This is a genomic window from Streptomyces sp. NPDC102490 (genome assembly GCF_044765285.1).
Lineage (GTDB): Bacteria > Actinomycetota > Actinomycetes > Streptomycetales > Streptomycetaceae > Streptomyces.
Genome location: NZ_JBIWJU010000004.1, coordinates 449,878 through 504,494 on the forward strand (window position 1 = coordinate 449,878; position 54,617 = coordinate 504,494).

Consider the following 54,617-nt stretch of genomic DNA (forward strand, 5'->3'; position numbering starts at 1 on the left):
AGGTCCGCCTGCGGGCCCGCGACCTCCTGACCGAGCTGGGCGTCAAGGAGCTGACCGACCGGCCCTACGGCGTCTGCTCGGGCGGGCAGCGGGCCCGGGTCCTGATCGCCAGGGCGCTGATGGCCGATCCGGCGCTGCTGCTCCTGGACGAGCCGTTCAACGCCCTGGACCTGCCTTCCCGCGAGGACCTCGTCGAGGCGATGCACCAACTGGCCGAGGGGCGGCCGCAGCTGGCCACCGTGACGGTCACCCACCATCTGGAGGAGCTGTTCCCGGCCGTCAGCCACGCCCTGCTGCTGCGCGAGGGGCGGGTCCTGTCCCGGGGCGCGGTGGACGAGGTCCTGACCGATTCCCTGCTGACCGCCTGCTTCGGCCGGGACATCACGGTGACCCGGCGCGACGGCCGCTGGTCGGCCTACTCGGGCCGCCGCGTTTCCGGAACATGACACCCCCACGAAGGTGTCGTTGCACTACCGGCGGAGCCGGCCGGTAGCCCTTGACCGGGTTTCACCCCCTGGTTAGCGTCCACGGCATGCGGACATCCCGGCAGTTCACGAAGCGGCGCGCCATCGATCTGATGCGCGTCGCCACCGCGGTGTGTAGCTGAACCCCACCGCCCGGCTGCCCCTTTCTCCCGTATCCCGTGAAGGCCGTCATGACCTCTCGCACACCCCTGCCCGGATTTGGGCGCCGTTCCGTCCTGGCCGCACTGGCCCTCCCGTTCGCCCTCGCCTCCTGCGTGGCCCAGGCCGGGTCCACGGCGGACGCCAGGGACGTCTCGAAGGAGCGGATCCCGGCCGCGGTCGCCCGCGACACCACGCTCACGGTCGGAGCGCCCGACCTCAAGGTCGCCCTCGAACTGTCGGGGCAGATCGACGCACTGCCCTTCAAGGTGAAGTGGGCCAACATCAGCGGCGGCCCCCAGTGCTCGGAGGCCTTCCGCGCCGACGCCCTCGACGTCTGCTCGGCCGCGGACATCCCGTCGATCAACGCGCACTGGACGGGCCTCGACACGAAGCTCGTGGCGGTGAAGTTCCGCACCGATCCGCTCGAGAACCCCATCTACGAACTGGGCACGGCCCCGGGTTCCGGTATCAAGACCCTCGCGGACCTGCGCGGGAAGAAGATCGCCTACAGCCCGGGGCAGGCCCAGGGCGCACTGGTGCTGCGCATCCTCCACAAGGCCGGACTTACCCAGCAGGACGTCGAACTGGTCGAACTCGCGAGCACCGGTGACGTCTATCCCACCGCGCTGGGGAACCGCCAGGTGGACGCCGCCCCCATCGCGGACGTCAACATCAAGCGCTATCTGGCGAACTACGGGAAGGAGGGCGGTGCGACGATCAAGCACGGGCTGCGGGACGACCCGGCACATCTGTGGGCGCTGACCGACTCCGTCGCCGACGCGCAGAAGTCGGCGGCCGTCCGTGAACTCGTGAAGTTCTGGGCACGGGCCCAGATATGGATCGACCGGCACCCGAAGGAGTGGGTCGCGGGCTATTACGTGAAGGACCAGGGCCTGGACCGCGAGGACGGCGAGTACCTGGTGCGGCGAGCCGGCCATCCGGACCTGCCCGCCGACTGGACCGAGGCCGTCCACCGGCAGCAGCAGACCATCGACCTGCTGGCCGAGGAGCAGGACCGCGAACCGTTCGACGCGGGCCTGCTCTTCGACCGCCGCTACGAGGCGGTGGCCGCGCGGGCCGTCGCCGGTGAGGGGGCGTCGTCATGAGCACCACGGTCCTGGACGAGCAGGCACTGCCGGCGACCCCGTCGGCACCGGCCGCGGTCCGCCCCCGCCGCTCCCGCCGCGGGCGTCCGGGCCCCGGCAGGCCCGTCCCGTACGGCTGGGCGATCGGCCCGGTGCTGCTGCTCGTCCTCTGGGCGGCGGGCTCGGCACTCGGTCTCTTCGACGCCCGCAGCCTGCCCGCGCCATGGACCATCGCCGGTACCGCCGGCGATCTCGTCGACAGCGGCAAGCTCCCGTCCCATCTCGCCACCTCCGCCCAACGCGCGCTTCTGGGCCTGCTGTTCGGGGTCGCGGCCGGGCTGGTGCTCGCGCTCGTCTCCGGTCTCAGCCGCGTCGGCGAGGCGGTGATCGACGGCCCCGTGCAGATCAAGCGGTCCATTCCCTCGCTCGCCCTGATCCCGCTGCTGATCCTCTGGTTCGGCATCGGCGAGACGATGAAGGTCGTCACGATCGCCCTCGGTGTTCTCGTACCGGTCTACATCCACACGCACAACGGACTGCGCACCATCGACAGCCGATACGCGGAACTCGCCGAGACGGTGCGCCTGGGCCGGTTCGCCTTCGTCCGGCACGTGGTCCTCCCCGGCGCCCTGCCCGGCTTCCTGCTCGGCATGCGGTTCGCGGTGACCTCGGCCTGGCTGGCCCTGGTGGTGGTGGAGCAGGTCAACGCCACCAGCGGCATCGGCTACATGATGGAGCTGGCGCGGACGTACGGGCAGACCGACGTCATCATCGTCGGCCTCGTCGTGTACGGCCTGCTCGGCCTGGCCTCGGACGCACTCGTACGGCTCGTGGAGAGGAGGGCCCTGTCATGGCGGCGCACGCTGGCGGGCTGAAGGCGACCGGGGGCCGCGCGGCGGTCCGCATCGAGAACCTGGTGCGTTCCTTCGGCGACCGCAGGGTACTGGACGGGCTCGACCTGTCCATCGCGCCCGGGGAGTTCGTGGCGCTCCTGGGCCGCAGCGGCTCCGGCAAGAGCACGCTGCTGCGGGCCCTGGCCGGGCTCGACCACGAGGTGGCGGGCAGCGGCGACCTCACCGCCCCCGAGCACGTGTCCGTCGTCTTCCAGGACGCGCGGCTGCTGCCCTGGAAGCGGCTGCTCGACAACGTCGTGCTGGGCCTGTCCGGCCCGTCCGCCGGGGCCCGGGGGCGCGACGCGCTCACCGAGGTCGGGCTCGCCGGGCGCGAACGGGCCTGGCCGGTGGAGCTGTCCGGCGGTGAACAGCAGCGCGTCTCGCTCGCCCGCTCCCTGGTGCGCGAGCCGCAACTGCTGCTCGCCGACGAGCCGTTCGGCGCGCTGGACGCGCTGACCCGCATCCGGATGCACACCCTGCTGCGGCGGCTGTGCGAGCGGCACCGGCCCGCCGTGCTGCTCGTCACCCACGACGTCGACGAGGCCATCGCGCTCGCGGACCGGGTCGTAGTGCTGGACCGGGGCCGGATCGCGGCCGACCTGCCCGTGGAACTCACCGCGCCGCGCCGCCCCGGCGGCACCGCGTACGCGGCCCTGCGCGGCCGGCTGCTCGCCCACCTGGGCGTGGACGTCACCGAGGGCATCGGCAACGCCGAGGAGGAGAACGCGGCATGAGCGCCCGGACCCTGCGTCTGAACCTGTTCGTCTACCCGGGCGGGCACCACGAGGCCGCCTGGCGGTACCACGGCACCGACCCGCAACGCGTCCTGGACATCGGCTTCTACCAGGACCTCGCCCGGCGGGCGGAAGCGGCCGCCTTCGACGCCGTGTTCTTCGCCGACGGGCCGTCCCTGGCGGACAACGTGCGCTACGCCAGCCGCTTCCGGCTCGAACCGTTCACCTGGCTGTCGGCCGTCGCCGCGGCCACCGAACGCATCGGCCTGATCGCCACCGCCTCGACCACGTACACGGAGCCGTACAACCTGGCCCGGCTCTTCTCCTCCCTGGACCACCTCAGCGGGGGCCGGGCCGGCTGGAACATCGTCACCACCGGCGCCCCGCAGGCCGCCGCGAACTTCGGCCTCGACGAGCACCCGGTGCACGCCGAACGGTACGCACGCGCGCGGGAGTTCGTGGAGGTGGTGACGAAGCTGTGGGACAGCTGGGAGGACGAGGCACTCGTCGTCGACCAGAAGTCCGGCGTGTTCGCCGACACCGACCGCATCCACGAGATCAACCACACGGGGCCCCGGCTGAAGGTGCGCGGACCCCTGAACCTCCCCCGCTCCCCGCAGGGCCGCCCGGTGTACGTCCAGGCGGGATCGTCCGAGGACGGCCGCTCCTTCGCCGCCGCGTACGCCGAGGCCGTGTTCACGGCACACCAGACGCTGCGCGGCGGCCAGGAGTTCTACGCCGACCTCAAGGCGCGGGCCGGGGCGCTCGGCCGTGACCCGGACCGGCTGCTCGTCCTGCCCGGCATCAGCCCCTTCATCGGCTCGACCGAGGCGGAGGCACGGGCGCTGCAGAAGGAGTTCGACGAACTCACCCAGCCCGAGTACTCGCTCCAGCTGCTGCGGCGCCTGCTGGGTCTGGAACTGAGCGCCGCCGAACTGGACGGTCCCGTGCCCCGGCAGCTCATCGAGACCCGGGGCGAGCGCGGCAACGGCAGCCGCTTCCGGCTGGTCCTGGACATCATCGACCGTGAACAGCCCACGGTGCGCGAGCTGCTGCACCGGCTCGCGGGCGCCCGCGGCCACCGCGTGGTGGCCGGGACACCCGAGCAGGTCACCGACCAGCTCCAGGAGTGGTTCGAGCACGGGGCGGCCGACGGCTTCAACGTCATGCCGCCCTGGCTGACCGGGGGTTTCGACCTCTTCGCCGACCAGGTGGTGCCGCTCCTGCGGGAACGGGGCCTGTTCCGGACCGCGTACGACGGCGCCACGCTGCGCGAGCACTACGGCCTGCCGCGGCCCGCCGCCGAACCCGTCCGCTGAAGCCGGGCGCGGCCCCCGGACCTGTCAGGCGCAGCCCCAGGCGGACATCCCCTGCATGCGGGCCAGGCGTTTCGCCACGGCGATCTGCTCGGCGCGGCTGGCGAGGTCCGCCCGCGGGGCGTACTTGAGGCCGCCGGCCGCGATCCAGCTGGACCGCGCGAACTGAAGCCCGCCGTAGTAGCCGTTGCCGGTGTTCGCCTGCCAGTTGCCGCTGGACTCGCAGGCGGCGATGGCGTCCCAGTCGGTGCGCGGGGGCACCGACGGCGCGGCCACCGCTTGGCCGGTCGCGCCGAGGGCGGTGGCGGCGACCAGGGTCACCGCGGCGGTGCGGATCCTGCGGCCACGCGAACCGCGCACGTCGCTCTGACGATCATTTCGTCTACAGATCATACGAAGACTGATACATCAGGTGACCGCCTGTCGCCGCACCGACGGCCGCGTCTTGGGCCAGTCGGAGCACACATCGTCCCCCGCCCGTCACCCGCTTCACGGCACCGACCGCACGCGCTCCGCGCCGTCCGGCACCGCCGCCTCGGCGGCGAGGTAGTCCGGGACCGCCTCCTTGTCGACGAGCCGGTTGAGGCGGCTCGGGACGTCGAAGCCGATCAGCAGGATCACCACCAGGGTGAGCGAGAAGGTGAGCACGGCGAGCGACTTGCCCAGGGACATGGTCGACGCGAGCTCGGCACCGAGCACCGGGGCGACCGCGCCGCCCAGCGCGCCGACGTTGTAGGTGAAGCCCAGGGACGCGGCCCGGGTCTCGGTCGGGAAGTGCCCGGCGATGTACTTGGGCAGCAGCCCGGAGATGCCCTGCATGCAGGCGAGCATCAGGAACAGCAGGATGCCCAGCTGGAGTTGGCTGTCCCGGATCGCGAAGACGGGGAAGACGAAGGCGATGCCCACCAGCAGGGTGCAGGCGTACGCCCTGCGGGTGCCGAACCGGTCCCCGACGAAGCCGGTGACGACGCAGCCCGCCATGGTGCCGAACCCGGCGTAGTACAGCGCGTCGCTGACCTGCCCCGGGGTGAAGCCCAGCTCGGTCTTGAGGTAGGTGGGCAGCAGGGCCTGGACCGGCCAGCTGTAGAGGAAGGCGCAGAAGACGGTGACGCACAGCGCGACGAACAGCACCCACCGCCTGCGGCCGCCCAGTTGCACCGCGAAGGCGACGAGACAGGCCGTCGCCAGGACGGACAGGACGGGCACGGCGCCCGCGCCGAGCGGGGTGAACACCGCGAAGAGCGAGCCCGTGGCGACGACCGTGAGCACCGTGTTGACCGTCGCCCGGCGGGGACCGGCGAACAGCGGCCGGAAGGGGTTGGGCCGTTCACCGGTGGCCCCCACCCGTGCCTCCCAGTCGTCGGCCTCGGGCAGCGCGCGACGTACCCACAGGGCGACGACGACGGGGAACAGGCCGATGTAGAACAGCCAGCGCCAGCCGTGCCCGGGCACCACGTGCTCGTAGACCTCGGCCGCCAGGACGCCGCCCAGCGAGAAGCCGGAGATGAGGAAGCCGGAGGCGCGGTTGCGCAGCCGGGCCGGCCAGCTCTCCAGGACATAGGTGGCGCTGGCGCTGTACTCGCCGGCCATGCCCATGCCGATGAGCAGGCGGGCCGTGAACAGGCTGGTGTAGTCCCAGGCGAAGCCGCAGGCGAAGGTGCCGACCGAGTAGAGCAGGATGCTGGCCACCATGGCGCTCTTGCGGCCGAACCGGTCGCCGAGCGCGCCGAGCACCGCGCCGCCGAGCCAGCGGGTGATGAAGGCTCCGGAGACGAGGCTGGCGGACTCGACGGCCGACAGTCCGAAGTCGTCGGCGATCTCGGTCAGGACGAGGGTGATGAGGACGAAGTCGAAACCGTCGAGGAGGTAGCCGATCCAGGCGGCGAAGAAGGACTTCCACTTCTCCCGGGTGATCTCGCGGTACCAGGGCGGGGAGGTCGGGGTGGTGCGCGCAGATGACATGGCGATCCTATGCGGGTGGGGAGACGCGCGTCGGGGACGGAGGCGGGGCGGGACCGGGTCCGGCGGTCACCGCCCGGTCCCGGGAGTCAGAGGAGTCCGGCCTCGGTGAGCCGGTCGCGGACCCGGGCCACGGCCGGCGCGTCGAGCGGCACCTGCGGTGCGGCGGTGGCCGGGCAGTCGATGAGGCCCAGCAGGTGGGCTGCGGCCTTGAAGGCGCCGAGCGCGCTGGAGCTGCCGCCCATCAGCGCGGGATCGCCCGCTTCGGTGAGGGCGAACAGGGCGGCGAGCCGGTCCTGTTCGGCCCTGGCGGCCGCCCAGTCCCCGGCCCGGGCGGCCTCGTAGAGGCGTACGTAGCCGTGGGCGTCGACGTTGCCGAGGCCGGGCACGACGCCGTCGGCGCCGGCGAGCAGCGCGCCGTCGACGGTCAGTTCGGAGCCGGTGAGCACGGTGAAGCCGGGGGTGCGGCGGCGGAGTTCGACCAGCAGGCGACGCAGGGAGCCCTCGTTGCCGCTGGAGTCCTTGAGCCCGGCGAGGGTGCCGTCACCGGCGAGGTCGAGGACGACGTCGCGGGGCAGCTCGGTGTGCACGGCGACCGGGATGTCGTAGGCGAACAGCGGTAGGCCGACGCCCTCGCGGACGCGCCGGAAGTGGTCGGCGATCTCCACGGGGTGGGTGCGGGTGTAGAAGGGCGCCGTGGCCACGAGGGCGTCGGCGCCCGCCCGGACCGCGTCGGCCGTCCGGTCGAGGACGCGGGCCGTGGTGGTGTCGATGATCCCGGCGAGGACGGGGACGCGGCCCGCTGCGGCGTCCACGGCGGCCTCCAGCGCGGTCAGCCGCTGGGCGTCGGTGAGGTAGGCGGCCTCGCCGCTGGACCCCAGCAGGAACAGGCCGTGCACCCCGGCCGCGATCAGGTGCTCGGTGAGCCGGCGCACGGAGGCGGTGTCCACCTCCCCCTGCGGGGTGAGGGGGGTGATGACCGGGGGGACGACGCCGCTCAGCGGCGTGGGGACGGGCATGCGCTCCTCCAGGTCGTGCTGTCCCCGCCGGGGGCCGCGGCGGGCAGCAGCGCGTCGTCGCCCCTGGTGGCGGGGGACGTAGGATGTCCTACGTCCTGTTAGAGTGACCCATGGCAGAGCAGGGGGTGTCAAGGGTCGAGAGGGGATGTCACATGGGCTCGGTCGCCGCCGACGCCGAGGAGAGGCTCAAGGAGCTGATCGTCGAACAAGGTCTGGGTCCCGGCGACCCGCTGCCCACCGAGACGGAGCTGATGGAGAGTTTCGGCGTCAGCCGCAACTCGCTGCGGGAGGCGCTCAAGTCCCTCCAGGCCATGCACATCGTCGAGATCCGCCGCGGCTTCGGGACCTATGTCGGGACCATGTCGCTGGAGCCGATGACCGAGGCCATGGCGTTCCGCACGGTGGTCGGGCACCGCCGGGGCCACGGCAGCCTGCTCGAACTGCTGCAACTGCGCGAGGCCCTGGAGGCGGGGCTCATGCACCAGCTCGCCGGGCGGCTGCCCGAGGAGGATCTGGCCGAGCTGGACGCGCTGGTGGAGACGATGCACACGGAGGTGCGCGAGGGCGGCGAGATCGCGTCCCGCACCGACCGCGCGTTCCACCGGGTGCTGCACCGCTCGCTCGACAACGACCTGCTCAGCGAGCTGCTCGACGCGTTCTGGAGCGCCTTCCACCGGGTGCGCACCCAGGCGCGGGGGATCGGCGCGGCGGCCGACGGCGAGGAACTGGCCCGGATGCACGCCAGGATCGTCGAGGCCGTGCGCGCCGGTGACGCGCAGGCCGCGGAGACGGCCGTGCACCGGCACTTCGACGACATCCGCGGGCGGCTCTCCCAGCACTGACCGGGCGGCGGACGCCCCTCGTTCGTGTGAAGAAGCGCGCGGGTGTCCCCCAGTCGGGTGACGGCCGGGCGGACGCGTCGCCGGGCGCGCTTACCGTTTCGCGGTGACCTCGATCTCCACTGACCCGCGCCCCCTGCGAACCGCCGACCTCGGCACGCTCGTCATCATGTCCTGGAGCCGTGAGACTCCCGACGGTGACGTCCCCTTCCTCCTGGCCTGTTCCCTCGGCGACGGGGAGGGCGGCCCGGAGGCGGTCCCGGCCGCCGTCGAGGGGCTGCTGAGCCGCGCCGGAATCGCGGTGGGCGGCGACACCGTCCTCGACGCCACCGTCCTGCCCGACCTGCCGATCGGACTGCTCGTCGTACCGGGCGCGGCGGCCCTCACCATGCCGGGGGTCAACGCCCAGTTCGTTCCCACCCCGCAGTGGCGGGCCGCGGTCGACCGGCAAGGGTACGCCTGCCTCATCTTCGCCACGCGCCCGTGGTCCGGGGGCGAGCCGGGCGACGGTGCGGCGGTCGCCGCGTTCGCCAACCACGAGGACACGCTCTCCTCGGCGGCGCAGCTCCTCCTGCCCGTGCGCAGCCTGCGGAGCTGACACCGGGCGCGTGCCCCGCACCGGGCGCGGCGGCGAGTCGCCTCACGTCCACAACTCGCCGCTGTCGCACACCCGGGCGCCCATGTTCCGTTCCATCATGCGCAGCGCCGCGTCCGCCAGGTCGGCGTGGATGTGGGCGACCGCGTCACGCGGAACGATGACCTCCAGATGGCGGATGTGGGCGTCCAGCGCCGAGTAGAGCACGCACTGCTCGGTCACCTGCCCGCACAGCACGAGCCGGTCGATCCCCTGCTGGTGCAGCAGATAGGTCAGCGGGGTCTCGTAGAACACCGAATGGCGTGCCTTGACCACGAAGAGGGAGGACTCGTCGGGCTTCAGCGGCTCGACGAGCCCGGAGTGCGGCCCGGAGAGGGCCTTGTCGAGGATCTCACCGTGGTGCGAGCGCCACTCCCCGAAGTTGTCGTTGACGTAGATCACGGGGACACCCTGCCGCCTGGCCCGGTCCAGCAGGCCGGTCACGTGCGGCAGTACGGATTCCACGGCGGGGATCAGGAACTCGGCGTCCTGGTGGTCGTAGGTGTTGATCATGTCGATGACGATCAGTGCGGTCTTGCTCATGCCGCACAGGTTGCCACCGGACGGCGGTGAAACCCCTCTCCACCCGCCGACCGCGGGGCGGTGGGCCGCCCGTCTCACCACAAGGCTCGCTCGGACGGCTCCGTCCCGTTCCCCTCGGGCGGAAGCTGCTCCCAGGGCGCCGGTCCCCCGCCCTCGCACCAGTCGCGTAGCCGCTCCTCGTTCACGCAGACTATGCCGCACCACTCGGCGTAGTCGGCGGCCGGTGCGGTGAAGTCGCTGCTGGTGACGAGGACCGCCACGTCGGCCCCGTGCACGGTGTAGCAGGTGCCGCCGAAGCGCTGGAGATCCTGGGAGCCGACTTTGTTGTCGTCGCCGTAGCGCTTGCACTGGATGACGACCCGCCGGCCGTCGGGGGCCACCGCCAGCACGTCGGCGCCGAGATCGCCCGCCCCGCCCACGACCTCGACCTCGGTGCAGCCGTCGCGCCTGCACAGGTCCGCTATCGCCTCCTCGAACTCGTCCGGGCTGAGCTCCTCGTGCGCGCCGCGGACCACCACGGTGGCCTCCTCGGCGCACGCGTGCTCCATCCCTTCCGCCGCGCGCGCCTGCTCCAGTTCGTCGAGCGCCGTCGCCGTGGCCGCGGCCAAGGCGTCCGTGGGGCGAAGGGCCGCCCGCGCGGCGGAGCCCCGGCTCCGCGCGCTCCGGTGCAGGAGGGCGGCCGTGACCACCCCGAGCACCAGGACGAACACCCAGGCCGGCCGCTGCCGCGCCACGTCGTACGCCATGCGCACGACCCAGCCCGCCAGGACCAGGGCGACGGCGGCGAGGCCGAACGTCACGGCCGTCGCCCGGAGGTCGAAGCGACGCCTCACGCGTCCGTCGCGGACATGGCGTTCAGGCACGGTCACGTTGGTCGTTCCTTCCCGGGTGGCCGACATGAAGATCACGTACGCCTTGTGCCCACGAACCACCCGTTCAGCGTTGGTTCATGACACGCCGTCGGATGGCTCATCCGAGCCGTCGGGGAATATTTCCGGCATACCTTTCGAATATGAAGAAATGCCATGTCGTGTACCTGGTGTGCACCGCAGCCATGATCGGGACGGGGCTCGGCGCGGCCCCGGCGTCCTCCGTCCCCAGGACCCACCTGGTCCACCCCGGGGAATCGATCCAGAAGGCGGTGGACGCCGCCGAGTCCGGTGACACCGTCCTCGTCACCCCCGGCACCTATCACGAGAGCGTGAAGGTGAGCACCCCCGGGCTCACCCTGCGGGGCATGGGCCGCTCCACGGTCATCGCGCCCAGCACCCGGAAGGCGGCCGACGACACCTGTGCCGAGGGCGGCAACGGCATCTGCGTGATCGGCACGAAGGACGAGAACGTCAAGGGCGTCACCGTCTCCGACCTGACGGTGACCGGGTTCACCCGTACCGGTGTGTTCTCGATGGCCACCGACGGGCTGACGGTCCGCAACGTGAACGCCGTGAAGAACGGCGTCTGGGGCATCGCCCAGGAGCGGTCCGTCCACGGCATCATCCGCGGCAACACCGCCCGCGACAACGGCGACGCGGGCATCTTCCTCGCCAACACGGTCAAGACCGAGGAGGGCGCCGCCGACACCGAGGGCACCGAGGTCGCGCACAACCGGCTGGAGGGCAACCGGATCGGTGTCACCGTCCGGCGCCTGCGCAACCTCGCCGTGGCGGGCAACCACATCACCGGCAACTGCGCCGGTGTGTTCGTCGTCGGCGACGAGAACGCGCCCAAGGCCGGTGACCTGGTCGTGCGCGACAACCACGTCGTGCGCAACAACAAGTCCTGCCCGAAGACCGACCGGCTGGAGGCGCTCCAGGGCTCCGGCATCGTCCTGACCGGCGTCGAGAAGGTCCTGGTCGCCGACAACACGGTCGAGGACAACTCCGGCAAGTCGTCGATGTCGGGCGGCATCGTCCTGGCCGCGAGCATGGTGGGCACCGCCAACGCGAAGAACGAGGTCAACGGCAACCGGCTGAGCCGGAACTCCCCCGCCGACCTGGTCAACGCCGGGACCGGCGCCACCGGCAAGAGCAACACCTTCACCGGCAACACCTGCGGCGCCTCCAAGCCCGCGGGCCTGTGCTGAGCCGGCCGCAACCACCCGTGGACCGGGGAAGGCCCATGGACCGAAGAAGGAAGGAAAGCGGCACATGACGACCGCACAGACTGCCCCACCCCCGCCCATGCGGCTGAGGGAGCTCGTGTTCGGGGCGGCATGTGCCGCCGCCCTGCGCGCGGCCGCACGGCTCGGTGTCGCCGACGCCCTCGGCGACGCCCCGATGGCCGTGGAGGACCTCGCGGCCGCGGTGAAGACCGAACCGAAGCCGCTGCGGCGACTGCTGCGCGCCCTGACCTGCTACGGCGTCTTCACCGAGCACAAGAACGGGACGTTCGCGCACACCGACATGTCCCGCCTGCTGCGCGAGGACGACCCGCACAGCCTGCGCAACATCACCCTGTGGTGCACCGAACCGTGGACCTGGGACGCCTGGCCCCTGCTCGACGAGGCGGTGCGCACCGGCTCCAACGTCGTCGAGGGCCTGTACGGCAAGGAGTTCTTCACCTACCTCAACGAGGACGCGCCCCAGTCGGCCGAGGTCTTCAACCGCGCCATGACGACGTCCAGCCGGCAGTCCGCCCAGGACGTCGCCGCGCTGCTCGACCTGTCGGCGAGCACCTCGGTCGCCGACATCGGCGGCGGCCAGGGCCACGTGGTGGCGAGCCTGCTGGAGAAGTACCCGGCCATGCGGGGCACCCTGCTGGACCTGCCGCGGGTGGTGGAGAACGCCGACCCCCGGCTGCGCGAGGGCGGTGCGCTCGCGGACCGCGTCCGCATCGTGCCGGGCGACTGCCGCGAGGCCGTCCCCGTGCGGGCCGACGTGTACATCATCAAGAACATCCTGGAGTGGGACGACGACAGCACCGCCCGCGCGCTGCGCAACGTCATGGCGGCGGGCGGCCCGGGCGCCCGGGTCGTCGTCATCGAGAACCTCGTCGACGACACGCCGTCGATGCGCTTCAGCACCGCCATGGACCTGCTGCTGCTCCTCAACGTCGGCGGTGCCAAGCACACCACCGACAGCATGGTCGGCCGGCTGACCGAGGCGGGGCTCGTCATCGACGACATCCGCCCGGTCAACCCGTACCTGCACGCCTTCGACTGCACCGTGCCTGAGTGAGCCGACCCCCGCACACGCACGCGTCGGCCGCCGCACCGCCCTTTAAGGGGGTGCGGCGGCCGACGCGTGGGTACGGGCCGTTCAGGCGTCCGGCGCGCGCCGGTCGGTGACCAGCTCCATCCGGGCGCCCTCCAGTGCCCGGACGAGTCCGCCGCCCGTCGGGGAACCGGCGTCCGTGAAGCCGTCGAGCAGGGTCGTCAGCTCGGACACCCGGCCGGCGTCCGGCAGACCGAGGGTCACCGCGGGTTCGCCGTCGTGGAGGTCGCCGCGTACGTCGACCAGCCGCACCACGACGTCGTCGCGCTGGAAGATGGTGCTGCACAGGACGGCGCTGCGCGGGTCCCCGGCCGCCGCCTCGTCGTGCTCGGCGAGCAGCTGGGCCAGCCGCATGCCGCAGCCCGGCCGGGCCGGGTACGACAGCGCGTGCCGCTGCGCCTCGCCCCGCTGTTCACCCGCGGTGACGTGGTGGACGGCGGGCAGCGCCGCCCGCGTGTAGAACACCCGGGCGGACTCCGGGTCGCCGAGGTCCCGGTCCTGTTCCAGGTACGGGTTGATGGCCTCCTCGACGGCCCGCACCTCGGGCTGTTCGGCCACGTGCCGCAGCGCGGCGAGCAGGTCGCCCCGCACCTCGATCGCCCGCACCACCCGGTTGCCGTGCAGGAACAGGGACGTACGGCACAGCCGCGTGGTGTCGTCGACCCGCGGCTCGGGCGAGGCGTAGTCGGCGAGGATCTTGCCGACCGCCTCCTCGCTGCCCGGCTTCACCGTGAAGGTGAGCGCGTGCCGGATGAGGCCGTCGCCGACGCGCGGCGCGGCCTGCAGTCCGCCCCGAGCGGGGTCGGCGCCGGTCGAGGGGCGGCCGGTCTCGCGCACCACGTGGAAGCGGAGCGACCGGGTGTCCCGCACACAGCTGTGCAGCGGCTTGACCATCCGCACGTGCTCTTCGCTGCTCACCCAGTTCAGGAACGGCGGTGCGCTCTCCCACTCGCTGGTGATGAGCCACTGGGAGGGGTTCTCGATGGACTGGCACAGCTGCTCGCCGATGTGTCCGGGGACGGACTCGACGTGGCTGCGCAGGTTCTCGTACGTCTCCAGGAACTGCTGCTGGGCGCCGTCGTAGACCTCCACCAGCAGGACGACCCGCAGGCGGGAGCCGTCGAACACGGACTGCGAGACCTGGTGCGACAGCTGTCGCGTCAGCGGTTCGGAAGCAGGGGTGGACGTGGTGGTCATCCTGCGCACATCTCCTTCGCGGGGGCGGAACTGAATGTCGGCCGCGGTGATGCGACGCCGGCTTGCCTCGATCCTGTGCCCGGCCCCGACGGCGCGCGACCGGGATGCACTGCGCGGGTGACCGGCACCGCGGACGGCCGGGGGCGCGGTCTCAGGCGAGGTGCGCGAAGACGACCAGGTTGTCCGTGTAGTCCTTGACCTTGTGGTCGTAGTCGCCCGCACAGGTGATCAGCCGTACCTCGGGCCGCTGGGTGTCGCCGTAGACGCGTTCGCTGGGGAACTCGTCCTTGGCGTAGGTCTCCAGGTCGTCGACGACGAAGGTCGCCTCGCGCCCGTCCGCGCGCTCGACCCGGAACTTGTCGCCCTTGTCGAGCTGGTCGAGGCGGGCGAAGACGGCGGGCGACGTCTTCGTGTCCACGTGCCCGGCGATGATCGAGGTGCCCCGCTCGCCCGGGGAGACGCCCTTGGCGTACCAGCCGACGAGGTTGGTGTCCGCGGCGGGCGGCGGCTGGAGCTGCCCCTTGTCGCCGATGGCGAGGTCGGTGAAGGGGGCGTCGACCGAGATCTCGGGGATCAGCAGGCGTACCGGTTTCGACCGGGGCAGGGCGGACTCCGCCGCGCCGGTCGCGGGCGGGGCGGACGAGGCGGTCGTGCCGGGGTGGGCGGGCAGCGGGGGGCGGGCGGAGTCGGCGGACGTGTCGTTGCCGCCGACCAGGCTCACCGCGAGGATCAGCAGGGCCACGGCGCACAGCACCATCAGGCCGGAGCGGGAACCCTGGCCGGTCGTCGTCGCGTCGTCGGCCGGGGCGGGGGCGGAAGGGGGGACTGACATCGGGGACGACCTCACTGGAGCACGGCGGCGGGGCGGACACGAGGGGGCGGAAGGCGAGCCGGGCCGCCCCGTGGTTCCTGGGTGGCGGCCCGGCTGCTATCGCGCCCGGCACGGCTTAAGCCACTCCGTGAGCCGACTTCTTGCGTCGGGCGGCGTAGAGGCCGGTCGCGGCGACGGCCAGGACGGCCAACCCGCCTGCGGTCGTGGTCGGCGTGGCCAGGCCGCCACCGCCGGTGTGCATGCCACCGCGCGGCTTCTCGTGCTCGCCACCGCCCCGGGAGCCGTCGCCCTCGTCCTGACGGTAGGTCTGCGAGCCGCCTTCCTTGGACTCACGGCCGCCGCCGTCCCAGTCGCCCTCGTTCACCGCGGCCAGCGCACCGCCGCCGGTGTGCATGCCGCCGCGCGGCTCGTCGTGCTTGCTTCCGTCCTCGTGCTTGCTCCCGTTGTCGTGCCCGGTGCCGGAGGACGCGTCCTCGTGGTCCCAGTCGCCCTCGGTCACCGCGGCGAGCGCGCCACCGCCGGTGTGCATTCCGCCGCGCGGCTCGTCGTGCTTGCTTCCGTTGTCGTGCTCCTTGCTGTAGGAAGAGTCGTCGTGGTCCCAGTCGCCACCGGCCGCCGCGTAGGCGCCGGGAGCGCCGAGGACGAAGACGGCCGAGGCCGCCGCCGTGGTCAGGAGCATGCGAGCAGAACGCATCTGAGATTCCTTCCGTCACGACCGGGCAGCTGGTTCTTCGTCAGCTGAGGGGACCCGGCCCCGACGTGAATCACCGTCAGCCCACCGCCCGTCTCGCACCACTCAAGGCGCTCAGCCGGGTGAACACCCCGCCCGTTCGGGTGCCGGGACCACTTCCCCGGAAGCTGTGAACTGCTCCGGGCGGCGGCGGAGTTGGCCCGTCCCAAACGGTTCGTCACCCGGCGACGGCCTGTCACCCGCCCGCGCCCCCGGGTCCGCTACTCCTCCGGCTCCGGGTGGGCCGGGTCGCGCGCCTCGGGCTCCTGGCGCAGGGAGCCGGGCGCGGCCCGGTCGGGGGCGGCCTCGCAGCAGGAGGAGGCTCTCCGGCGGGAGGTCCGCACGCGTGTCGGGCCAGTTCAGGCCGAGGCGCAGGGTGGCGGGCGGCATTCCGATGCCGTCCTCCTGCCAGGTACCTCCGGCAGGCGGGGGCGAACCGCTCCGTACGGCCGAAGGGGGGAGGCCCCAGGCGGGTAAACCGGTCGCTCCGCCGGGCCGGACGCCGTACCTTCGCGTGATGCCCGAACTTCGCACCGATCGTCTCGTGCTCCGCGACTGGCGGACGTCCGACCTTGCCCCGTGGGCGGCCATGAACGCCGATCCGGTGGTCCGCGCGTACTTCCCCAAGGTCCTGACCCGGGCGGAGAGCGAGGCGTCCGTGGCCGGTTTCCAGGCCGACCTGGACCGGCGGGGCTGGGGCTGGTGGGCGGTGGAGATCGCCGCCACCGGTGAGTTCATCGGGTTCGCCGGGCTCGATCCCGTGGACGACGGCATGCCGTTCACCGGGGTGGAGGCGGGCTGGCGCCTGGCCCGCCCGGCCTGGGGCCACGGCTATGCCACCGAGGCGGGGCGGGCCGCCGTGACCCACGCCTTCGAGCGCCTCGCGCTGCCGGAGGTCCTCGCGGTGACCGCGGCCGGCAATCTTCGCTCGCGGGCGGTGATGGACCGGCTCGGCATGACCTACGACCCGGCCGACGACTTCGACGACCCGGAGATCCCCGAGGGCAACCCACTGCGCCGCTCCGTGGTGTACCGGCTCCGCGCCGGTGACCGCCGTCCGGGCGAGCGGTAGACGCCGGCCGTCGGGCCGTCGGCCGGCGTGGCTTCGGCGGAGGGCGGCGGTTCGATGAGACGGCGGTGACGCGTTGCCGCTCCGGCCGGAGACGCGCCGCCGCAGGTCGGAGACGCGCCGTGCGGGCCGCGGGCGCGTGGCCGCGTGTGGTGGCGGGTCAGACCGACTGGCCGAGAGGGCGCGGCGTGCCGGTCAGGTCGTCGGTGAGGCCCACCGTGGCCCTCATGCGCTTGCCGACCGGTTCCCGGTGCACCTCGAAGCTCTCGCAGACGGCCATGACGATCTCCAGCCCGTGCCGGCCGATCCGGCCGGGGTCCGCGGTCGCGGGCACGGGCAGCACCGGCGCGCTGTCCCACACCGTGACCACCACCCGGTCCTCGACGAATTCGACTTCGATCAGCGACGGGCCGGGCGCGTACTTGCAGGCGTTCGTCAGCAGCTCGCTGACCACCAGTTGCACCACTTCCACCGCGCGGTCGGACACCGGAGCGCCCTGGGCCGTGCGCACGCCCGCCAGGAACGCCCGGGCCAGTTCACGGCCTCTGGCGATGTCGCCGGGCCTGCCCTGGTACTCCGCCGAAACCTTGGCCGGTACGTCGCGCAGCCGGTCCCCCGTGTGGGCAGCCCCGTCCATCCGATCCGCCCTCTTCCTGAGCCTTGACCGTTACGCCAGCCCGTCTACCCCCGAATCCGGCAAACATCACCCGCCCCACCGCGACCCGCTCCCGGGCCGTCGACAGCGGTTTCCGGGCGATCCGGCGCGGCGGGTCCGGGGCCGTCCGACTCGGCGGATTCCGGGGCTGGTCAGCGTCGGGCGGGTGGCCGATCCTGTGACCACGGCGTCGAGCCGCGGCGGTCGCCGGGGCCGCACGGCCGGACTGGGGGGTGGCCACGTGGTGCAGGACGGACGGGTCTCCGCGCGGAAGGCCGACCGGGGGCGGGCCGGGCCGACGTGCCCGGTCGACCGGGCACCGGACGGGACCTGGCGGGTGCACGATTTCGCCGTGGCACGGGCGCTGCTGCGCGGTCCGGGCACCGTGCAGGCGGGTCTCGGCGTGGAGACGGTGGAGAAGCTCCCGCCGCGCGTCCGCCGGCCCGTGCTCTACCGGGACGGCCCCGAGCACCGGGAGCACCGCAGGCAGACCGCCCGCTACTTCACTCCCCGCCGGGTGGACGAGCACTACCGCGAGCCGATGGTCCGGATCGCCGAGGAGCAGCTGGCCGTCCTGCGCTCGGCGGGCGAGGCCCAGCTCTCCGATCTCGCCTTCGGTCTGGCCGTCGGTGTGGTGAGCGAGGTCGTCGGGCTGCGGTACGGCAGGCCCGGCATCCGCCGCAGGCTGGAGCTGTTCTTCCCGGAGAAGTTCGGCGAGCCCGGACTGACCAGTGTCCGGGGCCTGTACTGGCTGGTGCGGCAGAACACCAACTGGCTCCGCGTCCACCTGGCCGACGTGCGCCCCGCCGTCCGCGCGCACCGGCGCCGTGCGCACGACGACCTGATCTCCCACCTGATCGCGGAGGGCTGCTCGGACGTCGAGATCCTCGGCGAGTGCCTGACGTTCGCCGCGGCCGGCATGGTCACCACGCGGGAGTTCGTGTGCCTGGCCGCCTGGCACCTGTTCTCGGACGCCGGGTTGCGCGACCACTACCGGTCGGCGGACGAGACCGGGCGTCTCGCCGTCCTCCAGGAGCTGCTGCGGCTGGAACCCGTCATCGGGCGGTTGCGCAGGCGGGCCACCGAGCCGGTGGAGCTGCCCTGCCCCGACGGTCCGGTGACGCTGCGCCCCGGCGAGTACGTCGAGGTCCACCTGGACGACGCGAACGCGGACCCGAAGGCCGTGGGTGAGGAGCCGCTGCTCGTCCGCCCGGACCGCGCCGAGGCGGTCGGGGCGGGGCTGTCCTTCGGGGACGGACCGCACCGGTGTCCCGGGGCGCACATCGCCCTGCTGGAGACGGACGTGTTCCTCAGCCGTCTGTTCGCCCTCGACGGGATCCGGACGACCGGGGAGCCGCGGGTCGCCTTCCAGGAGGCCATCGACGGCTACGAGATCCGCGACCTGACCGTGGCACTCCCCCGGGCCGGCCGCGGCTGACCGGCCCGGGGAGCGACGTACGGCGTCGGCGGTGCGGCGTCAGCCGCCCAGGGCGCCGAGGACGACGTCCTTGGCCTCGTCCTGCACCTGCCGCAGGTGGTCCGCGCCGAGGAACGACTCGCCGTAGATCTTGTAGACGTCCTCCGTGCCGGAGGGGCGGGCCGCGAACCAGGCGTTCTCGGTGGTCACCTTGATGCCGCCGATCGGGGCGCCGTTGCCGGGTGCCTCGGTGAGCACGCCGGTGACCGCCTCCCCGGCGAGGGTGTCGGCCGTGACCTGGGCCGGGGACAGCTTGGCCAGCCGGGCCTTCTCCTCGCGGGTGGCGGGGGCGTCGATACGGGCGTAGGCGGGTTCGCCGAACCGGGCGGTGAGCGCGGCGTAGTGCTCGGAGGGGGTCTTGCCGGTGACGGCGGTGATCTCGGAGGCGAGCAGGGCGAGGATGATGCCGTCCTTGTCGGTGGTCCACACGGAGCCGTCCCGGCGCAGGAACGACGCCCCGGCGGACTCCTCGCCGCCGAAGCCGAGGGAGCCGTCGACCAGCCCGTCCACGAACCACTTGAAGCCCACGGGCACTTCGACCAGGCGGCGGCCGAGGTCGGCGGCGACCCGGTCGATCATGCCGGAGGACACCAGCGTCTTGCCCACGCCCGCGTCGGCCGGCCAGTCGGCGCGGTGGGCGTAGAGGTAGGCGATGGCGGTGGCCAGGTAGTGGTTGGGGTTCATCAGGCCGCCGTCGGGGGTGACGATGCCGTGCCGGTCGGCGTCGGCGTCGTTGCCCGTGGCGATGGTGAAGCGGTCGCGCCGCTCGATCAGGGAGGCCATCGCGTGCGGGGACGAGCAGTCCATCCGGATCTTGCCGTCCCAGTCCAGCGTCATGAACCGCCAGGTCGGGTCGGTGAGCGGATTGACCACCGTCAGGTCCAGGCGGTGCTGCTCGGCGATCCGCCCCCAGTAGGCGACGGAGGCGCCGCCCAGCGGGTCCGCGCCGATGCGCACGCCCGCCGAGCGGATCGCGTCGAGGTCCAGGACGCTCGGCAGGTCGCGGACGTAGGCGTCGAGGAAGTCGTGGCGGCCGGTGCCGGGGGCGGCGAGCGCCCGCGCGTAGGGGATGCGCCGTACGTCCTTCAGCCCGGCCGCGATGATCTCGTTGGCCCGGTCCTGGATCCAGGAGGTGGCCTCCGAACCCGCGGGGCCGCCGTTCGGCGGGTTGTACTTGAAACCGCCGTCGGCGGGCGGGTTGTGCGAGGGGGTGACGACCACGCCGTCGGCGAGGCCCGAGGTGCGGCCCCGGTTGTGGGTGAGGATGGCGTGGGAGACCGCCGGGGTGGGGGTGTAGCCGTCCGCGCTGTCGATGCGGACGGTCACGTCGTTGGCGGCGAACACCTCCAGGGCGGTGACCCGCGCGGGCTCGGACAGGGCGTGGGTGTCGGCGCCCAGGAAGAGCGGGCCGTCGGTGCCCTGTGCCGAGCGGTACTCGCAGATGGCCTGGCTGGTGGCGGCGATGTGGTCCTCGTTGAACGCCGCCACCAGGGACGAACCCCGGTGTCCGGACGTTCCGAAGGCCACGCGCTGCCCCGGCTCCGCCGGGTCCGGGTGCAGGGCGTAGTACGCCGTCACCAGCCGGGCGACGTCGATCAGGTCCTCGGGGCCGGCCGGCTCACCGGCTCGGTCGTGCTGCATGCGCCCACTCCTCCGCATAGGTCGGGACTTCGCTCGCGAGTCCCATCTTCCCCTGTCCGGGCAGTGGTGCCGCGCGTGGTGGCCGGTGTCAGATCCGGCCGCCGGTGAGGCGGGTGAGGGGCCCGTGCGTGTGACGTCCGGCGCGGCGGCCCATCGCGTACGACGCGGCGGTCACGGCGGTGAGGCCGGCGCCGACGCCGGCGGCGACGAGCTTGCGCTGGGCGACCACCGTCCACGCCGTCTTCGCGGTGGCCGCGACCTGACCCGAGGTGGTGACGACGGCCTGGCGGCCGGCCGCGACGCCCTTGGCCGCCGTCTGCACGGCGCCGTTCGCCGCGTCGGCGGAACGCTGGGCACCGGTCTTGGCCGCCGACGCGACGTCACTCGCCTTGCCCGCGGCGGCCTGTCCCGCCCGTGCGGCGGGCGCGGTCGCCTTCTCGGCGGCGTCGCGCGCCTTGGTCTCGGCGGTCCGCGTGCTGGTGGGCTTCTTGTTCGTGTCCTTGTTCGGCTCGCTCATGGACACCGCCTTGCCCCTCACCGCGTCGGCAAACGCGCCCGGCCCGGATGGGTGCGTCGGGGCCGGTTAGGACGCTCAACGGAACTCCGCCGCCGGGGCGTTGTCCCCGTCGTCTCCGCGGACAGTTCGCCGCCCGGGACCGGGCAGCTCGCGCGGCGTGGATCAGCAGGCGGCGGCCCGGGGCGACGTCGTAATGGACGCCGTTGCCGTACGGCCGGAAGTCCAACGCGTCGGTGACGGTGCGCAGTTCGGAACGGTGGGTTCCGGTGCCGCCAGGGCGGTGGGCCCAACGACCTAACGACGGCTCGACGGCGGCAGCTGGGCCGCACTCACCTGCTCGCCCAGCACCTCGGCCAGGAACCGCACGAGCCAGCGCTGGGCCGGGCTGCGGGACGACTCGTGCCGCGCGTACAGGGCGATCTCGATGGGCTCGGTCTCGAACGGCAGCCGCACCAGGCGCACCCGGTGGGAGGCCGTGAAGACCTCGCCGACGTACTCGGGGACGATGGCCACCAGGTCGGTCTGTTCCAGCAGGTAGGGCAGCATCGAGAAGCGGGTGGCGTCCACGGCCACCCGTTCCAGGAGCCCGTGGGCGCCCAGCAGGTCCCTGGGCGTGACGTGGCCGCTGGGTCCGAACACCGTCGCGTGGTGCTCGGCCGCGAGGTCCTCCGGGGTGACCGCGTCGCCCCGCACGCGCGGATGGTTCGCGGCGACCATCAGGACGTAGCGCTCCCGGAAGAGCGGGATACGCACCGTGAGGTGCGAGGTGATCACCGGGGTGGCCACGAACGCGTCGAGGTCGCCGCGGCGCAGCTGCCCCTCGGCGTCCTCCACGTCGAAGGGGCGGACGGTGAAGGACACCCCCGGCGCCCGCTCGCGCGCGGCGGCCACGAGCCTCGGCAGCAGCGTGGCCTCGCCGAGGTCGGACAGGGCGATGGTGAAGCGGCCCGACATGGTCCCGGCGTCGAAGACGTCGCCCTGGCGGACCGTCCCGTCGATCTCCGCCAGCGCGCGCTGGAGCGGCAGGTACAGCCGCCGGGCACCGGCGGTGGGGGTCAGCCCGCGTCCGTTGCGGCGGAACAGTTCGTCGTCGAAGTGCCGGCGCAGCTTGCCCAGGCTGTAGCTGACGGTGGGCTGCGTGACGTGCAGCGTCTCCGCGGTGGCCGTGACGCTGCCGGTCTCGTAGAGCAGCACGAAGACGCGGGCGAGGTTGAGATCGAAGGTGCCCATATCGACGGACTCTATATCGGAATGGCGAAACATCTATTGGTGCCCATGTCGTGGGGTGCCTAGCGTGTGCCGCGTCACTTCGAAAGGAACGTCCGTGCCATCCGTGCGTCGTGTCTCCCACGATTTCCTGGAGCGCCAGGGACTCACCACCGTCTTCGGCAATCCGGGCTCCAACGAGCTGCCCTTCCTCGCCGGACTGCCCGACGGCTTCCGCTACGTCCTCGGTCTGCACGAGGGCGCCGTCGTCGGCATGGCCGACGGGTACGCCCAGGCGACCGGCCGCCCGGTGCTGGTCAACCTGCACGCCGCCTCCGGTTCCGGCAACGCGATGGGCGCCCTGACGAACGCCGTCGCCTCCCGTACGCCGCTCGTGGTGGTGGCCGGGCAGCAGGTGCGCCCCGCGATCGGCCCCGAGGCCAACCTGGCCAGCGTCGACGCCCCCGCTCTGATGAAGCCGCTGGTCGGCTGGGCGGCGGAACCGGCGTGCGCCGGGGACGTGCCGCGCGCGCTCGCCCAGGCCGTCTTCGAGGCGCGGCTCCAGCGCCGGCCGACCTACCTGTCCGTGCCGTACGACGACTGGTCCGCCGACGTCGACGACAACGCCCTGGCCGTGCTCGACCGGCGGGTGCTGCGGGCCTCGGTGCCGGGCGGCGAGCAGCGCCGGTGGCTGGTGGAGCGGGTCGCCTCGGCCCGGCGCCCCGCGCTCGTGCTGGGCGGCGACATCGACGCGGCCGGCCGCTTCGACGACGCCGTGCGGCTGGCCGAGCGGCTGGGCGGTCCGGTGTGGGCGGCGCCCTCGCAGTTCCGGCTGCCGTTCCCGAACCGGCATCCACAGTTTCGGGGCGTGCTGCCCGCCGGGATCGCGCCGGTCTCGGAGGCGTTCGAGGGCCACGACCTGGTGCTCGTGCTGGGCGCGCCGGTCTTCCGCTACCACGAGCACCTGCCCGGCCGGTACCTGCCCGAGGGCACCCGGCTGGTCCAGGTGACCGAGGACGCCGCCGCCGCGGCGCGGGCGCCGATGGGCGAGGCGCTGGTCGCGGACCCGGGTGCCGTCATCGACGTACTCCTGGAGTCGCTGGACGCGACCGGTACCCCCGCCGGCGCGGATGCCTACCGGCCCGCGCCCGAGCCGCTCACCGCCGAGGGGCCGGCGCTCCACCCCGAGCAGGTCTTCGCCGCGCTGCGCGAGGAGCTGCCCGAGGACACCGCGTACGTCGTCGAGTCGACGTCGACCAACGCGGCGTGGTGGCGCCAGATGGACCTGCGCCGTCCGGGCTCCTACTACTTCCCGGCGGCCGGCGGCCTCGGTTTCGGGCTGCCCGGCGCGGTCGGTGTCGCGATGGCCCAGCCCGGCCGTCCGGTGGCCGCCGTGATCGGGGACGGCTCGGCCAACTACGGCATCACCGCCCTGTGGACGGCCGCGCAGCACCGGGTCCCGCTGACCGTCGTCCTGCTGCGCAACGGCACGTACGGGGCGCTGCGCTGGTTCGGCGGCCTGCTCGGGGTGCCGGACGCGCCCGGACTCGACATCCCGGGCCTGGACTTCACCCGCATCGCGGAGGGCTACGGCGTACCCGCCCAGCACGTCGCCGGGGTGGCTCAGCTGCGCGCCGCGCTCGCCGAGACGCCGGACCACCCCCGGCTGATCCAGGTGGACACGGCGCTCACCACGCCCTCCTGACCGACTCGACCACGACCCGGGCCGAAGCCCCCCGGCCGCGGAAGACCGAAGACCCCGACCGAAGACCCCGACGAGAGGGAAGACGATGACACTCCTGGACAGCGCCGTCTGGGGCGGGAAGTTCCACAGCGACGGCTGGCAGGACTCCCCCACCGGGCAGCCGGTGACCGAGCCCGCCACCGGTGACCGGCTCGGCACGGTGGGCCTGGCCACGGCCGAGGACGTGAACCGCGCCGCCGCCCGGGCCGCCGAGGCCCAGCGTGCGTGGGCGGCCACCTCGCCGCAGCGGCGGGCCGCCGTACTGCGGCGCGCCGGGGAGCTGTTCACCGAGCACGCCGCCGAGATCGAGGACTGGCTGGTGCGCGAGGCCGGCTCGGTGCGGTCCAAGGCGGGCTTCGAGGCGGGGCTCGCGATCGGCGAGTGCTTCGAGTGCGCCGGGCTGCCGACGCACCCCCAGGGCGAGGTGCTCACCTCGGAGGACGCCCGCTGGTCGCTCGCCCGGCGCCGCCCCGCCGGTGTCGTCAGCGTGATCGCCCCCTTCAACTTCCCGCTCATCCTCGGCCTGCGTTCGGTGGCCCCCGCGCTGGCGCTCGGCAACGCGGTGCTGCTGAAGCCGGACCCGCGCACCGCGGTGAGCGGCGGTGTCGTCATCGCCCGGATCTTCGAGGAGGCGGGTCTTCCGGCCGGTGTCCTGCACCTGCTGCCGGGCGACGGGTCGGTCGGCCGGGCCGTGGTGGAGGCGCCCGAGGTCCGGGTGATCTCCTTCACCGGTTCCACTCCGGTCGGGCGGGCCATCGGCGAGCAGGCCGGGCGGCTGCTGAAGCGGGCGCACCTGGAGCTGGGCGGCAACAACGCGCTGGTCGTACTGCCCGGCGCGGACGTGGCGAAGGCCGCCTCGGCGGGCGCGTTCGGTTCGTATCTGCACCAGGGGCAGATCTGCATGACGACCGGGCGGCACATCGTGCACGAGTCGCTGGTCGAGGAGTACACCGCCGCGCTCGCCGCGAAGGCGGAGGCGCTGCCGGTGGGCGACCCGGCCCGTGAGGACGTGGCGCTGGGTCCGCTCATCGACCGCCGGCAGCTGGAGCGGGTGCACGGCATCGTCACCGACAGCGTCGCGGCGGGGGCCAAGGTCGCCGCCGGCGGCGAGATCGACGGCGCCGGCTACCGCGCCACCGTGCTGACCGGTCTGACGACGGACATGCCGGCCTGGCGCGAGGAGATCTTCGGCCCCGTCGCTCCCGTCATCTCCTTCTCCACGACGGAGGAGGCCGCGCGGATCGTCAACGACTGCGAGTACGGGCTGTCCGTCGGCATCCTCGGCGACGTGGGTACGGCGATGAAGCTCGCCGACCGGATCGACTCCGGCAAGGTGCACATCAACGAGCAGACGGTCAGCGACGAGCCCAACGCCCCCTTCGGCGGGGTCAAGGCGTCCGGCACCGGCTCCCGGTTCGGCGGCGCCGCGGCCAACGTCGAGGCGTTCACCGAGACCCAGTGGCTCACGGTCCGCCCGGACATCGCCGACTACCCGTTCTGATCCCTCCGGTCCCCCGTACCGGCCCCACCCGGCCGCCCCGGCCGGTCCGGCTCCGCCCACTCACACCCGTCCCCGGGGGGAGAATCATCATGGCTTCCACCACCACGTCCGGCACGCCCGCGCGGAGCGGCCGCGCCGCCGGCGGCACGTGGACGGTGATCCTGTGCTGGATCACCGTCCTGCTGGAGGGCTACGACCTCGTCGTCCTCGGCGCCATCATCCCCACCCTGCTCAAGACCCACCACCTCGGCATGACCGCGGGCGACGCGACCACCATCGCGACGCTCTCGCTGGTGGGCGTCGCCATCGGCGCGGTCTGCGTCGGTCCGCTGGCCGACCGGCTGGGCCGGCGCCGTCTGCTCATCGGCTCGGTCGTGCTCTTCTCGGTCCTCACCCTCGTGGTGCCGCTGGCGAACTCCGTCGCGATGTTCGCCGCGCTGCGCCTCCTCGCCGGTCTGGGCCTGGGCGCGTGCATGCCGGTCTCGCTCACGATGATGGCCGAGCACATGCCGGCCAGCCGCCGGGCGCGGGCCAGCACCCTGACGATGACCGGTTACCACACCGGTGCAGTGATCACCTCGCTGCTGGCCCTTCAGGTGACGGACGACTGGGAGATCCTCTTCTACCTGCTCGGTGTCGTCGGCCTGGTGATCGCCGCGATCCAGTGGTTCAAGCTGCCGGAGTCGGCGGCCTTCGTGCGGGCCAAGGAGGACGGGGCACACCGCGTGCCGTTCAGCGAGCTGCTCAAGCCGGCGTACCTGCGCGCGGGCATCGGCATCTGGGTCGCCTCGTTCATGGGCCTGCTGCTGGTCTACGGCCTCAACACCTGGCTGCCGAAGCTGATGAACGACGCGGGCTACCCCGTGCCGACGGCGGTCACCCAGCTCCTCGTGCTCAACATCGGCGGTGTCGTCGGTCTGGTCCTCGGCGGGTTCGTGGCCGACCGGCGGGGCATCAAGGGCACCACCATGGTCTGGTTCGCGGTCTCGGTGCTCATGCTGGGGTGTCTGAGCATCAGGATGGAGAGCGACCTGCTGCTCAACGTCGTGGTCTTCTTCACCGGCGTGTTCGTCTTCTCGGCCATGGTGCTCGTGTACGCCTACGTGACGCACTTCTACCCGGCGTCCGTGCGGGGCACCGCGCTCGGCTCGGCGTCCGGGATCGGCCGGATCGGGTCGATCGTCGGCCCGTCGATCACCGGCGCGCTGGTCGCGTCGGGGGTCGGCCACCCGTGGGGCTTCTACTTCTTCGCCGCGGTGGCGGTCCTCGGCTTCCTGGCCGTGTCGACGCTGCCGCGCGGTGGTGGGGAGCCGGCCGAGGCCGCGGCGCCCGTGGCACCCGCGGCACCGGCCGGGTGACGCCCTGACGGCATGCGGAACGGGAGCAGTGGACCGCGCGGCCCGCTGCTCCCGTCGGTGTCCGGAAGGGTGACTCAGTCCTTGTCGACCTTCTGGCCCAGCACCTTGCCGCTGGCCGCGTCGACCTCGACGGTGGTCTTGTTCCAGTTGTCCTTGTTCACCACGTCGACGCCCCAGACGACCTGCTGGTCGTCGTTGTCGTCGAGTTCGACGTGGGTGACGGTGCCCTTGGCCTTGGCGGTGGCCGCCTTGACCGCCTGCTCCGGCGTCTGCTTGGCCTTGTCCAGCCACTCGGTGATCTGGGTCTTGTCGTCGGGGTCCTGGTCCGGGTCGGCCATGGTGCGGAAGACCTTGCCGTTCACCGCGTCGATGTCGATGCGGTGCAGGGTGCCGTCGGACTGGGCGACCTTGGCCTCCCACTCCGGGGCGCCCGCACTGGGCGCGGGGTTCGGCATGCTCGGGCTCGCCGAGCCGGTCGGCGATCCGGTCGGCGACGCGGTGGCGTCGGCCTCCACGCGCTTGAGTTCGAGGTCCACGAGCTTGCCCTCGGGGACCTCCTTGACGGCGGTGGCGGCGGCCTTGTCCCAGGTGACCTTCGTCGCCGAGACGAGGTCCTTGCGCTCGGTCCGGTCCTCGTTCATCGAGGCCGACGGGGAGCCGGAGGGGGACGCGGACGCGGTATCGGTGGCGGACGCGGAGGGGGATTCGGTCTGAGCCGCCTCCGCGACGCTGGAACGGTTCGTATCGGCGTTCGTGCAGGCCGTCAGCAGCAGGGCGGAGGCGCCCAGGGCGCCCGTGACGGCCAGCGAACGCAAGGGGGGAAGTCGTCGTGCAGAGCTCATGATGCTGTCCGTAACCGCTCGGTCACGTGGACACACCGGTCCGGTATGAAAATCACCCTATTGGCCGGGTTGGGGCGATCCTGCGGGGAGCGGGGCGTACGGAGCCTTCAGCGGGCCCGTACGAACTCCACCCGGCCGGTGCCCGTGGCGGTGGTCGCCGGGCACCGGGGCAGCGTCCGGACCCCGCCCCCTTCCAGCCACTCCCGGTACGCGGTGGACTGGCGGGCGACCTCCCAGTACGCGTCCTCCAGCGCCGGGAAGACGGCGTCCAGCTCCGCCCGGGTGCGGGCGGCCAGCAGCAGGCGCACACCGAGGGGGTCGCCGTACAGGCGCCGTACCGCCATGTCGGGGCGGGACTGGGAGCTGGGCTGGCAGACCGTGACGACCTCGCCGGTGGCGACCAGGGAGGCGGCGGTGTGGTAGTCGCCGTGCAGCACCCGGGGGTTGAGGCCGACGGCGCGCAGCATGCGGTGCACGCCGTCCCATTCGCCGTCGACGGTGGGGTCGACCATCCACCGGTCGTCGGCGAGGTCGGCGAGCCGCACGACGGGCCGGGCGGCCGCGGGGTGGTCGGCGGGCAGCATCACGAACTGCGGTTCGCGCTCGACCAGGACCCGCAGCCGCAGTCCCTCGGGGATGTGCAGCGCACTGCCCTCGACCTCGTGCACGAAGGCGACGTCGAGCTGCCCTTCGGTGACCCGGCGCAGCAGCGCGTTGGCGGAGACGTCCATTTGCAGGGTGGGCTCCAGGCCCGGCCGTCTGAGCCGGCGCAGCCAGCCGGCCAGGGCGCGGCTGGCCGTGGAGCCGATCCGCAGCCTGCTGTCGCCGCCGGCCGCCGCGGCGCGGGCCTCGCGGACCAGTGTGCTCATGTCGGCCAGCAGCGGCCGGGCCCGGCCGAGCACCGTCCGCCCGAGCGGGGTGGGGCGGCAGCCGGTGCGCTCCCGGGTGAACAGGGGGCCGCCCAGGGCCTGTTCGATGCGGGTCAGTTGGGTGCTCAACGTGGGCTGCGCCACGCCCAGTTGGCGTGCCGCCCGGTGCAGGCTGCCGGCGTCGGCGATGGCGCACAGTGCGCGTAGGTGCCTCACCTCGAGCTCCATGCAGGGAGCGTAAAGCGGAACAGTAGGTTGCGCCAGGTGAACAAAACGCGGCGGAACAGGGCGAGTTCTGCACTCTGGTCAAAGCCGCAACGAGTGGCCGGACGGTGGTGATAGCCCGGCCCTATCACCTGTTGCCATCATCACAGCGGGCTCACGGGCGCCCCACACTCGCCGATGACGACTTCTCCTCACTCCCCCACTCAAGGAGTCATCGATGCGTATCAGCCTGCCCCTGCTGTCCACCGCGGTCGGTCTCGGCCTGACGGCGGCCGTGCTCGGCACCGGCCCCGCCGCGACGGCCGCGGCGCCCCAGGAGCCGGTCCGGGCCGCCCAGCTCGGCTACCAGCCCTCGGCCGGCTCGGGCGAGGACGCGGCCGCCAACCGTGCGTTCTTCGAGGCGGTCGTCAAGTCCGTCGCCGAGAAGCGCGCCGCCAACCCGTCGGCCGCCGCGGCCGTCACGGTCTACTACAGCGCCACCAACGCGCCGAGCTTCCGCTCGCAGATATCCCGCTCGGCCCAGATCTGGAACAGCTCGGTGTCCAACGTGCGGCTCGCGGAGTCGAGTTCGGGCGCGGACTTCGCGTACTACGAGGGCAACGACTCGCGCGGCTCGTACGCCTCCACGGACGGGCACGGCAGCGGGTACATCTTCCTCGACTACCGGCAGAACCAGCAGTACGACTCGACCCGCGTGACCGCCCACGAGACCGGGCACGTGCTCGGCCTGCCCGACCACTACTCCGGCCCGTGCAGCGAGCTGATGTCCGGCGGCGGCCCCGGCCCGTCCTGCACCAACCCCTACCCGAACTCCAACGAGCGCAGCCGGGTGAACCAGCTGTGGGCGTACGGCTTCCAGGCCGCCCTCGACAAGGCGCTGGAGAAGACCTCGCAGCGCTGACGCCGGCGGTGGACCAGCGTGGGGGCGGCCCGGCCGGGCCGCCCCCACGCACGCACTCGCTTCCGCTCCGCTTGCCCAACCTCCCTCGGGGTAGTCGCTGTTCACTTTGCAGTGACATCCCGAAGGAGTCGGACGTGGACGAACGGAAGGCACCTGTCGACGACGGTCTCGGCGATCTGGAGCCGGGCACGAGGCAGCGCGCGCAGTTGCGCGGTCGCGTCGCCGACATCGCCTGGACGGCCTTGTGCGTGGTGCTCGCGCTGTGGGCCGTGTGGAGCGCCGTCGATCTCGCGCGCGGCGCGACGGCGTGGGTGTACTGCGCCGTGGCCTGGGTGCTGCTCGCCGTGGCGCTGGGCCTGCGGGCGGCGGCGGTCCGGCGCAGGACCTCGCTGTAGCGGAAGCGGCTCCGGGCGACACGGGTCCGGGCGTCAGGAGGGCGCGGGCAGGGCGGCGACCACGGCCCGGTGGACGGCCCGGGCGAGCCGGGCGCCCCACTCGGACCGGGGGCCCGCGAAGGCGTGCACGTCGGCGCCGTCGCGCGGGGACCTGGCGGCGACGCACACCGCGTCGGTGGGGGTGCCGGAGCAGTCGAGACCGGCGTCGAGCAGTGCCTGGACCTTGGCCTCGGTCGCCGTCATCACCGCGTTGACCAGGGCGGCGTCGCTCAGTGCGACGGGCAGCGCGACGACGATGTTGACGGTTCCCGGCAGCGCGGCCCCGGTGGCGCACTCCTCCGGCGCGGCCGCCCAGCCGCGTACCGAGATGCCGGCGGTCGCCAGGGCCTCGGCCCCGCCGTCCCGGGCCCGGCCGTGGGCGGACACGTCGGCGGCGGTCATCAGGCCCACGCCCGGCCCGCGGGCACCGGCGGCACGGGCCAGCTGGGCCAGGTGCCGGGCGGGGTCGGTGCGCCGGTAGCCGTGGGCGACCTGGGCGTTGAGCACCCAGGCGCGCTCGGCGATCCCGCCGCCCAGCACCGCGCTGCTGGCCATCCGCCAGCCCGGCCCCGGGTTCCAGAGCAGGGAGTGCAGTCGTTCGCCGTCCTCCACCCGGGTCAGGTGGCGCGGGTCCAGCAGTCGGGCGGCCCCGGTGCGGGACGGCGGCAGGAGGGCGGGCACGGGTCGGGGCTCCCAGCGGTGATCGACGGCGGTCGGAGGCGGACCGGGCGACGATCGTACGAGGTCGGAGGCGGTCCGGGCGAGCGTACTCGGTGCCGGTGTCCCGGCGGCCGCGCGACCGGTCCGTCGCAGGGCGCATTGCGGAGCCGGGTCCGGGCACCTTCACTGAACACAACTTCGCCGCCAGGCGACGGATCGGAGGCCGCGATGCTGTCCCACACCCTGGAGCACGGGGTCCTGGTCATCACGGTGGACCAGGACCCGGGAATCGACGGGCGGGCCGCGCTGACCACGCACATCACCAACCTGGTCGACGCCCATCAGCCGACCCCCGTCGTCATCGTCCTGACCGACCGGGCGAGCGGCCCCGCCGCGGTCAGCGCGGTGCTCCGGGCACACCAGTGGTGCGGGCGGCTCGGGGTCCTGATGTCCGTGGTGACGCACAGCGCGCCGATCCGGCGGCTGCTGGCGGACAACGCCGACACCTCGGGCCCCCGCCTGGTGATACACGCCCGGGTCGACACCGCGATCAGCACCGCGTTCACCGCGGCGGCCTAACGCCCGTCAGGGAGTTCCGCGGCGGCCGTCGGGCCCGGCCGCCGCTCCTGCCGTCCGAGCCAGAGGTCGGGGCCGAAGACCTCGTAGTGGATGGCCTCGGCGGGCACCCCGCGGCGCAGCAGGTCGCCGCGGACCGCGCGCATGAACGGCACCGGTCCGCACAGGTAGGCGGTGAGGCCCTCGGGCAGGTCGAGGCCGGTGAGGTCGGCGCGGCCGGTGGACGCCTCGGGGGCCTGGTCGCCGGGCTCCTCGTACCACAGGTGGAGCCGGGCGTCGGGCAGCGCGCGCACCAGGTCGAGCTGCTCCTGCCGGTGGGCGTGGTCGTCGGGGGTGCGGTCGGCGTGCACGACGGTCACCGGGCGGGTGGCGCCGGCGGCGGCCAGGTGGCCGAGCATGGAGAGGATCGGCGTGACGCCGATGCCGGCGGAGGCCAGCAGCAGCGGGCCGTCGTGCTCCGCCAGGGCCAGGTCGCCGGCCGGCAGCGACACGCTGAGCACGTCGCCCTTGCGGGCGTTGGCGTGCAGCCAGGAGGAGACCTCGCCGTCCGGCTGTCCTTCGCCCCGGACACGCTTGACGGTGACGCGCCAGGCGGAGCGGCCGGGGGCGGCGGACAGGCTGTACTGGCGGATCTGCCGGGCGCCGTCGGGCAGTTCGACCTGGACGCTGACGTACTGGCCCGGCCGGAAGGGTGCGACGGGACGGTCGTCGGCCGGCCCCAGTACGAGGGAGACCGCGTCGGCGCTCTCCTCGACCCGGTCGACGATCTCCATGGGGCGCCAGACGTCTCCGTCCGCGACGCCCTTCAGCGCGTAGAGCCGCGTCTCCAGGGCGATGAGCGCGTGGGCCATCAGCCAGTAGACCTCGTCCCAGGCCCGGGCCACCTCGGGGGTGACGGCGTCGCCGAGCACCTCGGCGACGGCGGCCATGAGATGCCGGTGGACGATCGTGTACTGGTCGGAGGTGATGCCGATCGAGGCGTGCTTGTGCGAGATGCGCGAGAGCAGCACGTCGGCGCGCTCGTCCGGGTTCTCCAGCAGCAGGCCGGCGAACGCGGCCACGGAGCCCGCCAGGGCCCGCTGCTGCTCGCCGTTGGCCTGGTTCCCGCGGTTGAACAGGTCCCGCAGCAGGTCGGGGTGGGCGTCGAAGAGCCTGCGGTAGAACAGGTCGGCGATGTCACCGATGGCCGCACCGACCGCGGGAAGGGTGGCGCGTACCACCGGAACGGACTGTTCGGAGAGCACAGCGACTCCTTAATCGGTAGATGAGATGCGTGTTTTACTGCACGGCCAGGCACCCTTCGGGACCACCCCCGGTCATCCCGAGGGGCGGTCCGTCAGGCCGAGCAGGACCGGGCCGGTCGGTGAGGCCACCAGGTCGGTCACGGTGAGCGGGTCGAGCGCGGCGTAGAACGCCTCCTGGGCGTCGCGGAGCGCCCCGCGCAGCCGGCAGGCCCCGCGCAGCGGGCAGGGATGGTCACCCTCGCAGTCGACCACCTCGGCGTCGCCCTCCAGTTCGCGCACCAGCCAGCCCACCGAGGCGCGCCGCCCCAGGCCGGTCAGGGTCAGCCCGCCGCCGCGACCGCGCCGCGCCTCCACCACCCCCAGGTGTTGCAGACGGGTGATGGCCTTCGCCGCGTGGGTGTACGGCACACCGACGACCTCGGCCACCTCTCGGGTGGCCATCGGTTCGTCACCGTCTCTCACGACCGCCAGGCGCATGACGGAACGCAGCGCCAGGTCGGTGAACTTCGTCAGCCGCACACCGGGAAGCTATCAAATACGCATGCTAGATTCGCCTTTACCCGGGGTACGGGCCCTGTGGGGTGCGTCACTGGACGGCCGCGCCCGGGGCATACCGCCCAAGAGGGCGGCGTGCGGGCACGGTTGGGCACACGGATCGGCGGCATCTGATGACAGTGGACGACAGCGGCTCCGCCGGTACGGCGGCGGACTCTCCCCTCCCCCGGGTGCTGTGCGACACGGCGGAGCTCGTGTCCCTGGGCGGCGGCGCTCCGTCCGGCGCGCTGTGGAAGCTGGCGGAACCGGGACGGCAGCTCGACGCCAACGTCGTCCGCCTCCCCGCCGAGGGACGGGTGGAGGTCCACACCGAGCCCGACCTCGACGTCCTGCTCCTCGTCCTCGACGGCGCGGCCCGCCTCGGCGCCGCCGACGGCGAACACCCCCTGCGCGCGGGCGTCCTGACCTGGCTGCCGCACGGCTCGGCCCGGTCCGTGCTCGCAGGCCCGGACGGGGTGACGTACCTGACCGTGCACCGCCGGCGTGCCGGCATGCGCGTCCAGCCGCCGGAGGCCGCCGACCGGCTGCGGCCCTCCCCCGGCGGCGACGGCCCCTGATCAGGGCGCGGGCGACGTCGGCGGGCCGGCGTCCACCTCGCGCGCGAGGGCCCGCAGCGCGGTGTCGTCCTCGCTGCCGGGGTGCGGGAAGTACACGTACAGCACGTGCCCTTCGGGACCGGCGAGGGCGAAGGTCTCGAAGTCGAGGGAGAGGGTCCCGACGCCGTCGACCGCGAGACGCTTGCGGCCCGTCACGCGGTCGTAGACGTCGTGGGAGTCCCACAGGGCCCGGAACCTCTCGCTGCGCTCACGCAGACTCGCCACGAAGGCGGCGACGTCCGCGGGCCGGGCCGCCGCGGTGGTGCGCAGGCCCGCGACCGCCTGGAGGCCGATCTCCTCCCAGTCCGGGTACACCTGCCGGGCCCGCGGGTCCAGGAAGGTGAACTCGACGAGGTTGTGCCCCGGGCTCCACGCCGGGTTGACGCGGGGGGCCAGGGCGGTGGCGGCCAGGACGTCACGGCGTGGCCCGACGACGAAGGCGGGCAGGTCGCTCCAGCGCTCCAGCAGGACCCGCACCCCCGCCCGGACCGTGTCGGCCGGGGCATCTGCCCGGGCGTCCGCGGGGGCGAGGGACGGCGCGACCAGGGACCACAGGTAGGCCCGCTCGGTGTCGTCCAGGCGCAGCACGTCGGCCAGGGCCTGGAGGATCTCGCGGGAGGGGTGCCGGTCGCGGCCCTGCTCGATACGGGCGTAGTAGGAGGGGCTCACCCCGGCGAGCAGCGCCAACTCCTCGCGGCGCAGGCCCTTGACCCGCCGCCGCGTGTTGTCGACGACGCCCGCGGAGGCGGGATCGATCCGCTCCCGGCGGCTGCGCAGGAAGGAACCGACCGGATTGGCGTCGGTGTGGTCGTCACGGGCCATCGGGCCGACTCTACCCCGCGCCCGGCCACCTGCGAGGACGCCGTAGGCAGGCCCTCCGGGGGCCACCCTCGAGGAGGTGTGGCACGACTGCCGCGGGTCCGGCTGCAATGGGAGGCATGACACAGCGAACCACCGCACCGAACGACGACCCGACCCGCACCTCCGACGCGCCCGGGGGGACACCGGTGTGGTTCATCACCGGGACGTCGGGCGGCCTGGGCCGCGCCCTCGCCCGGCACGCCCTGGAGCGCGGCGACCGGGTCGCCGTCACCGCCCGCGACACGGCGAGCGTGGCCGGCCTCGCGGAAGCCCACGGGGACCGCGCCCTCGCCCTCCGTCTGGACGTCACCGACCCCGAGTCGGTGGCCGCCGCCGTCGAGGCGGCCGAGAAGGAGTTCGGGCGCATCGACGTCTTGGTCAACAACGCCGGATACGGCTACCTCGCCGCTGTCGAGGAGGGTGAGGACCCCGCGGTGCGCGCCCTCTACGACACCAACGTGCACGGCGTGGTCACCGTCCTGAAGGCCGTCCTGCCCGGCATGCGGGCCCGCCGCTCGGGGCGGATCGTGAACATCTCGTCCTTCGGCGGTCTCGCGGCCTTCGCGGCGACCGGCCACTACCACGCGACCAAGTTCGCGCTCGAGGGGCTGTCCGAGTCGCTGGCCGCGGAAGTCGCGCCCCTCGGCATCGCGGTGACCATCGTCGAGCCCGGCGGTCTGCGGACCCAGTGGGCCGGGACGTCGATGCGGCAGTCACCGACGCGGCTCGAGGACTACGAGCAGACCGCGGGCCGGCGCCGGGCCACCACCCTGGCGGTCTCCGGCCGCCAGCCCGGCGACCCCGTCCGCGCCGCCGCCGCGATCGCCGCCGTCGTGGACTCCGCGGCGCCGCCGCTGCGGCTCCTGCTCGGCTCGGACGCGCTCGCCGGTGCCCGCGCCCGCCTGGAGCGGCTGCGGCAGGAGATCGACGCCAACGAGGCCCTCACCAGGAGCACCGACCTGGAGCAGGCGTCCTGAGCCGCGACGCCTCACCGCGCCCCGAGGCCGCTCACCGTGCCTCGGAGCGCAGCCGGGAGAGGGACGCCGCGGTCAGGGGCCGGGGCTCCGCGTCGGGGTCGACGAGGACGACGGTGCAGGTGGCGGCGTGGGTGAGGGCGCTGGTGAAGCTGCCCTCGGCGAACTGGGCCAGCGGGCCGCGCGGTGAGCGGCCGACCGCGACCGCGCGGGCCCCGGCCTCGGCGGCGTGCCGGGCCAGGGCGCGGCCCGCGGCGGCGTGGTCGCCGACGCCGGTGAGGACCTGGCCGGTGGCGGCCACGCCGAGGCCGCCCAGCCGGTCGAGGTGGGCGGTGACGGCGGCCTTCGCCTCCGCTTCGGTCTCGGTCTCGGCGGCCTGTTCCTCGACGACGGCGGTCTGCCGGACGTGCACGACCTCCAGCGGGCTCCCGGTGTCGCGGGCGAGACGGGCCGCGGCGTCCACGACGGCGGCCGCCTCGTGATGGGCGCCGACGGCCACGACCACCGGCGGCGCGTCGGTCGGGGCCGGGGCGCCGACGGGCGTCAGCGTCGGGGTCACGGGTTCGCCTTCGCCGGTGTCCGCCTCGGCCTGGCGGAGCAGCCGGTGTCCGCCGGCCAGGATGGGGACGGCGAGGAGGAAGGTGGCGGCTCCGAGGTAGAAGGGGACGCTCAGGTCGGTGGCGTCGGCGAGCTTCCCGGCGACGTAGGGGGCCAGACCGCCGCCGATGAAGCGCAGGAAGCCGTACGCGGAGGAGGCCACCGGACGCTCGACCGGCGAGACCAGCATGACGGCCTGGGTGGTGAGGGTGTTGTTGATGCCGATGAAGGCGCCGCTGACGATGACCGCGACGATCACGGTGGTGGGGTCGGTGACGCCCGCGGCTATGACGGCCATGACGACGCCGAGGCCGAGCAGGTTGGCGTAGAGGACGGGCGCGGTGCCGTAGCGGGCCTGGAGGCGGGGCGCGAAGAAGACGCTGAAGGCGGCGACCAGCAGACCCCAGGCGGTGAAGACCAGGCCGAGTTCGTGGGCGTCCAGTTCCATCGGGTACGGGGCGTAGCCGAGCATGGTGAAGAAGCCCCAGTTGTACAGCAGGGCCATGATGCCCATGGTGAGCAGGCCGCGATGGCGCAGGGCCTTGAGCGGGGCGAGCGGTGAGGTGACCCGCTCGGGCCTCGGCAGGTCGGGGACGAAGGCGAGGGTGGCGATCAGGGCGACGGCCATCAGGGCCGCGACGCCGAAGAACGGGCCGCGCCAGCTGATGCCGCCCAGCTCGCCGCCGAGCAGGGGGCCGACGGCGATGCCGAGGCCCAGGGCGGTCTCGTAGAGGATGATCGCGCCGCTGAAGCCGCCGCTGGCGGAGGCCACGATGACCGCGAGGGAGGTGGCGATGAACAGGGCGTTGCCCAGTCCCCAGCCGGCCCGGAAACCGACGATGCCGTTGATGGAGCCGGCGGCGCCGGCCAGGGCGGCGAAGACGACGATGACGGCGAGGCCGGTGACCAGGGTGCGCTTGGCGCCGATGCGGCTGGAGACCCAGCCGACAAAGAGCATGGCGACGGCGGTGACGATCAGGTAGCTGCTGAACAGCAGGGAGACCTGACTGGGCGTGGCGTCGAGGCTCTCGGCGAGGGCCGGCAGGATCGGGTCGACCAGGCCGATGCCCATGAACGAGATGACGCAGGCGAAGGCCACGGCCCAGACGGCCTTGGGCTGCCGGAAGGGACTGGCGGCCTTTCCACGGGGTGCACTCATGCGCGGTCTTCCTCCGGGGTGGACGGACGGTTGCGGATGACCCGGGCCAGGGCCAGGAGCGCGGTGGTGGTGGCTTCCCGCTCCGGCCCGGTCATGTCCTCCATGAGCTGCCGCAGGGCGTGGGCACGCTCGGCACGCCGCGCGGCCAGGACCTCGGCGCCCGCGGCCGTCACGGCCACGAGCACGACGCGGCCGTCGCTCGCGTCGGCGGTGCGCCGGGCCAGGCCCGCGCGCTCCAGACGCGTGACGAGCTGGGTCATGTTCGGCTGGGAGACGCCCTCGGCCCTGGCCAGCTCGGTCAGCCGCCGGGGGCCCTCGCGGCTCAGCCTGGCCAGCGTCGAGGAGGCGGCGGTGCTCAGGCCGCCGGTGCGGGCGCTCTGCCGCACGTACCGGATCATGTGCTCCACGGCGATGATCAGGTCGTCCGGGTCCGGTGCGTCCCGGGGCGGACCGCTCGGTCCCGGGCCCTCCTTCGGCACATCCATAAGTGCATGATGCATTTAGATGTAGCGTGAAACAAGATGGTTCACGGCGGCCTCCCCCGTTGCGTCCGCCCGTCCCCGGGGCAATCGTCAGAGGAACGAGGGAGGAAACGGCATGGACGACTGGCGCAGGTTCGCGGAGCAGATGGCGTCGCTCGCACGCGATCTGCTGGCCCAGGATTCGGTGAACGACACCCTGCGGCGGATCACCGCCTCGGCCACCGAACTGGTGGCGGACTGCGACGCCGCCGGCATCCTCATCCTGCGCGGCGGCAAGGTGCAGTCGCTGGCCCCCACGGAACAGGTGGTGATCGACAGCGACGACCTGCAGGGGCGGGTCGGAGAGGGGCCGTGTTTCGACGCCGCCCGCACCTCCACGGGGGAGCGCCGGTTCCGGATCGTCGACTTCGCCGACGAGGCGGTGCGCTGGCCCAAGTACGTCCCGGAAGCGCGCAAGCTGAACCTCGGCAGCATGATGGGCTTCCTGCTGTTCACCGAGGACGAGGACCTCGGCGCCCTGAACCTGTACTCCTACCGGCCCGGCGCCTTCACCGAGGCCGACGAGACGGCCGGCTGGCTGCTGGCGTCCCACGCGTCGGTCGCCTTCTCCAGCGCCCGTACCCACGCGCAGTTGCAGGATGCCATCGGCACCCGGCACACCATCGGGGAGGCCATGGGCATCCTCATGGGCAGGCACCGCCTCACCGAGGACCAGGCCTTCGCCGCACTGCGCCGGTACTCGCAGGACCACAACGTCAAGCTCCGGGACGTGGCGGCACGGGTCTGCGAACAGGGCGGGCTGCCCTGAGCGAGCGAGGGGCGTTTGCTTCCCGCCCCGCGGGTAACTCCGGCATTCCGGACACCGACCCCGGGAGTCGCCATGTGGAAGCGCAAGGGCAGGAAGGACCGCCGGGCCGCCGAGCCGGTCCCCATGGAGCTGTGCGACCTGTGCGCCAGGGTCTTCCCCGAGGACGAGTCCGTGACGGGCTACGTGCCGGACTCTTCCTCGGTGCACGCCACCAACGAGTGGTTCGACGGACTGCGGCTCATCACCGCGTGCTCGGACGACCACTTCGACGTGATCAAGGACGGGTACGCGCACCGGCCCTTCGTGGACGAGGAGCTGTGGGCGGCGAAGCTGACCCGGGCCCTGACCACCGGCCCGCCGGCCCTGTCCATGGACCAGCTCGGCTGCCGGACGGGGCTCCAGGAGCCCCAGATACGCGCGGCCGTCGCCTGGCACAACGAGCGCGTGCGGGAAGCGCAGGAGCGCAGCGATCCCTGAGGCCGCCGGGCCCCGAGGGCGGCGTCAGCGCGGCGGTGCGACCCCGTACACCCGGTAGGGCTCGGCGTCGGCCCACCTGACGTCCAGGCCGAGCCCGGGCCGCGAGGTGTCGGGGCGCAGCGCCCCGCCCTCGGGCGCCAGGACGCCGTCGAACAGCAGCCGCTCGACGCGCACGTGGTCGTGGAAGTACTCCAGGTGCCGCATGCGGCGCACGGCGCAGAAGGCGTGGGCGGACACCGCGGGCGCGCAGTGCGCGGACAGGTCCAGGTGCCGGACGGCCGACACACCGCCGACCTCCAGCACGCCGGTGATGCCCCCGCACCGGGTGACGTCGGCCTGGAGGCAGTCGACCGCGGGCCCCTCGGTCAGGTTGGCGAAGTCCTGGGCGGTGAAGGCGTACTCCCCCGCGGCGACCTCCAGCCGGGCCGGGCCCCGCTCGCGCAGCATCCGCAGCCCCTCCAGGTCCGCGGAGCCGACCGGTTCCTCGAACCAGCGCACGTCCCACTCGTCGTGGAACCGGTGGGCCCAGTACAGGGCCTCCTTGCGGCCGAGCGCCCCGTTGGCGTCGGTGAACAGTTCCGTCCCGTCCCCCACCGCCCGGCGTACGGCGGTCAGGCGCCGCGGGTCGGCGTCCGGGTCCCGCGAGGTCTTCAGCTTGACGCGCCCGATGCCCTCCTCGGCCCAGTCGGCGAGCTGGTCGGTGAGTCGGTCCAGGGGGTAGTTGGTGAAGCCGCCGCTGCCGTAGACGGGCACCCGGTCGTGGTGCGCCGGCAGGAGCTGGACCAGCGGAAGATCCAGCAGCCGTGCCTTGAGGTCCCACAGCGCCACGTCGACGGCGGACAGGGCCATGGCCCCGGCGCCGGGGCGGCCGGCGTTGCGCATCCGCGCGCCCATCCGCTCCCACAGGGCGGGCGGCGAGGAGACGGGGCCGCCCTCGACGACCGGCGCGAGCACGGAGTGCGCGAAGGACGCCACCGAGACGTCCCCGTAGGTGTAGCCGAGTCCGGTGCGGCCCCCGGCGTGCACGCGCACCAGGACCAGGGTCGTGGCGTCCCACTCCAGGGTGCCGTCCTGCTCGCGCCCGCCCGGCCCGTCGGTGGGGATCTCGAAGGCGTGCACGTCGACCGCGTCGACCACGCACGCGTCCAGTGCCCCCGTCTCCCGGCCGGTCACCGACGTCATCGCGCACTCCCTCGCCCTCGCGTTCCCGGGCCGGTTCCCCACGCCGTCCGGTCCATGCGCGGGCCGTCCGGGTCAACCGACGTTTGTCCGGACGCGGGCCGGGTCACTCAGTTCCCCGTGGCGAGCCATCGAAAGGACGCCCGAGGAGCCCCCGTGAACCGGTGGTGGCGGCCCTTCCACCGCGCGTGGGACTGGCTGGCCGCGTCCGCCCTGGTCCGGCGCGGCCGGGACCTGGAGCTGATGCACAGGGCCATGGGCTTCGCCACCCTCGCCCTGGTCACGCTCGCACCGCTGCTGATCGTGGTGGCCGCGGCCGACCCGCTGGGGCGCGGGGGCTTCGCCTCGTGGCTGGCCGACGGCATGGGGCTGTCCGGGCGGTCGGCCAAGGTGCTGACCGACATCATCAGCCCGCCGACCAAGGTCGTCGGCACGACGAGCGTATGGGGCGGAATCCTGCTCGGGGTGTTCGGCGTGTCCTTCGCGGCGAGCGTCCAGAACGGCTACGAGCGCATCTGGGAACTGCCCGCCGGCCCCTGGCACCGCATCTGGCGCCAGATGACCTGGGTGGTCCTGCTGACCGCCTACCTCTACCAGGAGGTGCAGACGCGGACCGCGCTGCACGGTTCGGCGCGGATCGCACTGTCGACCGCCAGCGGCATGCTGTTCTTCTGGTGGGGCCAGCACTTCCTGCTGGGCGGCCAGGTCCGCTGGCGGGACCTGCTGCCGGGAGCGTTCGCCACGATGGTGGGCCTGATCGGCCTGCGCGGCTTCTCGTACCTCTTCTTCACTCCGCTCATCCTCGACAACGCCTTCAGCTACGGCACGGTCGGCATCGTGCTGGTGGTGGAGTCCTGGCTGATCGGGGTCGGGTTCGTCGTCTTCGGCGGCGCGATGGTCGGGCACTGGTTCTGCGAGCACCACTGGTGGGCGCGGAACATCGACCGCAGACCGGACTGACCCGGGGGCGGTCCGTCAGCCGCCGCGCCGGCGCAGTCCCCCGACGAGTGCCGCGGCCACCGCCCCGGTCGCGGCCGTGGCCAGCGCCAGCGGCCGGCGGTTGCGGGAGATCCAGAACTGGAGGCTGCGCGGGTGGGCCTCGTCGTCGAAGATCCCGTGCGCGCCGTAGTCGTTGGGGGCGGTGTCGTCCGGCGGCTTCCACAGGTTGGCCGGCCGCGACGGGTCGACGGGCCGGTCCGTCTGCTGCCCGTCGTAGCCGGTGCGGGCCAGGTAGCGGTCGAGGAGACCCGGGGCGAACTTCTGGCCCAGCAGCGTGGCGACGGTGGAGCCGCCCACCCAGTACACGCGCCGCTCGGGGTGGTCCGCGGCGTGCAGCACCGCCCGGGCGGCCACCTCGGGCTGGTAGACGGGGGCCACCGGGCGCGGATGGCGGGGCAGCCGGGTGAGGACCCAGCTGAACTGGGGCGTGTTGAGCCCCGGCATCTGCACCATGGTCACCCGCACCCCGCTGCGGTCGTGCAGCAGTTCGCAGCGCAGCGACTCGGTGAAACCCTGGATGGCGTGCTTGGCCCCGCAGTAGACGGCCTGGAGCGGAACGCTGCGCTCGGCCAGGGCCGAGCCCACCTGGACGATGGTGCCGCGATCACGCGGTGTCATGCGCCGCAGCGCGGCCTGGGTGCCGTGGACGAAGCCGAAGTAGGTCACCTCGGTGGCCCGTCTCAGCTCCTCGGGCCGGATCTCCGGCACGGGCGCGAAGACGGTCGAGAACGCCGCGTTCACCCATACGTCGATCGGGCCGAGTTCCTCCTCGACTCGGGAAGCCGCCGCGTCCACTGCCTGAGCGTCGGCGACGTCCACGACCATTGGCAGCGCGCGTCCCCCGGCCTCGTGGACCTCCTCGGCCGCGCGTTCGAGGGCGTGCTCGCCCCGGGCGAGCAGGGCCACCGCGGCCCCGCGGGCGCCGAAGGCCCGGGCGGTGGCCCGGCCGACGCCGCCGGTCGCGCCGGTGACGACCACGACCTCGGTGCCGTTCGTCCGCCGGTGCCGGGCGCCGCTCACTTCTTGCCCCGGCCGGGGAGGTGCTCGGCGTACTCGGTGAGCTTCTGGCGTACGCCCTTGGTGGCGATCCCGGTCAGCTCCGGGTCGTGCAGCGCCGCCTTGATGGCCTTCTTGCCCTGGTCCTTCATGATGTGCGGCGGGATCGGCGCGATCTCCGCGTCCACCTTGAACTCCAGGACCACCGGCCGGTCGGCGGCGAGCGCCTCGTCCCAGGCGGAGCCGACCTTCTTGGGGTCGGTGCAGACGATGCCCTTGAGGCCGAGGAGTTCGGCGTAGGCGGCGTAGGGGACGTCGGGGATGGCCTGGGAGCCCGGGTACTTGGGGTCTCCGGCCATGGCGCGCTGCTCCCAGGTGACCTGGTTGAGGTCCTGGTTGTTGAAGACGCAGAAGATCAGCGGCGCCGACCCGGACAGGCGGTCCAGGTAGCGCTTGACGGTGATCATCTCGTTCATGCCGTTCATCTGGAACGCGCCGTCCCCGATGAAGGCGATCACCGGGCGCTCGGGGTAGGCGAACCGCGCCGCGATGGCGTAGGGCGTGCCCGGGCCCATGGTGGCCAGGGTGCCGGAGAGCGAGGCCTGCATGCCGTCGCGCAGCATGAGGTGGCGTGCCCACCAGTTGGTGCCGGAACCGGAGTCGGCCGTCAGGATGACGTCATCCGGCAGCCGCGGCGAGAGTTCGGCGGCGACGGCCTGGGGGTTGATGGTCTTCTCGAAGTGCTCGCCCGCCCAGCGGTCGCACAGGTCGTGCCACTCCCGCACGTCCTTCTCGATCTTCTCCCGCCAGCCCCGGTCCGCCTTGCGCTGGAGCATCGGGATGAGGGCGCGCAGGGTCTCCCTGGAGTCGCCGACGAGGTGGGCGTCCATGGGATAGCGGATGCCGATCATGCGGCCGTCGATGTCGATCTCGACGCCCCGGGCCTGCCCCTCCTCGGGCAGCCACTCCGAGTACGGGAAGCTGCTGCCGACCATGAGCAGGGTGTCGCAGCCCTTCATCATGTTGTCGCTGGCCTTGCTGCCCAGCAGGCCGATGGGCCCGGTGACGTAGGGCAGGTCGTCGGGCAGGACCTCGCGACCGAGCAGGGCCTTGGCGACGCCGGCGCCGAGCAGTTCGGCGACCTCCTTCACCTCGGCCTCCGCCTTCGCCGCGCCCTGGCCGACGAGCATGGCGACCTTGTTCCCGGCGTTGAGGACGTCGGCGGCCTTGCGCAGCTCGTCGAGGTCGGGCAGCACCCGCGGCTGGCTCCAGCCCACGCTGGAGAAGACGGACCCGTGCTCCCTAGGCGGGGAGGGCTGGGCCTCCTCCTCCTGGATGTCGTTGGGGATGATGACGGTGGCGACGCCCCGGGTGGTCAGCGCGGTCTTGAAGGCCCGGTCGACGACGTGCCGGGCCTGGCCCGGGTGCACGATCATCTGGCAGTACTCGGACACGTCCGCGAAGAGCTGGTCGAGGGCGATCTCCTGCTGGTAGTGGGTACCCAGCGACAGCCGCTTCTGCTGGCCCACCACCGCCACCACGGGCTGGTGGTCGAGCTTCGCGTCGTAGAGGCCGTTGAGCAGGTGCACGGCGCCCGGACCCGACGTGGCGACGCAACAGCCCACCTCGCCGGTGAACTTGGCGTGGCCGCAGGCCATGAACGCGGCCATCTCCTCGTGCCGGGCCTGGATGAACTCCGGGTCGCCGTCGGCCCGGTCGAACGCGCCGAGCAGACCGTTGATGCCGTCACCGGGATAGCCGTACACCCGCTGGACGCCCCACTCGGACAGGCGCTGGAGCACATAGTCGGCGACTAGGGTCATGGAGCTCTCCCGGGCGTGGGGGGACGACGGTCGGCTTGTGGGGTTACCGGCACGGGCGCTCCTAAACCGGCGGTCCGTCCCCCTTCGGCCCCTCTCGCGCCGGGTCCCTCAGGCCGGCGGCGGTGCCGTACTCGCCCGGGTCACCAGCCGGGTCGGCACCAGCGTCGTGCCCCGCTCCGGACCGGCCGCGCGCATCGTGCGCAGCACGGCCCGCACGCACAGCCGCCCGACCTCGGCGAAGTCCTGGTGGACGGTGGTCAGCGGGGGCAGGAAGGACCCGGCCTCGGCGATGTCGTCGAAGCCGATGACGCTGACGTCCTCGGGCACCCGCCGGCCGCGTTCGTGCAGGGCGCGCAGCAGGCCGAGGGCCATCTGGTCGTTGGCCGCGAAGACGGCGGTGCACTCCTCGCGCGCGGCGAGTTCCAGGCCCGCCCGGTAGCCGGACTCCGCCGACCAGTCGCCCCTCACGAGCGGCGGCGGGGTGCGGCCCGCCTCGGTGAGCGTCCGCCGCCAGGCGTCGGCGCGGCGCTGGGCGGCGAAGGAGCCCTCGGGGCCGCCCAGGTGCCACACCGTGTCGTGCCCGAGGTCGAGCAGGTGGCGCACGGCGGCGCGGCTGCCGCCCGCCTGGTCGGTGTCGACGACCGTGTAGGTGTCGCCGGCGTCGGAGTCGACCACGACGACCTGGACGTGCGGCGGCAGGGTGAGGGACGCCGCGTCCAGGAGGTGGACCTCCATGATGACGATGACCGCGTCGACGGCCAGTTCCTCCAGGCGCGAGAAGGCGCCGCGCACCTCGTCCTGGGTGGGGACGGCGACCGGCAGCAGCGTCACCGCGTACCCCTCGCTCGCCGCGGAGGTCGCGATGGCCTCCAGGGTGCGCACGTTGCCCGTGGTGGCCAGCGTGAAGGTGATGACGCCGATGGTGCGGAACTCGCCCCGTTTCAGGGCCCGGGCCGCGCTGTTGGGCCGGTAGCCCAGCTCCTTCATGGCCGCCAGCACCTGCCGCCGGGTCTCCTCGGTCACGCCCGCGTAGCCGTTGGAGACGCGGGAGACGGTCTGCGAGGAGACTCCGGCCAGCCGGGCCACGTCCGCCATGGAGGCCGTGCGGTCCCGGCCGCGCCGGGGACGCGCGGACGCGCTCGTCGGGACTTCCTCAGCGGTGCTCACTCGCCGTCAGCCGCCTCTCTGTCGCTGCCGGGTCCCGGTGTGCAAGGACCCTTGACCGTCGTCATCGGGGCAGTGTAGACATGCCGCCATCGGATGTTTACGTAAACATAACAGCTCGGCACCCTCTCGCGGTGCGTGATGTTTACGCAAACATCGGCGATGTTCCAGGACGTGGACGAGCGAGGACGACATGACGACGCTGCAACCGCCGGCCGCCGCGGAGCCGCGGCCGGCCCCACCCCCGGTGCGGCGGGACCGCCGCTCCTGGACGGGGTGGGGCTTCCTCGGTCCCTTCGTGGCCGTGTTCGCCCTGGTGTTCCTGGCGCCCATCGCCTACTCGGTCTACCTCAGCCTCTTCCGCGACCAGTTGATCGGCGGGACCACCTTCGTCGGCCTCGACAACTACGGCGAGGCGCTCCGGGACGAGCGGTTCTGGGCCTCGCTGGGCCGGGTCTCGCTCTTCCTGGCCGTACAGGTGCCGGTCATGCTCGGCATCGCGCTGCTGGTGGCCCTGGCGCTGGACAGCGGCCGCCTCTACGGCCGGGACTTCTTCCGCATCTCGATCTTCCTGCCGTACGCCGTGCCCGCCGTGGTGGCCACCCTGATGTGGGGCTTCATGTACGGCACCCGCTTCGGCCTGGTCGGCGACATCAACGGCGCGCTGGGCGTCTCGCTGCCCGACCCGCTCTCCCCCGACCTGGTCCTTGCCTCCATCGGCAACATCGTGACCTGGGAGTTCGTCGGCTACAACATGCTGATCTTCTACTCGGCGCTGCGGGTGGTCCCGCACTCGCTGTACGAGGCGGCCCAGATCGACGGCGCCGGCCAGATCCGCGTGATCACCGCCATCAAGCTCCCGGCCATCCGCGGGGCCCTGGTGATCGCCACCATCTTCTCCATCATCGGCAGCTTCCAGCTCTTCAACGAGCCCAGCATCCTGCAACCCCTGGCACGCAACGCCATCACCACGGACTACACGCCGAACTACTACACGTACGCGCTGTCCTTCAACGGCCAGCAGCACAACTACTCCGCGACCGTCGCCATCGTCATGGGGCTGATCACCATGGTCATCGCCTACGCCGTGCAGCTGCGCGGCATGCGCAAGGGAGTGTGAGGCCGCGATGACCGGTCCCGTCGCCACCGTTACCGACCGTTCCGCGCCCGCGCCCTCCGGCACCCCGGGCTCCGTCCCGCGGCTGCGTGCGTCCCGGCGCCGGCACTCCGCCGACCAGCCCCGGCGCAGCGTGCTGCTAACCGCGCTCACCGCGCTCGTGCTGCTGTACAGCCTGGTGCCGCTTCTCTGGCTGGCCATCAGCGCCACCAAGACGCAGGAGGGGCTGTCCCGTTCCTCCGGTCTCTGGTTCGACGGCGACTTCGCGCTGTGGGACAACCTCACCGAGACGTTCACCTACGACGACGGCGTCTTCACCCGCTGGCTGCTCAACACCCTGCTGTACGTGGGCCTCGGCGCGGGCGGCGCCACCTTCCTCGCCGTGCTCGGCGGCTACGCGCTCGCCAAGTTCCACTTCCCCGGCCGGCGGGCCGTGTTCGCCGTCGTCATCGGCGCGGTGGCGGTGCCGGGGACGGCGCTGGCGGTGCCGACCTTCCTGATGTTCAGCGAGATGGGGCTCACCAACACGCCCTGGGCGGTGATCATCCCGTCCCTGATCTCGCCGTTCGGCCTCTATCTGATGTGGGTGTTCGCCACCGAGGCCATCCCGACGGAGCTGATGGAGGCCGCCCGTATCGACGGGGCGGGCGAGGTGCGCACCTTCTTCCGGGTCGCGCTGCCGCTGCTGGCGCCCGGCATCGTCACCGTCCTGCTCTTCACCATGGTCGCGACCTGGAACAACTACTTCCTGCCGCTGGTCATGCTCAAGGACCCCGACTGGTATCCGCTGACCCTGGGGCTCAACAGCTGGAACCAGCAGGCCGCGACCGCGGGCGGCGAGGCCGTCTTCAACCTCGTCGTCACCGGGTCGCTCCTCACCATCCTGCCGCTGATCGCCGCGTTCCTGCTGCTCCAGCGGTACTGGCAGTCCGGTCTCGCCGCCGGAAGCGTCAAGGAATAGCCCTCCCTCCCCCACCGACGACCCCGCCAACCCTCAACGGTGCCGGTTCCGGCCACGAAGAAGTGGAAGCACGCCCATGCCCACACACCTGACCAAGCACTCGCGCCGCCTCCTGCGCGGCACGGCCCTGCTCTGCGCCCTCGCCCTGGGCGCGAGTGCCTGCGGCGACTCCGACGACGGGGGGTCGAGCCAGAAGGCCGTCTCCGAGGCGGACATACAGGCGGCCCTCAAGAAGGGCGGCACCCTCACGGTCTGGGCGTGGGAGCCCACCCTCAAGCAGGTCGCCACCGACTTCGAGAAGGCGCACCCGGGGGTCAAGGTCGACCTGGTCAACGCCGGGACCAACAAGGACCAGTACACGGCGTTGCAGAACGCCATCTCCGCGAAGAAGGGCGTCCCGGACGTCGCCCAGATCGAGTACTACGCGATGGGCCAGTACGCCCTGACCAAGCAGCTCACCGACCTCAAGTCCTTCGGCGCCGACAAGCTCTCCGCCAAGTACTCCCCCGGCCCGTGGAACGGGGTGAAGGCCGGTTCGGACGGCATCTACGCGCTGCCGATGGACTCGGGCCCGATGGCGCTGTTCTACAACAAGAAGGTCTTCGACAAGTACCACATCGAGGTGCCCACCACCTGGGCCGAGTACCTGGACGCCGCCCGCGACCTGCACAAGGCCGACCCGAAGGCGTACATCACCGCCGACAACGGCGACGCCGGGTTCGCCACCAGCATGCTCTGGCAGGCCGGTTCGCGCCCCTACACGGTCGACGGCACCAAGGTGAAGATCGACTTCTCCGACCAGGGCGCCAAGACGTTCACCGGCACCTGGCAGCAGCTCATCGACGAGAAGCTGCTCGCCTCCGTCCCCGCCTGGACCGACGAGTGGTACAAGGGCCTCGGCGACGGCAGCATCGCGACGCTGGCCACCGGCGCCTGGATGCCGGCCAACCTGGAGTCCGGTGCGAAGGCGGCGTCCGGTGACTGGCGCGTCGCCCCGATGCCGCAGTGGACCGCGGGCGGCAAGGTCAGCGCCGAGAACGGCGGCAGCGCGCTGGCGCTCCCGGAACTCGGCAAGAACGAGGCGCTGGCGTACGCCTTCGTGGAGTACGCGAACGCCGGGGAGGGCGTGCAGACCCGGCTGAAGAACGGCGCCTTCCCGGCGACCACCGCGGACCTCCAGTCCACGAAGTTCCAGGACACCGCCTTCCCGTACTTCGGCGGCCAGAAGGCCAACAAGATCTTCGCCGAGTCGGCCGCGGACGTCCCCGACGACTGGTCGTACCTGCCGTACCAGGTCTACGCGAACTCGGTCTTCAACGACACCGTCGGCAAGGCCTACGTCTCCGGCACCACCCTGGCCGAGGGCCTCGAGTCCTGGCAGGAGGCCTCGGTCAAGTACGGCGAGGAGCAGGGCTTCACCGTCGAGAAGTAGCGCACGCCCCCACCGGAAGGACCGCCATGATCTCCACCCTCCACTCCCGCCGGCACCGCGGGACGGACGGTGCGCCCGCCCCCCGTCTCGCCTACGGCGCCGACTACAACCCCGAGCAGTGGCCGCGGGAGGTGTGGCAGGAGGACGTACGGCTGATGCGCGAGGCCGGTGTCACCATCGTCTCGCTCGGCATCTTCTCCTGGGCCCGCATCCAGCCCGGCCCGGACACCTGGGACTTCGCCTGGCTCGACGAGGTGATGGACCTGCTGCACGAGCACGGCGTCGACGTCGACCTGGCCACCGCCACCGCCTCGCCGCCGCCCTGGCTGACCACCGCGCACCCCGAGATCCTCCCGGTCACCGACCGGGGTGAGACGCTGTGGCCGGGAGCCCGCCAGCACTGGCGCCCGACCTCGCCCGTCTTCCGCGAGCACGCCCTGCGCCTGGTCCGGAAGCTGGCCACCCGCTACGCCGGTCACCCCGCGCTGGTCGCCTGGCACGTCAACAACGAGCTGGGCTGCCACAACGTCTACGACTACTCCGACGACGCGGCCCGCGCCTTCCGTCACTGGCTGCGCGCCCGGTACGGCACGACGGACGCCCTCAACCACGCCTGGGGCACGGCGTTCTGGTCGCAGCGCTATGGCGACTGGGAGGAGATCCTGCCGCCCCGGCTGGCGGCCTCGCACCCGAACCCGACCCAGCAGCTGGACTTCAAGCGCTTCTCCTCGGACGCGCTCAAGGACCATCTGCGCGCGGAGCGGGACCTGCTGCGGGAGCTGACCCCCGACGTGCCCGTCACCACCAACTTCATGGTGATGCCCGGCACCAAGGGCATGAACTACGCGGACTGGGCGAGCGAGGTGGACTTCGTCGCCAACGACCACTACGTCGTCCCGCACCCGCAGGCCCGCGACGAGCTGTCGTTCTCGGCGAACCTCACCAGCGGCATCGCGGGCGGCCGCCCCTGGTTCCTGATGGAGCACTCCACCAGCGCCGTGAACTGGCAGCCCGTCAACCTGGCCAAGCGACCGGGTGAGATGGCCCGGGACTCGCTGACGCACGTGGCGCACGGCGCCGACGCGGTCTGCTTCTTCCAGTGGCGCCAGTCGGCGGCCGGTGCCGAGAAGTACCACTCGGCGATGGTCCCGCACGCCGGCGCGGACAGCGACCTGTTCCGCTCGGTGGCCGCGCTCGGCGACACCCTGAAGAGGCTCGCGCCGGTCGCCGGGAGCGAGCGGGAGCCCGCCGAGGTGGGCATCCTCTTCGACTGGGAGTCGCGGTGGGCGAGCGAGCAGGACTCGCACCCCACCGCGCTGCTCGACTACCACCAGGAGGCGCTCGACTGGTACACGGCGCTGCTCTCCCTGGGCGTCCGCGCCGACGTCGTCACCACCGGCGCCGACCTGAGCCGCCACCGGGTGCTGATCGCGCCGGTGCTGCACCTGGTCCCGGCCGGGCTGGCCAAGGACCTCACCCGCTACGCCGAGCAGGGCGGGCACCTGGTCACCACGTACTTCTCCGGCATCGTGGACGAGAACGACCACGTCTGGCTGGGCGGTTACCCGGGCGCGCTGCGGGACCTGCTCGGCATCCGCGTCGAGGAGTTCGGTCCGCTGACCGCCGGGCAGAGCGTGGAGCTGGACGACGACAGCACCGGCGGCCTGTGGACCGACCACATCACCGTCACCGCCCCCGAGACCGAGGTGCTGGTCCGCTACCGCACCGGTGCGCACGCGGGCCGCCCCGCGGTCACCCGGCGCGGCGCGGGCGGCGGTTCGGCCGCCTACGTCTCCACCCGGCTCGGCGCCGAGGGGCTGGCCGCGCTGCTGCCGAGGCTCCTGGAGCCGGCCGGGGTGCGGAGCGAGCTGCCCGCCCCGGTGCGCGGACGGGTCGAGACCACCGTGCGCCGCGGCCCCGGCGGACGCTTCCTGTTCCTGGTCAACCGCACCGACGAGACCGTGACCGTCCCCGGGCTCACCGGGGAGGTCCTGGTGGGCGACACCGGTGACGAGGGCGCCGTCGTGCTGGCGGCCCGGGGAGTCGCCGTCCTGCGCACGCCCACCGACTGAGCGCACCCCCGCACCACCATCCCGGTCCCCCCGGAGCGGCACGCACCCGCTCCGGGACGCCCTCCCCTCCTGCCCGCCACCGGGCGGAAGGGGCCACCGCAGCGACCCCACCTTTCCGTTGGGAGCACACGATGGCACGCCGTACCCGCAGACACCTTCTCGGCACCGCGGTCCTGACCGCCCTGACCACCGGGGCCGCCCTGCTCGGCGCCCCCGCCCGGGCCGAACCGGCCGCGGCCGCCGCCTCGGTCACGGTGCGTCCGGACCCCTCGTACCGGCAGGAGGCGTTCGAGGGCTGGGGCACCAGCCTGGTCTGGTTCGCCAACGCCACCGGCGACTACCCGCCCGAGATCCGCGAGAAGCTGGCCCGGCTGCTGTTCGGCGACGACGGACTGGGCCTGAACATCGCCCGCTACAACATCGGCGGCGGCAACGCGCCGGACGTCAAGGACTATCTGCGGGCCGGCGGGGCGGTCGAGGGCTGGTGGAAGGCGCCCGCCGGCACCACGCGCGAGGACACCGACTGGTGGAGCGCCGACGACCCGGCCGACTGGAACGAGGATGCCGACGCCACCCAGCGCTGGTGGGTCGAGCGCATCAAGGACGACATCGACCACTGGGAGACGTTCAGCAACTCCCCGCCCTGGTTCATGACCGTCAGCGGTTACGTCTCCGGCGGCTTCGACTCGTCCGCGGACCAGCTCAAGCCCGAGTCCGTCGACGACTTCGCCGCCTACGTGGCCGGGGCGACCAGGCGGCTGGAGCAGGCCGAGGGCATCGAGGTCGACACCGTCGACCCGTTCAACGAGCCCAACACCCCGTACTGGGGTACGCGGCTCGGCGCGGACGGCGAACCCGTCGGCGGCCGGCAGGAGGGCGCCCACATGGGCCCCGAGACGCAGCGCACGGTGCTCCGGGCCCTCGCCCCCGCGCTGAAGAAAGCCAAGGTCAAGGCGGACATCTCGGCGATGGACGAGACCAACCCCGGCACCTTCGCGAAGAACTGGAGCGCCTACTCCGCGGCCGACCGCGCCCTCGTCGGCCAGATGAACGTCCACACCTACGGCACCGGTCAGCGCACCACCGTGCGCGACCTCGCCAAGGCCGCGGACAAACCCCTGTGGATGAGCGAGGTGGGCGGCGACTGGGGCGACGGCCAGGACTTCGAGGACATGCGGCCCGGCCTCGGGCTCGCCCAGCAGATCGTCGACGACCTGCGGGAACTGGAGCCCCGCGCCTGGGTGTTCTGGCAGCCCGTCGAGGACTACGACAACATGAAGCCGGGCGGCGAGTCCGCGAAGGGCGGCAACTGGGGCAGCATCCAGCTCCCGTTCGACTGCACCGCCCGGGACACCCTGGAGACCTGCCCGATCCGGACCAACACCAAGTTCGACACCGCCCGCAACTTCACCCACTTCATCAAGCCCGGCGACCGGCTGATCAAGACGGACGACACCTCCAGCGCCGCCGCCGTCACCCGCGACGGCAAGGGCGCCTCACTCGTCCACGTCAACCGCACCACCGAGGCCCGCACGGTCACCCTCGACCTGTCCAAGTTCCGTGACGTGAGCCGCCGGGCCACCGTCACCCCCGTCGTGACCAGCGCCGACGGCAAGCTGGAGCGGCGGGCCCCGATCAGGGTGAGCGACCGTGCGGCCACCTTCACCGTGCCCGCCCAGTCCGTCACCTCGTTCGAGATCAAGGGCGTCTCGGGCGTCGCGAAGGACGCCGCCGAGCCGCGCCGGGGACACACCTACACGCTGACCGGCGTAGCGAGCGGCAAGGCCGTCACCGTGGCCGCGGACGGCACGCACCTGGTCCTCGGCACCGGGCAGGGCACGAGCGCCCAGCGGTGGCGGCTGAGCGCGGTGCGCCACGACGGCGGGGTCCGCGACCGCTACGTCTTCACCCGGCCCGAGGACGGCACCCGCCTCGCCGTACGCGACGACGTCCCGGTGGCCGAGCCCGACACGGGCCGGCGGGACACGGCCGCCGAGTGGCTGATGTCGAGCACCGGCGACGGCACCTGGACCCTGGTCAACGCGGCCACCGGGCGCCTGCTCGAAGTGGGCGGCCAGGCGTCCCACGAGGGCGCCGCCGTCACGACCTGGCCGCCCAACTCCGGTGCCCACCAGCGCTGGACGCTGACGGACGTGTCCGCCGGCTGAGTCGAGGGGTCTGCCGGCCGACCCGCGTCCTGGGCCGCCCTGGACGGGACGGGTGACCGGGTGAGTGGCAACGTGCGCCGCCCGTACGGCACATGGCGCCGCTCCACCGCAGTACGATGATCGAGAACTGCGGTGGAGCGTCACCTCCCGGAGCACGGAGCCTGCCATGACCACGGACCACACCGAGCCTCCCCACATCGACACCGGCCGGGCCCACCCCGCGCGGGTCTACGACTGGCTGCTGGGCGGCAAGGACAACTACCCGGTCGACGAGGCGGTGGGCGAGACCCTGCCGCCCGAGGCGCGGGACGCGGCGCGGCAGAACCGCGCGTTCATGAACCGCGCGGTGGCGCACCTCGCCGCGCAGGGCATCGACCAGTTCCTGGACATCGGCACGGGCATCCCGACCGAGCCCAACCTGCACCAGATCGTCCAGCGGACGGTGCCGGCGGCCCGGGTGGTCTACGCCGACAACGACCCGATCGTGCTGCGGCACGCGGAGGCCCTGCTGGTCAGCACCCCCGAGGGGGCCACGGACTACATCCAGGCCGACGTCCGGGAGCCGGAGGAGATCGTGCGGCACGCCCGCGGCATCCTGGACTTCGACCGGCCGATCGCGCTGTCGCTGATCGCCCTGATGCACTTCGTCCCGGACGACCAGGACGCGCACGGCATCGTCCGGGGCCTGGTCGAGACCCTCCCTTCGGGCAGCCACCTGGTCCTCTCGCACGCCGCGATCGACCTCTTCCCCGAGCTGGCGGAGCAGGTGATCGCCCAGTACGCCAAGGGCGGCATCCGTCTCGGCTTCCGCACCCGGGCGGAGGTCGCCCGCTTCTTCGACGGCCTGGAGATGGTGCCGCCCGGCCTGGTCACGGCCACCGAGTGGTACGGCGAGGGGCAGGAGCCGCCCGCGCCCGAGGAGAGCGGTATCTACGCGGGTGTGGCGCGCATCCCCTGACGGGGGACGGGGGCGCGGGACGGTGGCTCAGCGGCGGCGCCCCCGCGCCGCCCAGCCGCTGCCGATCCCGGCGACGTGCAGGGCCAGCAGGGCGAGGCCGATGAGCATGACGTTGGTGGAGGTGAAGACGTCGTTGGTCGAGACCTCCGCCGCGTTGATCAGCCAGGCGATGAGGAACAGAACCGCCGCGATGATGGCGAGCACGGTGTACATCCCTTCGGATCGGCGGCACCGGAGCGGTGCCGTGTCTCGCGTATGCCCCCGACGGGCCGCCTGACACGACGGAGGGCACCGAAGGCTCCGTACAGTGGAGGGACCGGACCGCGGCGCGAGTGCCCGGTCCTTCCGCACCCCGTCCCGGAGCCCCCATGCACGACCCGTCCACCGCGCCTGACGACGGCTCCGGCACCCTGTTCGGCCTGGACGCCCTCACCTGCCGTCCGACGCCCGCGGCCGGTCCGCTCTTCCGGGACTCCGCCGCCGCCCGCCGGCTGCTGCCGGTGCGGGAGATCCACGCCGAACCGGCCGCGGCCGCCTCCCCGCGCGGCCGGCAGGTCCTCGCCCGGTTCCCCGACGCCCGCGTGGTCGAGGTGGACTCCCACTGGGGCATCCCCGGGCTGCACGGCAACGAGGGCAACGTCGAGCGCTGGGTGCGGGTCAAGGGCGAGACGCTCGTCCTGGGCGAGCGCAAGACGCTGACC

General features: G+C 72.9%; 56 protein-coding genes (2 of these 56 only partly in view). 30 read left to right on the forward strand and 26 right to left on the reverse strand.

Annotated features, from left to right (window positions below):
• The 6 genes from ACIRGB_RS11280 to ACIRGB_RS11305 all read left to right on the forward strand — a co-directional run.
• Positions 1-446, forward strand: the 3' portion of a protein-coding gene (locus ACIRGB_RS11280; protein WP_403861735.1) for an ABC transporter ATP-binding protein. Its footprint begins 394 nt before the window's first position; only the last 446 of its 840 coding nucleotides appear in the window; its start codon lies beyond the left edge, outside the window; its stop codon occupies positions 444-446.
• An 86-nt stretch (positions 447-532) separates the two neighbouring features.
• Positions 533-607: a putative leader peptide gene (locus tag ACIRGB_RS11285; protein WP_352146619.1), complete on the forward strand. Its 75-nt coding sequence runs from the start codon at positions 533-535 to the stop codon at positions 605-607.
• Between the two features lie 48 nt (positions 608-655).
• Positions 656-1,732, forward strand: coding sequence for an ABC transporter substrate-binding protein (locus tag ACIRGB_RS11290; protein ID WP_403861738.1), 1,077 nt, complete (start codon positions 656-658; stop codon positions 1,730-1,732).
• Complete coding sequence (locus ACIRGB_RS11295) at positions 1,729-2,586, forward strand: ABC transporter permease (RefSeq protein ID WP_403861741.1); 858 nt, start codon at positions 1,729-1,731, stop codon at positions 2,584-2,586. Before ACIRGB_RS11290 ends, ACIRGB_RS11295 begins: the two co-directional genes overlap by 4 nt.
• Positions 2,562-3,338: an ABC transporter ATP-binding protein gene (locus tag ACIRGB_RS11300; RefSeq protein ID WP_403861744.1), complete on the forward strand. Its 777-nt coding sequence runs from the start codon at positions 2,562-2,564 to the stop codon at positions 3,336-3,338. Before ACIRGB_RS11295 ends, ACIRGB_RS11300 begins: the two co-directional genes overlap by 25 nt.
• Positions 3,335-4,657, forward strand: a complete 1,323-nt coding sequence (locus tag ACIRGB_RS11305; protein WP_403861747.1) for an LLM class flavin-dependent oxidoreductase — start codon at positions 3,335-3,337, stop codon at positions 4,655-4,657. The genes ACIRGB_RS11300 and ACIRGB_RS11305 overlap by 4 nt, the downstream gene beginning before the upstream one ends.
• Before the next feature lie 24 nt (positions 4,658-4,681).
• Here ACIRGB_RS11305 and rpfE read toward each other — a convergent pair whose 3' ends face one another.
• The 3 genes from rpfE to ACIRGB_RS11320 form a co-directional block, all read right to left on the reverse strand.
• A complete protein-coding gene (gene rpfE / locus ACIRGB_RS11310; protein ID WP_403861750.1) occupies positions 4,682-5,047 on the reverse strand; it encodes a resuscitation-promoting factor protein RpfE in 366 nt (121 codons plus the stop codon).
• 96 nt (positions 5,048-5,143) lie between these two features.
• Complete coding sequence (locus ACIRGB_RS11315; protein WP_403861753.1) at positions 5,144-6,616, reverse strand: sialate:H+ symport family MFS transporter; 1,473 nt, start codon at positions 6,614-6,616, stop codon at positions 5,144-5,146.
• 86 nt (positions 6,617-6,702) lie between these two features.
• Positions 6,703-7,632 (reverse strand): dihydrodipicolinate synthase family protein, encoded by a 930-nt coding sequence (locus tag ACIRGB_RS11320; protein WP_403861756.1) that lies wholly within the window; start codon positions 7,630-7,632, stop codon positions 6,703-6,705.
• Positions 7,633-7,784: 152 nt separating this feature from the next.
• On the opposite strand from ACIRGB_RS11320, the gene ACIRGB_RS11325 reads away from it, so the two are divergent.
• A complete protein-coding gene (locus ACIRGB_RS11325) occupies positions 7,785-8,474 on the forward strand; it encodes a FadR/GntR family transcriptional regulator (RefSeq protein ID WP_403861759.1) in 690 nt (229 codons plus the stop codon).
• A 103-nt stretch (positions 8,475-8,577) separates the two neighbouring features.
• Positions 8,578-9,069: a DUF5949 family protein gene (locus tag ACIRGB_RS11330; protein ID WP_403861762.1), complete on the forward strand. Its 492-nt coding sequence runs from the start codon at positions 8,578-8,580 to the stop codon at positions 9,067-9,069.
• 42 nt (positions 9,070-9,111) lie between these two features.
• Here ACIRGB_RS11330 and ACIRGB_RS11335 read toward each other — a convergent pair whose 3' ends face one another.
• Positions 9,112-9,648 carry a cysteine hydrolase family protein gene (locus ACIRGB_RS11335; RefSeq protein WP_403861765.1) on the reverse strand — a complete coding sequence of 179 codons (537 nt, stop codon included), beginning with the start codon at positions 9,646-9,648 and terminating at the stop codon, positions 9,112-9,114.
• 74 nt (positions 9,649-9,722) lie between these two features.
• Positions 9,723-10,517, reverse strand: a complete 795-nt coding sequence (locus tag ACIRGB_RS11340; RefSeq protein ID WP_403861768.1) for a restriction endonuclease — start codon at positions 10,515-10,517, stop codon at positions 9,723-9,725.
• 143 nt (positions 10,518-10,660) lie between these two features.
• Here ACIRGB_RS11340 and ACIRGB_RS11345 point away from each other — a divergent pair, with 143 nt between their 5' ends.
• The gene (locus tag ACIRGB_RS11345) at positions 10,661-11,731 is read left to right on the forward strand and encodes a nitrous oxide reductase family maturation protein NosD (protein ID WP_403861771.1); all 1,071 of its coding nucleotides are present in this window, start codon (positions 10,661-10,663) and stop codon (positions 11,729-11,731) included.
• 64 nt (positions 11,732-11,795) lie between these two features.
• Positions 11,796-12,824: a methyltransferase gene (locus tag ACIRGB_RS11350; protein ID WP_403861774.1), complete on the forward strand. Its 1,029-nt coding sequence runs from the start codon at positions 11,796-11,798 to the stop codon at positions 12,822-12,824.
• Positions 12,825-12,905: 81 nt separating this feature from the next.
• Here the strand turns inward: ACIRGB_RS11350 and ACIRGB_RS11355 are convergent, their stop codons facing one another.
• The 4 genes from ACIRGB_RS11355 to ACIRGB_RS11370 form a co-directional block, all read right to left on the reverse strand.
• Positions 12,906-14,057 (reverse strand): SchA/CurD-like domain-containing protein, encoded by a 1,152-nt coding sequence (locus ACIRGB_RS11355; protein ID WP_403861777.1) that lies wholly within the window; start codon positions 14,055-14,057, stop codon positions 12,906-12,908.
• 151 nt (positions 14,058-14,208) lie between these two features.
• Positions 14,209-14,889: a class F sortase gene (locus ACIRGB_RS11360; RefSeq protein WP_403861780.1), complete on the reverse strand. Its 681-nt coding sequence runs from the start codon at positions 14,887-14,889 to the stop codon at positions 14,209-14,211.
• 115 nt (positions 14,890-15,004) lie between these two features.
• Complete coding sequence (locus ACIRGB_RS11365) at positions 15,005-15,583, reverse strand: hypothetical protein (RefSeq protein WP_403861783.1); 579 nt, start codon at positions 15,581-15,583, stop codon at positions 15,005-15,007.
• Positions 15,584-15,840: 257 nt separating this feature from the next.
• Entirely contained in the window at positions 15,841-15,963 is a 123-nt protein-coding gene (locus ACIRGB_RS11370; RefSeq protein ID WP_403861786.1) for a hypothetical protein, read from the reverse strand.
• Between the two features lie 173 nt (positions 15,964-16,136).
• Here ACIRGB_RS11370 and ACIRGB_RS11375 point away from each other — a divergent pair, with 173 nt between their 5' ends.
• On the forward strand, positions 16,137-16,691 hold the full coding sequence (locus tag ACIRGB_RS11375) for a GNAT family N-acetyltransferase (protein WP_403861789.1): 555 nt from the start codon (positions 16,137-16,139) through the stop codon (positions 16,689-16,691).
• 157 nt (positions 16,692-16,848) lie between these two features.
• Here the strand turns inward: ACIRGB_RS11375 and ACIRGB_RS11380 are convergent, their stop codons facing one another.
• A complete protein-coding gene (locus tag ACIRGB_RS11380) occupies positions 16,849-17,325 on the reverse strand; it encodes an ATP-binding protein (protein ID WP_403861792.1) in 477 nt (158 codons plus the stop codon).
• A 259-nt stretch (positions 17,326-17,584) separates the two neighbouring features.
• Here ACIRGB_RS11380 and ACIRGB_RS11385 point away from each other — a divergent pair, with 259 nt between their 5' ends.
• Positions 17,585-18,781 carry a cytochrome P450 gene (locus ACIRGB_RS11385; protein WP_403861795.1) on the forward strand — a complete coding sequence of 399 codons (1,197 nt, stop codon included), beginning with the start codon at positions 17,585-17,587 and terminating at the stop codon, positions 18,779-18,781.
• A gap of 39 nt (positions 18,782-18,820) precedes the next feature.
• Here the strand turns inward: ACIRGB_RS11385 and pgm are convergent, their stop codons facing one another.
• From pgm to ACIRGB_RS11400, 3 genes are all read right to left on the reverse strand, one after another.
• Positions 18,821-20,461, reverse strand: coding sequence for a phosphoglucomutase (alpha-D-glucose-1,6-bisphosphate-dependent) (gene pgm / locus ACIRGB_RS11390; protein ID WP_403861798.1), 1,641 nt, complete (start codon positions 20,459-20,461; stop codon positions 18,821-18,823).
• Positions 20,462-20,549: 88 nt separating this feature from the next.
• Positions 20,550-20,978, reverse strand: a complete 429-nt coding sequence (locus ACIRGB_RS11395; protein WP_403861801.1) for a hypothetical protein — start codon at positions 20,976-20,978, stop codon at positions 20,550-20,552.
• Between the two features lie 294 nt (positions 20,979-21,272).
• Entirely contained in the window at positions 21,273-22,208 is a 936-nt protein-coding gene (locus ACIRGB_RS11400) for a LysR substrate-binding domain-containing protein (protein WP_403861804.1), read from the reverse strand.
• A 94-nt stretch (positions 22,209-22,302) separates the two neighbouring features.
• On the opposite strand from ACIRGB_RS11400, the gene mdlC reads away from it, so the two are divergent.
• From mdlC to ACIRGB_RS11415, 3 genes are all read left to right on the forward strand, one after another.
• Complete coding sequence (gene mdlC, locus ACIRGB_RS11405; protein ID WP_403861807.1) at positions 22,303-23,889, forward strand: benzoylformate decarboxylase; 1,587 nt, start codon at positions 22,303-22,305, stop codon at positions 23,887-23,889.
• Positions 23,890-23,974: 85 nt separating this feature from the next.
• A complete protein-coding gene (locus ACIRGB_RS11410; RefSeq protein WP_403861810.1) occupies positions 23,975-25,429 on the forward strand; it encodes a benzaldehyde dehydrogenase in 1,455 nt (484 codons plus the stop codon).
• An 89-nt stretch (positions 25,430-25,518) separates the two neighbouring features.
• Positions 25,519-26,787: an MFS transporter gene (locus ACIRGB_RS11415; protein ID WP_403861813.1), complete on the forward strand. Its 1,269-nt coding sequence runs from the start codon at positions 25,519-25,521 to the stop codon at positions 26,785-26,787.
• 74 nt (positions 26,788-26,861) lie between these two features.
• Here the strand turns inward: ACIRGB_RS11415 and ACIRGB_RS11420 are convergent, their stop codons facing one another.
• Together ACIRGB_RS11420 and ACIRGB_RS11425 are read right to left on the reverse strand one after the other, a co-directional pair.
• Positions 26,862-27,629, reverse strand: a complete 768-nt coding sequence (locus ACIRGB_RS11420) for a PepSY domain-containing protein (protein ID WP_403861815.1) — start codon at positions 27,627-27,629, stop codon at positions 26,862-26,864.
• Between the two features lie 107 nt (positions 27,630-27,736).
• A complete protein-coding gene (locus ACIRGB_RS11425) occupies positions 27,737-28,726 on the reverse strand; it encodes a LysR substrate-binding domain-containing protein (protein WP_403861818.1) in 990 nt (329 codons plus the stop codon).
• Between the two features lie 214 nt (positions 28,727-28,940).
• Here ACIRGB_RS11425 and snpA point away from each other — a divergent pair, with 214 nt between their 5' ends.
• Both snpA and ACIRGB_RS11435 read left to right on the forward strand, forming a co-directional pair.
• Complete coding sequence (gene snpA / locus ACIRGB_RS11430; protein ID WP_403861821.1) at positions 28,941-29,624, forward strand: snapalysin; 684 nt, start codon at positions 28,941-28,943, stop codon at positions 29,622-29,624.
• Positions 29,625-29,758: 134 nt separating this feature from the next.
• Entirely contained in the window at positions 29,759-30,019 is a 261-nt protein-coding gene (locus tag ACIRGB_RS11435) for a hypothetical protein (RefSeq protein ID WP_403861824.1), read from the forward strand.
• Between the two features lie 33 nt (positions 30,020-30,052).
• Here ACIRGB_RS11435 and ACIRGB_RS11440 read toward each other — a convergent pair whose 3' ends face one another.
• Complete coding sequence (locus ACIRGB_RS11440; protein ID WP_403861828.1) at positions 30,053-30,739, reverse strand: adenosylcobinamide amidohydrolase; 687 nt, start codon at positions 30,737-30,739, stop codon at positions 30,053-30,055.
• A 207-nt stretch (positions 30,740-30,946) separates the two neighbouring features.
• On the opposite strand from ACIRGB_RS11440, the gene ACIRGB_RS11445 reads away from it, so the two are divergent.
• Complete coding sequence (locus tag ACIRGB_RS11445; RefSeq protein WP_403861831.1) at positions 30,947-31,297, forward strand: hypothetical protein; 351 nt, start codon at positions 30,947-30,949, stop codon at positions 31,295-31,297.
• Here the strand turns inward: ACIRGB_RS11445 and ACIRGB_RS11450 are convergent.
• A complete protein-coding gene (locus ACIRGB_RS11450; protein ID WP_403861834.1) occupies positions 31,294-32,538 on the reverse strand; it encodes a globin domain-containing protein in 1,245 nt (414 codons plus the stop codon). The two genes, ACIRGB_RS11445 and ACIRGB_RS11450, sit on opposite strands and share 4 nt — an antisense overlap.
• A gap of 72 nt (positions 32,539-32,610) precedes the next feature.
• Complete coding sequence (gene nsrR / locus ACIRGB_RS11455) at positions 32,611-33,057, reverse strand: nitric oxide-sensing transcriptional repressor NsrR (protein ID WP_403861837.1); 447 nt, start codon at positions 33,055-33,057, stop codon at positions 32,611-32,613.
• 149 nt (positions 33,058-33,206) lie between these two features.
• Here nsrR and ACIRGB_RS11460 point away from each other — a divergent pair, with 149 nt between their 5' ends.
• A complete protein-coding gene (locus ACIRGB_RS11460; RefSeq protein ID WP_403861840.1) occupies positions 33,207-33,650 on the forward strand; it encodes a hypothetical protein in 444 nt (147 codons plus the stop codon).
• Here the strand turns inward: ACIRGB_RS11460 and ACIRGB_RS11465 are convergent, their stop codons facing one another.
• Positions 33,651-34,511 (reverse strand): helix-turn-helix domain-containing protein, encoded by an 861-nt coding sequence (locus ACIRGB_RS11465; protein ID WP_403861843.1) that lies wholly within the window; start codon positions 34,509-34,511, stop codon positions 33,651-33,653.
• Between the two features lie 116 nt (positions 34,512-34,627).
• Here ACIRGB_RS11465 and ACIRGB_RS11470 point away from each other — a divergent pair, with 116 nt between their 5' ends.
• Entirely contained in the window at positions 34,628-35,527 is a 900-nt protein-coding gene (locus ACIRGB_RS11470; protein ID WP_403861846.1) for an oxidoreductase, read from the forward strand.
• A gap of 31 nt (positions 35,528-35,558) precedes the next feature.
• Here the strand turns inward: ACIRGB_RS11470 and ACIRGB_RS11475 are convergent, their stop codons facing one another.
• On the reverse strand, positions 35,559-37,280 hold the full coding sequence (locus tag ACIRGB_RS11475) for an MFS transporter (protein ID WP_403861849.1): 1,722 nt from the start codon (positions 37,278-37,280) through the stop codon (positions 35,559-35,561).
• Entirely contained in the window at positions 37,277-37,765 is a 489-nt protein-coding gene (locus tag ACIRGB_RS11480) for a MarR family winged helix-turn-helix transcriptional regulator (protein WP_403861855.1), read from the reverse strand. Before ACIRGB_RS11480 ends, ACIRGB_RS11475 begins: the two co-directional genes overlap by 4 nt.
• Before the next feature lie 112 nt (positions 37,766-37,877).
• Between ACIRGB_RS11480 and ACIRGB_RS11485 the strand changes: the two genes are divergently transcribed.
• Together ACIRGB_RS11485 and ACIRGB_RS11490 are read left to right on the forward strand one after the other, a co-directional pair.
• The gene (locus ACIRGB_RS11485) at positions 37,878-38,570 is read left to right on the forward strand and encodes a GAF and ANTAR domain-containing protein (protein ID WP_403861858.1); all 693 of its coding nucleotides are present in this window, start codon (positions 37,878-37,880) and stop codon (positions 38,568-38,570) included.
• A gap of 72 nt (positions 38,571-38,642) precedes the next feature.
• On the forward strand, positions 38,643-39,047 hold the full coding sequence (locus tag ACIRGB_RS11490) for a hypothetical protein (protein WP_403861861.1): 405 nt from the start codon (positions 38,643-38,645) through the stop codon (positions 39,045-39,047).
• Between the two features lie 24 nt (positions 39,048-39,071).
• Here ACIRGB_RS11490 and ACIRGB_RS11495 read toward each other — a convergent pair whose 3' ends face one another.
• Positions 39,072-40,229 carry an enolase C-terminal domain-like protein gene (locus ACIRGB_RS11495; RefSeq protein WP_403861864.1) on the reverse strand — a complete coding sequence of 386 codons (1,158 nt, stop codon included), beginning with the start codon at positions 40,227-40,229 and terminating at the stop codon, positions 39,072-39,074.
• Between the two features lie 153 nt (positions 40,230-40,382).
• Here ACIRGB_RS11495 and ACIRGB_RS11500 point away from each other — a divergent pair, with 153 nt between their 5' ends.
• Entirely contained in the window at positions 40,383-41,186 is an 804-nt protein-coding gene (locus ACIRGB_RS11500; RefSeq protein WP_403861867.1) for a ribonuclease BN, read from the forward strand.
• Between the two features lie 15 nt (positions 41,187-41,201).
• Here ACIRGB_RS11500 and ACIRGB_RS11505 read toward each other — a convergent pair whose 3' ends face one another.
• From ACIRGB_RS11505 to ACIRGB_RS11515, 3 genes are all read right to left on the reverse strand, one after another.
• Positions 41,202-42,245, reverse strand: coding sequence for an SDR family oxidoreductase (locus tag ACIRGB_RS11505; RefSeq protein WP_403861870.1), 1,044 nt, complete (start codon positions 42,243-42,245; stop codon positions 41,202-41,204).
• Complete coding sequence (locus ACIRGB_RS11510; RefSeq protein WP_403861873.1) at positions 42,242-44,044, reverse strand: thiamine pyrophosphate-requiring protein; 1,803 nt, start codon at positions 44,042-44,044, stop codon at positions 42,242-42,244. The genes ACIRGB_RS11505 and ACIRGB_RS11510 overlap by 4 nt, the downstream gene beginning before the upstream one ends.
• A gap of 108 nt (positions 44,045-44,152) precedes the next feature.
• Positions 44,153-45,211 carry a LacI family DNA-binding transcriptional regulator gene (locus tag ACIRGB_RS11515; RefSeq protein ID WP_403861876.1) on the reverse strand — a complete coding sequence of 353 codons (1,059 nt, stop codon included), beginning with the start codon at positions 45,209-45,211 and terminating at the stop codon, positions 44,153-44,155.
• Positions 45,212-45,401: 190 nt separating this feature from the next.
• Here ACIRGB_RS11515 and ACIRGB_RS11520 point away from each other — a divergent pair, with 190 nt between their 5' ends.
• The 6 genes from ACIRGB_RS11520 to ACIRGB_RS11545 all read left to right on the forward strand — a co-directional run bounded on the left by ACIRGB_RS11520 (position 45,402) and on the right by ACIRGB_RS11545 (position 53,916).
• Positions 45,402-46,328 carry a carbohydrate ABC transporter permease gene (locus ACIRGB_RS11520; protein ID WP_403861879.1) on the forward strand — a complete coding sequence of 309 codons (927 nt, stop codon included), beginning with the start codon at positions 45,402-45,404 and terminating at the stop codon, positions 46,326-46,328.
• A 7-nt stretch (positions 46,329-46,335) separates the two neighbouring features.
• On the forward strand, positions 46,336-47,286 hold the full coding sequence (locus ACIRGB_RS11525; RefSeq protein WP_403861882.1) for a carbohydrate ABC transporter permease: 951 nt from the start codon (positions 46,336-46,338) through the stop codon (positions 47,284-47,286).
• A gap of 76 nt (positions 47,287-47,362) precedes the next feature.
• A complete protein-coding gene (locus ACIRGB_RS11530) occupies positions 47,363-48,718 on the forward strand; it encodes an ABC transporter substrate-binding protein (protein ID WP_403861885.1) in 1,356 nt (451 codons plus the stop codon).
• Between the two features lie 26 nt (positions 48,719-48,744).
• Positions 48,745-50,790 (forward strand): beta-galactosidase, encoded by a 2,046-nt coding sequence (locus ACIRGB_RS11535; protein WP_403861888.1) that lies wholly within the window; start codon positions 48,745-48,747, stop codon positions 50,788-50,790.
• Between the two features lie 131 nt (positions 50,791-50,921).
• Complete coding sequence (locus tag ACIRGB_RS11540) at positions 50,922-52,958, forward strand: RICIN domain-containing protein (RefSeq protein ID WP_403861891.1); 2,037 nt, start codon at positions 50,922-50,924, stop codon at positions 52,956-52,958.
• A gap of 166 nt (positions 52,959-53,124) precedes the next feature.
• Positions 53,125-53,916, forward strand: a complete 792-nt coding sequence (locus ACIRGB_RS11545) for an SAM-dependent methyltransferase (protein WP_403861894.1) — start codon at positions 53,125-53,127, stop codon at positions 53,914-53,916.
• A 27-nt stretch (positions 53,917-53,943) separates the two neighbouring features.
• Here ACIRGB_RS11545 and ACIRGB_RS11550 read toward each other — a convergent pair whose 3' ends face one another.
• Positions 53,944-54,129, reverse strand: coding sequence for a hypothetical protein (locus tag ACIRGB_RS11550; RefSeq protein WP_059298917.1), 186 nt, complete (start codon positions 54,127-54,129; stop codon positions 53,944-53,946).
• A 155-nt stretch (positions 54,130-54,284) separates the two neighbouring features.
• On the opposite strand from ACIRGB_RS11550, the gene ACIRGB_RS11555 reads away from it, so the two are divergent.
• Positions 54,285-54,617: the 5' end (the start) of a spore photoproduct lyase family protein gene (locus tag ACIRGB_RS11555; RefSeq protein ID WP_403861897.1), read on the forward strand. It continues 840 nt past the right edge of the window; the window shows 333 of its 1,173 coding nt (coding positions 1-333); it begins with the start codon at positions 54,285-54,287; its stop codon lies beyond the right edge, outside the window.

Coding starts and splice junctions, on each gene's coding strand:
- ACIRGB_RS11290 (WP_403861738.1), top strand. CDS start 656: ATGACCTCTCGCACACCCCTGCCCGGATTTGGGCGCCGTTCCGTCCTG.
- ACIRGB_RS11295 (WP_403861741.1), top strand. CDS start 1,729: ATGAGCACCACGGTCCTGGACGAGCAGGCACTGCCGGCGACCCCGTCG.
- ACIRGB_RS11300 (WP_403861744.1), top strand. CDS start 2,562: ATGGCGGCGCACGCTGGCGGGCTGAAGGCGACCGGGGGCCGCGCGGCG.
- ACIRGB_RS11305 (WP_403861747.1), top strand. CDS start 3,335: ATGAGCGCCCGGACCCTGCGTCTGAACCTGTTCGTCTACCCGGGCGGG.
- rpfE (WP_403861750.1), bottom strand. CDS start 5,047: ATGATCTGTAGACGAAATGATCGTCAGAGCGACGTGCGCGGTTCGCGT.
- ACIRGB_RS11315 (WP_403861753.1), bottom strand. CDS start 6,616: ATGTCATCTGCGCGCACCACCCCGACCTCCCCGCCCTGGTACCGCGAG.
- ACIRGB_RS11320 (WP_403861756.1), bottom strand. CDS start 7,632: ATGCCCGTCCCCACGCCGCTGAGCGGCGTCGTCCCCCCGGTCATCACC.
- ACIRGB_RS11325 (WP_403861759.1), top strand. CDS start 7,785: ATGGGCTCGGTCGCCGCCGACGCCGAGGAGAGGCTCAAGGAGCTGATC.
- ACIRGB_RS11335 (WP_403861765.1), bottom strand. CDS start 9,648: ATGAGCAAGACCGCACTGATCGTCATCGACATGATCAACACCTACGAC.
- ACIRGB_RS11345 (WP_403861771.1), top strand. CDS start 10,661: ATGAAGAAATGCCATGTCGTGTACCTGGTGTGCACCGCAGCCATGATC.
- ACIRGB_RS11350 (WP_403861774.1), top strand. CDS start 11,796: ATGACGACCGCACAGACTGCCCCACCCCCGCCCATGCGGCTGAGGGAG.
- ACIRGB_RS11355 (WP_403861777.1), bottom strand. CDS start 14,057: ATGACCACCACGTCCACCCCTGCTTCCGAACCGCTGACGCGACAGCTG.
- ACIRGB_RS11360 (WP_403861780.1), bottom strand. CDS start 14,889: ATGTCAGTCCCCCCTTCCGCCCCCGCCCCGGCCGACGACGCGACGACG.
- ACIRGB_RS11365 (WP_403861783.1), bottom strand. CDS start 15,583: ATGCGTTCTGCTCGCATGCTCCTGACCACGGCGGCGGCCTCGGCCGTC.
- ACIRGB_RS11375 (WP_403861789.1), top strand. CDS start 16,137: ATGCCCGAACTTCGCACCGATCGTCTCGTGCTCCGCGACTGGCGGACG.
- ACIRGB_RS11380 (WP_403861792.1), bottom strand. CDS start 17,325: ATGGACGGGGCTGCCCACACGGGGGACCGGCTGCGCGACGTACCGGCC.
- pgm (WP_403861798.1), bottom strand. CDS start 20,461: ATGCAGCACGACCGAGCCGGTGAGCCGGCCGGCCCCGAGGACCTGATC.
- ACIRGB_RS11395 (WP_403861801.1), bottom strand. CDS start 20,978: ATGAGCGAGCCGAACAAGGACACGAACAAGAAGCCCACCAGCACGCGG.
- ACIRGB_RS11400 (WP_403861804.1), bottom strand. CDS start 22,208: ATGGGCACCTTCGATCTCAACCTCGCCCGCGTCTTCGTGCTGCTCTAC.
- ACIRGB_RS11410 (WP_403861810.1), top strand. CDS start 23,975: ATGACACTCCTGGACAGCGCCGTCTGGGGCGGGAAGTTCCACAGCGAC.
- ACIRGB_RS11415 (WP_403861813.1), top strand. CDS start 25,519: ATGGCTTCCACCACCACGTCCGGCACGCCCGCGCGGAGCGGCCGCGCC.
- ACIRGB_RS11420 (WP_403861815.1), bottom strand. CDS start 27,629: ATGAGCTCTGCACGACGACTTCCCCCCTTGCGTTCGCTGGCCGTCACG.
- ACIRGB_RS11425 (WP_403861818.1), bottom strand. CDS start 28,726: ATGGAGCTCGAGGTGAGGCACCTACGCGCACTGTGCGCCATCGCCGAC.
- snpA (WP_403861821.1), top strand. CDS start 28,941: ATGCGTATCAGCCTGCCCCTGCTGTCCACCGCGGTCGGTCTCGGCCTG.
- ACIRGB_RS11445 (WP_403861831.1), top strand. CDS start 30,947: ATGCTGTCCCACACCCTGGAGCACGGGGTCCTGGTCATCACGGTGGAC.
- ACIRGB_RS11460 (WP_403861840.1), top strand. CDS start 33,207: ATGACAGTGGACGACAGCGGCTCCGCCGGTACGGCGGCGGACTCTCCC.
- ACIRGB_RS11465 (WP_403861843.1), bottom strand. CDS start 34,511: ATGGCCCGTGACGACCACACCGACGCCAATCCGGTCGGTTCCTTCCTG.
- ACIRGB_RS11470 (WP_403861846.1), top strand. CDS start 34,628: ATGACACAGCGAACCACCGCACCGAACGACGACCCGACCCGCACCTCC.
- ACIRGB_RS11475 (WP_403861849.1), bottom strand. CDS start 37,280: ATGAGTGCACCCCGTGGAAAGGCCGCCAGTCCCTTCCGGCAGCCCAAG.
- ACIRGB_RS11480 (WP_403861855.1), bottom strand. CDS start 37,765: ATGGATGTGCCGAAGGAGGGCCCGGGACCGAGCGGTCCGCCCCGGGAC.
- ACIRGB_RS11485 (WP_403861858.1), top strand. CDS start 37,878: ATGGACGACTGGCGCAGGTTCGCGGAGCAGATGGCGTCGCTCGCACGC.
- ACIRGB_RS11490 (WP_403861861.1), top strand. CDS start 38,643: ATGTGGAAGCGCAAGGGCAGGAAGGACCGCCGGGCCGCCGAGCCGGTC.
- ACIRGB_RS11495 (WP_403861864.1), bottom strand. CDS start 40,229: ATGACGTCGGTGACCGGCCGGGAGACGGGGGCACTGGACGCGTGCGTG.
- ACIRGB_RS11510 (WP_403861873.1), bottom strand. CDS start 44,044: ATGACCCTAGTCGCCGACTATGTGCTCCAGCGCCTGTCCGAGTGGGGC.
- ACIRGB_RS11520 (WP_403861879.1), top strand. CDS start 45,402: ATGACGACGCTGCAACCGCCGGCCGCCGCGGAGCCGCGGCCGGCCCCA.
- ACIRGB_RS11525 (WP_403861882.1), top strand. CDS start 46,336: ATGACCGGTCCCGTCGCCACCGTTACCGACCGTTCCGCGCCCGCGCCC.
- ACIRGB_RS11530 (WP_403861885.1), top strand. CDS start 47,363: ATGCCCACACACCTGACCAAGCACTCGCGCCGCCTCCTGCGCGGCACG.
- ACIRGB_RS11535 (WP_403861888.1), top strand. CDS start 48,745: ATGATCTCCACCCTCCACTCCCGCCGGCACCGCGGGACGGACGGTGCG.
- ACIRGB_RS11540 (WP_403861891.1), top strand. CDS start 50,922: ATGGCACGCCGTACCCGCAGACACCTTCTCGGCACCGCGGTCCTGACC.
- ACIRGB_RS11545 (WP_403861894.1), top strand. CDS start 53,125: ATGACCACGGACCACACCGAGCCTCCCCACATCGACACCGGCCGGGCC.
- ACIRGB_RS11550 (WP_059298917.1), bottom strand. CDS start 54,129: ATGTACACCGTGCTCGCCATCATCGCGGCGGTTCTGTTCCTCATCGCC.